Source organism: Pseudomonas sp. FG86 (assembly GCF_057808775.1).
In genome coordinates this window covers 1-56379 of record NZ_JBMDIS010000021.1, presented here as the reverse complement: position 1 = coordinate 56379, position 56379 = coordinate 1, and the positions used below count along the sequence as shown (strand labels likewise).

The 56379-nt window shown below is 53.4% G+C and carries 55 protein-coding genes, 1 tRNA gene and 4 pseudogenes (1 of these 60 only partly in view); 29 read left to right on the top strand and 31 right to left on the bottom strand.

Features of this window, described 5'->3' with window-relative positions; translation table 11 throughout:
- Positions 1 to 621, bottom strand: the 5' portion of a protein-coding gene (tsaD, locus tag ACODSV_RS15875) for a tRNA (adenosine(37)-N6)-threonylcarbamoyltransferase complex transferase subunit TsaD (RefSeq protein WP_024077728.1). Its footprint begins 405 nt before the window's first position; 621 of the gene's 1026 nt are visible here — the first part of the coding sequence; its start codon is at positions 619 to 621; its stop codon lies off the left edge, out of view.
- Positions 622 to 824: 203 nt separating this feature from the next.
- On the opposite strand from tsaD, the gene rpsU reads away from it, so the two are divergent.
- From rpsU to ACODSV_RS15820, 11 genes are all read left to right on the top strand, one after another.
- Entirely contained in the window at positions 825 to 1040 is a 216-nt protein-coding gene (rpsU, locus tag ACODSV_RS15870; RefSeq protein ID WP_002551877.1) for a 30S ribosomal protein S21, read from the top strand.
- Positions 1041 to 1482: 442 nt separating this feature from the next.
- The gene (dnaG, locus tag ACODSV_RS15865) at positions 1483 to 3453 is read left to right on the top strand and encodes a DNA primase (protein WP_069077159.1); all 1971 of its coding nucleotides are present in this window, start codon (positions 1483 to 1485) and stop codon (positions 3451 to 3453) included.
- A 67-nt stretch (positions 3454 to 3520) separates the two neighbouring features.
- Positions 3521 to 5371, top strand: a complete 1851-nt coding sequence (gene rpoD, locus ACODSV_RS15860) for an RNA polymerase sigma factor RpoD (RefSeq protein WP_024077730.1) — start codon at positions 3521 to 3523, stop codon at positions 5369 to 5371.
- 124 nt (positions 5372 to 5495) lie between these two features.
- Complete coding sequence (locus ACODSV_RS15855) at positions 5496 to 9239, top strand: EAL domain-containing protein (RefSeq protein ID WP_454843974.1); 3744 nt, start codon at positions 5496 to 5498, stop codon at positions 9237 to 9239.
- Positions 9240 to 9376: 137 nt separating this feature from the next.
- A tRNA-Ile gene (locus ACODSV_RS15850) sits at positions 9377 to 9453 on the top strand.
- Positions 9454 to 9616: 163 nt separating this feature from the next.
- Complete coding sequence (locus ACODSV_RS15845) at positions 9617 to 11032, top strand: tyrosine-type recombinase/integrase (protein WP_034139553.1); 1416 nt, start codon at positions 9617 to 9619, stop codon at positions 11030 to 11032.
- A complete protein-coding gene (locus ACODSV_RS15840; protein ID WP_169901635.1) occupies positions 11025 to 14261 on the top strand; it encodes a hypothetical protein in 3237 nt (1078 codons plus the stop codon). The genes ACODSV_RS15845 and ACODSV_RS15840 overlap by 8 nt, the downstream gene beginning before the upstream one ends.
- Positions 14258 to 14926 carry a hypothetical protein gene (locus tag ACODSV_RS15835; RefSeq protein WP_034139555.1) on the top strand — a complete coding sequence of 223 codons (669 nt, stop codon included), beginning with the start codon at positions 14258 to 14260 and terminating at the stop codon, positions 14924 to 14926. Before ACODSV_RS15840 ends, ACODSV_RS15835 begins: the two co-directional genes overlap by 4 nt.
- The gene (locus ACODSV_RS15830) at positions 14913 to 15386 is read left to right on the top strand and encodes a hypothetical protein (RefSeq protein WP_034139556.1); all 474 of its coding nucleotides are present in this window, start codon (positions 14913 to 14915) and stop codon (positions 15384 to 15386) included. The genes ACODSV_RS15835 and ACODSV_RS15830 overlap by 14 nt, the downstream gene beginning before the upstream one ends.
- Positions 15383 to 17548 (top strand): AAA family ATPase, encoded by a 2166-nt coding sequence (locus ACODSV_RS15825; RefSeq protein WP_038443833.1) that lies wholly within the window; start codon positions 15383 to 15385, stop codon positions 17546 to 17548. The genes ACODSV_RS15830 and ACODSV_RS15825 overlap by 4 nt, the downstream gene beginning before the upstream one ends.
- 115 nt (positions 17549 to 17663) lie before the next feature.
- Positions 17664 to 18215, top strand: a complete 552-nt coding sequence (locus ACODSV_RS15820; RefSeq protein ID WP_086793446.1) for a hypothetical protein — start codon at positions 17664 to 17666, stop codon at positions 18213 to 18215.
- A 336-nt stretch (positions 18216 to 18551) separates the two neighbouring features.
- On the opposite strand, the gene ACODSV_RS15815 is transcribed toward ACODSV_RS15820, so the two are convergent.
- Positions 18552 to 19784, bottom strand: a complete 1233-nt coding sequence (locus ACODSV_RS15815) for a hypothetical protein (protein WP_262383293.1) — start codon at positions 19782 to 19784, stop codon at positions 18552 to 18554.
- A gap of 110 nt (positions 19785 to 19894) precedes the next feature.
- Here ACODSV_RS15815 and ACODSV_RS15810 point away from each other — a divergent pair, with 110 nt between their 5' ends.
- On the top strand, positions 19895 to 21433 hold the full coding sequence (locus tag ACODSV_RS15810; RefSeq protein ID WP_039615185.1) for an IS3 family transposase: 1539 nt from the start codon (positions 19895 to 19897) through the stop codon (positions 21431 to 21433).
- 33 nt (positions 21434 to 21466) lie between these two features.
- Here ACODSV_RS15810 and ACODSV_RS15805 read toward each other — a convergent pair whose 3' ends face one another.
- From ACODSV_RS15805 to ACODSV_RS15790, 4 genes are all read right to left on the bottom strand, one after another.
- A complete protein-coding gene (locus ACODSV_RS15805) occupies positions 21467 to 22435 on the bottom strand; it encodes a C39 family peptidase (protein WP_262383292.1) in 969 nt (322 codons plus the stop codon).
- A 94-nt stretch (positions 22436 to 22529) separates the two neighbouring features.
- Complete coding sequence (locus ACODSV_RS15800; RefSeq protein ID WP_010203399.1) at positions 22530 to 22697, bottom strand: hypothetical protein; 168 nt, start codon at positions 22695 to 22697, stop codon at positions 22530 to 22532.
- A gap of 518 nt (positions 22698 to 23215) precedes the next feature.
- The gene (locus tag ACODSV_RS15795) at positions 23216 to 23431 is read right to left on the bottom strand and encodes a hypothetical protein (RefSeq protein WP_007246723.1); all 216 of its coding nucleotides are present in this window, start codon (positions 23429 to 23431) and stop codon (positions 23216 to 23218) included.
- Positions 23432 to 23449: 18 nt separating this feature from the next.
- On the bottom strand, positions 23450 to 23857 hold the full coding sequence (locus ACODSV_RS15790; protein ID WP_038448081.1) for a hypothetical protein: 408 nt from the start codon (positions 23855 to 23857) through the stop codon (positions 23450 to 23452).
- A 547-nt stretch (positions 23858 to 24404) separates the two neighbouring features.
- Between ACODSV_RS15790 and ACODSV_RS15785 the strand changes: the two genes are divergently transcribed.
- The 5 genes from ACODSV_RS15785 (at position 24405) to chrA (ending at position 28387) form a co-directional block, all read left to right on the top strand.
- Entirely contained in the window at positions 24405 to 25085 is a 681-nt protein-coding gene (locus ACODSV_RS15785) for a competence protein CoiA (protein ID WP_033898335.1), read from the top strand.
- A 191-nt stretch (positions 25086 to 25276) separates the two neighbouring features.
- The gene (locus ACODSV_RS15780; RefSeq protein WP_033898334.1) at positions 25277 to 25486 is read left to right on the top strand and encodes a hypothetical protein; all 210 of its coding nucleotides are present in this window, start codon (positions 25277 to 25279) and stop codon (positions 25484 to 25486) included.
- Complete coding sequence (locus tag ACODSV_RS15775; protein WP_032894812.1) at positions 25483 to 25959, top strand: hypothetical protein; 477 nt, start codon at positions 25483 to 25485, stop codon at positions 25957 to 25959. The genes ACODSV_RS15780 and ACODSV_RS15775 overlap by 4 nt, the downstream gene beginning before the upstream one ends.
- A gap of 132 nt (positions 25960 to 26091) precedes the next feature.
- Positions 26092 to 27036 carry a chromate resistance protein ChrB domain-containing protein gene (locus ACODSV_RS15770; RefSeq protein ID WP_033898333.1) on the top strand — a complete coding sequence of 315 codons (945 nt, stop codon included), beginning with the start codon at positions 26092 to 26094 and terminating at the stop codon, positions 27034 to 27036.
- The gene (chrA, locus tag ACODSV_RS15765) at positions 27029 to 28387 is read left to right on the top strand and encodes a chromate efflux transporter (RefSeq protein ID WP_033898332.1); all 1359 of its coding nucleotides are present in this window, start codon (positions 27029 to 27031) and stop codon (positions 28385 to 28387) included. The genes ACODSV_RS15770 and chrA overlap by 8 nt, the downstream gene beginning before the upstream one ends.
- 104 nt (positions 28388 to 28491) lie before the next feature.
- Here chrA and ACODSV_RS15760 read toward each other — a convergent pair whose 3' ends face one another.
- Positions 28492 to 28644, bottom strand: a complete 153-nt coding sequence (locus ACODSV_RS15760) for a YHYH domain-containing protein (RefSeq protein ID WP_223817870.1) — start codon at positions 28642 to 28644, stop codon at positions 28492 to 28494.
- Positions 28645 to 28908: 264 nt separating this feature from the next.
- Between ACODSV_RS15760 and ACODSV_RS15755 the strand changes: the two genes are divergently transcribed.
- Positions 28909 to 30216: an MFS transporter gene (locus ACODSV_RS15755; protein ID WP_034139959.1), complete on the top strand. Its 1308-nt coding sequence runs from the start codon at positions 28909 to 28911 to the stop codon at positions 30214 to 30216.
- Between the two features lie 781 nt (positions 30217 to 30997).
- Here the strand turns inward: ACODSV_RS15755 and ACODSV_RS15750 are convergent.
- The 7 genes and pseudogenes from ACODSV_RS15750 to ACODSV_RS15720 all read right to left on the bottom strand — a co-directional run bounded on the left by ACODSV_RS15750 (position 30998) and on the right by ACODSV_RS15720 (position 39121).
- Positions 30998 to 31327: a DUF2790 domain-containing protein gene (locus ACODSV_RS15750; RefSeq protein ID WP_033902240.1), complete on the bottom strand. Its 330-nt coding sequence runs from the start codon at positions 31325 to 31327 to the stop codon at positions 30998 to 31000.
- Between the two features lie 232 nt (positions 31328 to 31559).
- Positions 31560 to 32881, bottom strand: a pseudogene (locus ACODSV_RS15745) (OprD family porin).
- Between the two features lie 164 nt (positions 32882 to 33045).
- Positions 33046 to 34293: a TolC family protein gene (locus tag ACODSV_RS15740; RefSeq protein WP_033902317.1), complete on the bottom strand. Its 1248-nt coding sequence runs from the start codon at positions 34291 to 34293 to the stop codon at positions 33046 to 33048.
- Entirely contained in the window at positions 34293 to 34595 is a 303-nt protein-coding gene (locus ACODSV_RS15735) for a DUF3240 family protein (protein WP_033902318.1), read from the bottom strand. The genes ACODSV_RS15740 and ACODSV_RS15735 overlap by 1 nt, the downstream gene beginning before the upstream one ends.
- Positions 34588 to 37674 carry an efflux RND transporter permease subunit gene (locus ACODSV_RS15730; protein WP_186352427.1) on the bottom strand — a complete coding sequence of 1029 codons (3087 nt, stop codon included), beginning with the start codon at positions 37672 to 37674 and terminating at the stop codon, positions 34588 to 34590. The genes ACODSV_RS15735 and ACODSV_RS15730 overlap by 8 nt, the downstream gene beginning before the upstream one ends.
- Positions 37671 to 38786, bottom strand: coding sequence for an efflux RND transporter periplasmic adaptor subunit (locus ACODSV_RS15725; protein WP_051422214.1), 1116 nt, complete (start codon positions 38784 to 38786; stop codon positions 37671 to 37673). The genes ACODSV_RS15730 and ACODSV_RS15725 overlap by 4 nt, the downstream gene beginning before the upstream one ends.
- A 35-nt stretch (positions 38787 to 38821) precedes the next feature.
- Positions 38822 to 39121, bottom strand: a complete 300-nt coding sequence (locus ACODSV_RS15720) for a metal-sensing transcriptional repressor (RefSeq protein WP_033902319.1) — start codon at positions 39119 to 39121, stop codon at positions 38822 to 38824.
- Between the two features lie 513 nt (positions 39122 to 39634).
- Between ACODSV_RS15720 and ACODSV_RS15715 the strand changes: the two genes are divergently transcribed.
- The 3 genes from ACODSV_RS15715 to ACODSV_RS15705 all read left to right on the top strand — a co-directional run bounded on the left by ACODSV_RS15715 (position 39635) and on the right by ACODSV_RS15705 (position 41247).
- A complete protein-coding gene (locus ACODSV_RS15715) occupies positions 39635 to 40372 on the top strand; it encodes a HupE/UreJ family protein (RefSeq protein WP_033902320.1) in 738 nt (245 codons plus the stop codon).
- 12 nt (positions 40373 to 40384) lie between these two features.
- Complete coding sequence (locus ACODSV_RS15710; protein WP_034139980.1) at positions 40385 to 41026, top strand: hypothetical protein; 642 nt, start codon at positions 40385 to 40387, stop codon at positions 41024 to 41026.
- A gap of 92 nt (positions 41027 to 41118) precedes the next feature.
- The gene (locus ACODSV_RS15705; RefSeq protein WP_256675350.1) at positions 41119 to 41247 is read left to right on the top strand and encodes a hypothetical protein; all 129 of its coding nucleotides are present in this window, start codon (positions 41119 to 41121) and stop codon (positions 41245 to 41247) included.
- A gap of 43 nt (positions 41248 to 41290) precedes the next feature.
- Here ACODSV_RS15705 and ACODSV_RS15700 read toward each other — a convergent pair.
- Positions 41291 to 41602 (bottom strand): annotated as a pseudogene (locus tag ACODSV_RS15700) (KUP/HAK/KT family potassium transporter); the annotation flags it as partial.
- On the opposite strand from ACODSV_RS15700, the pseudogene ACODSV_RS15695 reads away from it, so the two are divergent.
- Positions 41597 to 41964: pseudogene (locus ACODSV_RS15695) on the top strand (hypothetical protein); the annotation flags it as partial. The pseudogenes ACODSV_RS15700 and ACODSV_RS15695 overlap by 6 nt on opposite strands.
- A gap of 59 nt (positions 41965 to 42023) precedes the next feature.
- Here ACODSV_RS15695 and ACODSV_RS15690 read toward each other — a convergent pair.
- Positions 42024 to 43055: a GlxA family transcriptional regulator gene (locus ACODSV_RS15690; RefSeq protein WP_034139979.1), complete on the bottom strand. Its 1032-nt coding sequence runs from the start codon at positions 43053 to 43055 to the stop codon at positions 42024 to 42026.
- Between the two features lie 230 nt (positions 43056 to 43285).
- On the opposite strand from ACODSV_RS15690, the gene ACODSV_RS15685 reads away from it, so the two are divergent.
- Both ACODSV_RS15685 and ACODSV_RS15680 read left to right on the top strand, forming a co-directional pair.
- Positions 43286 to 44176, top strand: coding sequence for an MBL fold metallo-hydrolase (locus ACODSV_RS15685; protein ID WP_034139978.1), 891 nt, complete (start codon positions 43286 to 43288; stop codon positions 44174 to 44176).
- Between the two features lie 100 nt (positions 44177 to 44276).
- On the top strand, positions 44277 to 44819 hold the full coding sequence (locus tag ACODSV_RS15680) for a cysteine hydrolase family protein (protein WP_034139977.1): 543 nt from the start codon (positions 44277 to 44279) through the stop codon (positions 44817 to 44819).
- 235 nt (positions 44820 to 45054) lie between these two features.
- Here ACODSV_RS15680 and ACODSV_RS15675 read toward each other — a convergent pair whose 3' ends face one another.
- The 4 genes from ACODSV_RS15675 to ACODSV_RS15660 all read right to left on the bottom strand — a co-directional run bounded on the left by ACODSV_RS15675 (position 45055) and on the right by ACODSV_RS15660 (position 46742).
- Positions 45055 to 45333 (bottom strand): hypothetical protein, encoded by a 279-nt coding sequence (locus tag ACODSV_RS15675; RefSeq protein WP_038443841.1) that lies wholly within the window; start codon positions 45331 to 45333, stop codon positions 45055 to 45057.
- A 53-nt stretch (positions 45334 to 45386) separates the two neighbouring features.
- Positions 45387 to 45770: a hypothetical protein gene (locus ACODSV_RS15670; RefSeq protein WP_038443843.1), complete on the bottom strand. Its 384-nt coding sequence runs from the start codon at positions 45768 to 45770 to the stop codon at positions 45387 to 45389.
- Positions 45771 to 45860: 90 nt separating this feature from the next.
- Positions 45861 to 46307 (bottom strand): hypothetical protein, encoded by a 447-nt coding sequence (locus tag ACODSV_RS15665; protein WP_038443846.1) that lies wholly within the window; start codon positions 46305 to 46307, stop codon positions 45861 to 45863.
- A 42-nt stretch (positions 46308 to 46349) separates the two neighbouring features.
- Positions 46350 to 46742, bottom strand: a complete 393-nt coding sequence (locus ACODSV_RS15660) for a DUF6957 family protein (protein ID WP_051903165.1) — start codon at positions 46740 to 46742, stop codon at positions 46350 to 46352.
- 227 nt (positions 46743 to 46969) lie between these two features.
- Here ACODSV_RS15660 and ACODSV_RS15655 point away from each other — a divergent pair, with 227 nt between their 5' ends.
- Positions 46970 to 47449, top strand: coding sequence for a helix-turn-helix domain-containing protein (locus ACODSV_RS15655; protein WP_050499464.1), 480 nt, complete (start codon positions 46970 to 46972; stop codon positions 47447 to 47449).
- 90 nt (positions 47450 to 47539) lie between these two features.
- On the opposite strand, the gene ACODSV_RS15650 is transcribed toward ACODSV_RS15655, so the two are convergent.
- The gene (locus ACODSV_RS15650) at positions 47540 to 48001 is read right to left on the bottom strand and encodes a 3'-5' exonuclease family protein (protein WP_038443848.1); all 462 of its coding nucleotides are present in this window, start codon (positions 47999 to 48001) and stop codon (positions 47540 to 47542) included.
- Positions 48002 to 48467: 466 nt separating this feature from the next.
- On the opposite strand from ACODSV_RS15650, the gene ACODSV_RS15645 reads away from it, so the two are divergent.
- Both ACODSV_RS15645 and ACODSV_RS15640 read left to right on the top strand, forming a co-directional pair.
- Positions 48468 to 48803, top strand: a complete 336-nt coding sequence (locus ACODSV_RS15645; protein WP_038443850.1) for a hypothetical protein — start codon at positions 48468 to 48470, stop codon at positions 48801 to 48803.
- 117 nt (positions 48804 to 48920) lie between these two features.
- Complete coding sequence (locus ACODSV_RS15640; protein WP_038443853.1) at positions 48921 to 49472, top strand: arsinothricin resistance N-acetyltransferase ArsN1 family B; 552 nt, start codon at positions 48921 to 48923, stop codon at positions 49470 to 49472.
- Positions 49473 to 49570: 98 nt separating this feature from the next.
- On the opposite strand, the gene ACODSV_RS15635 is transcribed toward ACODSV_RS15640, so the two are convergent.
- The 10 genes from ACODSV_RS15635 to ACODSV_RS15590 all read right to left on the bottom strand — a co-directional run bounded on the left by ACODSV_RS15635 (position 49571) and on the right by ACODSV_RS15590 (position 55435).
- On the bottom strand, positions 49571 to 49753 hold the full coding sequence (locus ACODSV_RS15635; RefSeq protein WP_080727717.1) for a DUF1289 domain-containing protein: 183 nt from the start codon (positions 49751 to 49753) through the stop codon (positions 49571 to 49573).
- Between the two features lie 2 nt (positions 49754 to 49755).
- Positions 49756 to 50127, bottom strand: coding sequence for a hypothetical protein (locus ACODSV_RS15630; RefSeq protein ID WP_038443854.1), 372 nt, complete (start codon positions 50125 to 50127; stop codon positions 49756 to 49758).
- Positions 50128 to 50166: 39 nt separating this feature from the next.
- Positions 50167 to 51081, bottom strand: coding sequence for a CDF family Co(II)/Ni(II) efflux transporter DmeF (gene dmeF, locus ACODSV_RS15625; RefSeq protein ID WP_038443855.1), 915 nt, complete (start codon positions 51079 to 51081; stop codon positions 50167 to 50169).
- Between the two features lie 19 nt (positions 51082 to 51100).
- Entirely contained in the window at positions 51101 to 51376 is a 276-nt protein-coding gene (locus ACODSV_RS15620) for a metal/formaldehyde-sensitive transcriptional repressor (RefSeq protein ID WP_080725266.1), read from the bottom strand.
- A gap of 284 nt (positions 51377 to 51660) precedes the next feature.
- Complete coding sequence (arsC, locus tag ACODSV_RS15615) at positions 51661 to 52083, bottom strand: arsenate reductase (glutaredoxin) (RefSeq protein ID WP_038443859.1); 423 nt, start codon at positions 52081 to 52083, stop codon at positions 51661 to 51663.
- A gap of 20 nt (positions 52084 to 52103) precedes the next feature.
- The gene (gene arsH, locus ACODSV_RS15610) at positions 52104 to 52817 is read right to left on the bottom strand and encodes an arsenical resistance protein ArsH (RefSeq protein ID WP_038443860.1); all 714 of its coding nucleotides are present in this window, start codon (positions 52815 to 52817) and stop codon (positions 52104 to 52106) included.
- Between the two features lie 47 nt (positions 52818 to 52864).
- On the bottom strand, positions 52865 to 53335 hold the full coding sequence (locus ACODSV_RS15605; RefSeq protein WP_003395039.1) for an arsenate reductase ArsC: 471 nt from the start codon (positions 53333 to 53335) through the stop codon (positions 52865 to 52867).
- A 16-nt stretch (positions 53336 to 53351) separates the two neighbouring features.
- Positions 53352 to 54635, bottom strand: a complete 1284-nt coding sequence (locus ACODSV_RS15600) for an arsenic transporter (RefSeq protein ID WP_007247284.1) — start codon at positions 54633 to 54635, stop codon at positions 53352 to 53354.
- Positions 54636 to 54659: 24 nt separating this feature from the next.
- A complete protein-coding gene (locus ACODSV_RS15595; RefSeq protein ID WP_032894886.1) occupies positions 54660 to 55016 on the bottom strand; it encodes a metalloregulator ArsR/SmtB family transcription factor in 357 nt (118 codons plus the stop codon).
- A complete protein-coding gene (locus ACODSV_RS15590) occupies positions 55013 to 55435 on the bottom strand; it encodes an arsenate reductase ArsC (RefSeq protein WP_038443865.1) in 423 nt (140 codons plus the stop codon). The genes ACODSV_RS15595 and ACODSV_RS15590 overlap by 4 nt, the downstream gene beginning before the upstream one ends.
- Before the next feature lie 129 nt (positions 55436 to 55564).
- Between ACODSV_RS15590 and arsN2 the strand changes: the two genes are divergently transcribed.
- Together arsN2 and ACODSV_RS15580 are read left to right on the top strand one after the other, a co-directional pair.
- Positions 55565 to 56029, top strand: a complete 465-nt coding sequence (gene arsN2, locus ACODSV_RS15585; protein WP_038443867.1) for an arsenic resistance N-acetyltransferase ArsN2 — start codon at positions 55565 to 55567, stop codon at positions 56027 to 56029.
- Positions 56030 to 56101: 72 nt separating this feature from the next.
- Positions 56102 to 56379 (top strand): annotated as a pseudogene (locus ACODSV_RS15580) (hypothetical protein); the annotation flags it as partial.

Genomic DNA, 56379 nt, shown 5'->3' with positions numbered 1-56379 from the left:
CAGGCCCGGCCGATCGCACATTGGGCGCGGGAAGGTATAACGACCCTGGATGCCTTTTTCTGCAAGACGGGCGATTTCCGGACCACCGGGATAATTGAGCCCCATCATCTTCGCGGTCTTGTCGAAGGCTTCGCCGGCGGCGTCGTCCAGGGACTCGCCCAACAGCGTGTATTGACCGATGCCGTCGACCTGAACCAGCTGCGTATGGCCGCCCGAAACCAACAAAGCGACGAACGGGAACTGCGGCGGTGTTTTTTCCAGCATCGGCGCCAATAAATGGCCTTCCATATGATGCACACCCAGGGCAGGAATACCCCAGGCAAAAGCCAGCGCCTGGGCGCAAGAAGCCCCAACCAGAAGGGCTCCAACCAATCCAGGGCCGGCGGTATAGGCAATGGCATCGATCTCGGTGGGCACGCAACCGGCTTCATCCAGCACCTGGCGAATCAACGGCAGCATGCGCTTGACGTGATCACGGCTGGCAAGCTCGGGCACCACGCCGCCATAGGCGCGGTGCAGGTCGATCTGACTGAACAGCGCATCGGCCAAAAGCCCGCGTTCACTGTCGTAAAGTGCGACACCGGTTTCGTCGCAGGAGGTTTCAAGTCCCAGTACTAGCATGGGTTTGCGCCTTGTAGAGGCTGAATTCGAAGGCGCGCATAATAGTCGCCACTCCCCCTCCCGACTAGCGGTTTTCGATCAGAGGCTTTGCATTCCGGGCAATGAGGGGTTAACATCCGCAACCCTTAAAAACCGACGACCTCAGCCGCGAATTTTTTGCGACGAGAACGTTGATTCCCGGTAATGAAAGAAGGTAGCTCTGGATGCCAGCCGTCAAAGTAAAAGAGAACGAACCCTTCGACGTAGCTCTGCGTCGTTTCAAGCGCTCCTGCGAAAAAGCCGGTGTTCTGGCTGAAGTTCGTAGCCGCGAATTTTATGAGAAGCCAACTTCTGAGCGTAAGCGCAAAGCAGCAGCCGCTGTTAAGCGTCACGCCAAGAAAGTTCAGCGCGAACAGCGCCGCGCCGTTCGTCTGTACTAATACACAGACGTTCGTAGCAAGCTTCTGCCAAGCCCGGCCCTCAGCCGGGCTGTTGGCATTTGCGGATATCGCTTGATGCTTCATCGTCGACGCCGCCCATGCGACAGAGACACCGCTTCACACGTCAGGACTGGCTTTTCTGCCAGCGGTGCACGTCTCTTCTGACGAGCCTAACAAGGCTACTGACGAGCACACTTATTTTCAGGCAGGCGATCAACAGGTCGACTGTGCCCAACGATGAGCTTCCGAGGCCCTCTATTGGCCAAGACCGGATGCCAGGGCGGCCTTTACACGCCGGACACTGATTGAAATTAACGTCAGTGAACGTTCGGCAGATACACTTCCATACAGCCCAAGCAGACGATTGATGGTCGAGCCACTCGATACGTACGCCTGAGCACTTCACGGGCCCTCAATTACACGCAGTGATGACGAGAACGCCATGGCCGGGCTGATTCCCCAGAGCTTTATTGACGACCTTCTGAACCGCACCGACATCGTCGATGTTGTCAGCTCGCGCCTGCAAATGAAGAAGGCAGGCAAGAACTACACCGCCTGCTGCCCGTTCCACAAGGAAAAGACCCCTTCGTTCAGCGTCAGCCCCGACAAGCAGTTCTATTACTGCTTCGGTTGCGGCGCGGGCGGCAATGCCCTCGGCTTTATCATGGACCACGACAACCTGGACTTCCCCCAGGCCGTCGAGGAACTGGCCAAAGCCGCCGGCATGGAAATCCCTCGCGAAGAAAGTGGCCGACCGCACAAACCGCGGCAACCCACTGACTCGCCGCTATACCCACTACTGACCGCCGCTGCGGACTTTTATCGCCAGGCGCTCAAGAGCCATCCGCAGCGCAAGGCCGCCGTCGATTACCTCAAGGGCCGTGGCCTTACCGGTGAAATCGCCCGCGACTTCGGTCTCGGCTTCGCCCCGCCGGGCTGGGACAACCTGTACAAACATTTGAGCAGCGACACCCTGCAGCAAAAAGCCATGATCGACGCCGGCCTGCTGGTGGAAAACGCCGAGACCGGCAAGCGCTACGACCGTTTCCGCGACCGCGTGATGTTTCCGATCCGCGATAGCCGCGGCCGGATCATCGCCTTCGGTGGTCGCGTGCTCGGCGACGACAAACCCAAGTACCTGAACTCCCCGGAAACCCCGGTGTTCCACAAGGGACAGGAACTCTACGGCCTGTTCGAGGCGCGCAAAAACAATCGCAACCTCGATGAAATCATCGTGGTTGAAGGCTATATGGATGTGATCGCCCTGGCCCAGCAAGGTTTGCGCAACGCCGTGGCCACCCTCGGCACAGCCACCAGCGAAGAGCACATGAAACGCCTGTTTCGCGTAGTGCCCAGCGTTTTGTTCTGCTTCGACGGCGACCAGGCTGGCCGCAATGCCGCCTGGCGCGCCCTCGAAGCCACGCTGTCGAGCCTGCAGGATGGTCGCCGCGCACGCTTTCTGTTCCTGCCCGAAGGCGAAGACCCGGACACCCTGGTCCGCTCCGAAGGCACCGACGCCTTTCGCGCACGCATCAATCAACACGCGCAGCCGCTGGCGGATTATTTCTTCCAGCAACTGACTGAAGAAGCCGACCCGCGCTCTCTCGAAGGCAAGGCCCACATGGCCACCCTCGCGGCGCCACTGATCGACAAGGTTCCAGGTGCCAACCTGCGCACCCTGATGCGTCAACGCCTGCTGGAAATCACCGGCTTGAGCGGCGAAGCAGTCAGCCAGCTGGTGCACAGCGCACCACAGGACGCACCGCCCGCCTACGACCCAGGCATGGACTACGACGCCATGCCAGACTATTCCGACTTCCACCAACCGCAGGAGGCGTATGCGCCCCAGCAGGAGTGGACGCCGAAGAAACCCGGCGCCGGCGGCAAGAAATGGGACAAGAAACCGTGGAGCAAGAACGGCAAGCGCGGTGATCGCGACGAGCCCTATGCCCCGCGTACACCGGTAGCCGTGGAAGCCCCGACGCTCATTGCATTGCGCACGTTGATTCATCACCCGCAATTGGCGGGCAAGGTCGAAAGCGCCGAGCATTTTGCCAACGAAAGCAATACCTACGCCCAGGTGCTGATTGCCCTGATCGAGGCAGTGCAGAAAAATCCTAAGCTAAACTCTATTCAGCTGATGGCTCGTTGGCATGGCACCGAACAAGGTCGCTTGCTCAAGGCACTCGCGGAAAAGGAGTGGCTAATTGACGGCGACAACCTTGAACAACAGTTTTTAGACACCATTACTAGGTTATCCGAGGGCCAGCACACGCAGACCCTCGATGAACTCATCAAGAGAGCAAGGCAGCCGGGATTGTCGGCTGAAGAGCAAATTCAGATAGCAAAACAGATGCGCGACCTCTTAAAACAGAATGTTTCCGCATCAAACCCGACCTCAGCTGGCGTGTGAGGTCATAGCTCGGGTATAATCCTCGGCTTGTTTTTTGCCCGCCAAGACCTTCAGTGGATAGGGTGTTATGTCCGGAAAAGCGCAACAGCAGTCTCGTATCAAAGAGTTGATCACCCTTGGTCGTGAGCAGAAGTATCTGACTTACGCAGAGGTCAACGATCACCTGCCTGAGGATATTTCAGATCCAGAGCAGGTGGAAGACATCATCCGCATGATTAATGACATGGGGATCCCCGTACACGAGAGTGCTCCGGATGCGGACGCCCTTATGTTGGCCGACGCCGATACCGACGAGGCAGCCGCTGAAGAAGCCGCTGCCGCGTTGGCCGCGGTGGAGACCGACATCGGTCGCACGACTGACCCTGTGCGCATGTATATGCGTGAAATGGGTACCGTCGAGTTGCTGACACGCGAAGGCGAAATCGAAATCGCCAAGCGTATTGAAGAGGGTATCCGTGAAGTGATGGGCGCAATCGCGCACTTCCCTGGCACGGTTGACCACATTCTCTCCGAGTACACTCGCGTCACCACCGAAGGTGGCCGCCTGTCCGACGTCCTGAGCGGTTATATCGACCCGGACGACGGTATTGCGCCGCCTGCTGCCGAAGTGCCGCCGCCTGTCGACCCGAAAGCCGTGAAAGCGGACGACGATGCCGAAGACGACGATGCTGAAGCCAGCAGCGATGACGAAGATGAAGTCGAAAGCGGTCCAGACCCGATTATCGCTGCCCAGCGTTTCGGTGCGGTTTCCGATCAAATGGAAATCACCCGCAAGGCCCTGAAAAAGCACGGTCGCGCCAACAAGCTGGCGATTGCCGAGCTGGTAGCGCTGGCCGAGCTGTTCATGCCGATCAAGCTGGTACCGAAGCAATTCGAAGGCTTGGTTGAGCGTGTTCGCAGTGCCCTTGAGCGTCTGCGTGCACAAGAGCGTGCGATCATGCAGCTCTGTGTTCGTGATGCGCGCATGCCGCGTGCCGACTTCCTGCGCCAGTTCCCGGGCAACGAAGTTGACGAAAGCTGGACCGATGCACTGGCCAAGGGCAAGGCGAAATACGCCGAAGCCATTGGTCGCCTGCAGCCAGACATCATCCGTTGCCAGCAGAAGCTGACCGCGCTTGAGACCGAAACCGGTCTGACGATTGCCGAGATCAAGGACATCAACCGTCGCATGTCGATCGGTGAGGCCAAGGCCCGCCGCGCGAAGAAAGAGATGGTCGAAGCGAACTTGCGTCTGGTGATCTCCATCGCCAAGAAGTACACCAACCGTGGCCTGCAATTCCTCGATCTGATCCAGGAAGGCAACATCGGCTTGATGAAGGCTGTGGACAAGTTCGAATACCGTCGCGGCTACAAGTTCTCGACTTATGCCACCTGGTGGATCCGTCAGGCGATCACTCGCTCGATCGCCGACCAGGCCCGCACCATCCGTATTCCGGTGCACATGATCGAGACGATCAACAAGCTCAACCGTATTTCCCGGCAGATGTTGCAGGAAATGGGTCGCGAACCGACTCCGGAAGAGCTGGGCGAACGCATGGAAATGCCTGAGGATAAAATCCGCAAGGTATTGAAGATCGCTAAAGAGCCGATCTCCATGGAAACCCCGATCGGTGATGACGAAGACTCCCACTTGGGTGACTTCATCGAAGACTCGACCATGCAGTCGCCAATCGATGTCGCCACCGTTGAGAGCCTTAAAGAAGCGACTCGCGACGTACTCTCCGGCCTCACTGCCCGTGAAGCCAAGGTACTGCGCATGCGTTTCGGCATCGACATGAATACCGACCACACCCTTGAGGAAGTCGGTAAGCAGTTTGACGTGACCCGTGAGCGGATCCGTCAGATCGAAGCCAAGGCGCTGCGCAAGTTGCGCCACCCGACGCGAAGCGAGCATCTACGCTCCTTCCTCGACGAGTGATCCCAGAACCCCCGGCCCAGGCCGGGGGTTTTGCTGTGTGCCGATAAAATTCCCCGCACCTCCCCTCTCCCCCCGCAATGCCCGTCTACACTCGAAACATTCCCCGTGCCATAACGAGACCGTTATGCCCAGATTGCCGACCGTGATACTGCTGTCGCTGCTGACCTGGACCGCAACGGCTGGCGCGTTGACTCTCACTGATGATGAGCGTGGCTGGTTGGCGGACCATCAGGAGCTGCGCCTGGGGGTGGACGCGTCGTGGCCGCCCTTTGAGTACCGTGATGAAAACGGCCGCTACCAAGGCTTGGCGGCAGACTATGTGCGGTTGATCCAGGACCGCCTCGGCGTCAGGATCAAACTGATCGAGCCGGAGAACTGGAGCGCCCTGCTGGAGCTAGCCAGGCAAAACAAGCTCGATCTGCTGCCCGGCATCATGTCCACCCCGGAACGCCAGAGCTTTATGGCGTTCACACGCCCTTACCTGGATTTTCCCATTGTCATCCTCGCCCATGAAGGCGGTGCACAACCACGCAACCTGAAGGAGCTCTATGGCCTGAAGATCGCCGTGGTGGAAAACTACGCCCCCCACGAGCTACTGCGCACCCACCACCCTGACCTCAATCTGGTGGCTCTGCCCAATGTGAGCTCGACGCTGCAGGCGTTGGCCACTGATGAAGTAGACGCCGTGGTCGGCGATCTGGCTTCCAGCGTCTGGAGCCTGCGCCAGCTCAAGCTCGACGGTTTGTACGTCAGCGGCGAGACCCCCTACCGCTACCAACTGGCGATGGGCGTACCTCGGGATGACAAAATGCTGGTGAGCATCTTGGACAAGGTTCTCGCCGACCTCAGCCCAGATGAAACTCAAGCGATTCAGCAACACTGGGTCGGCAGCCTCACCGATCACCGCACCTTCTGGTCAGACCTGCTGACCTACGGCCTGCCGGCGGTACTGCTATTGAGCACGGTGCTGGCCATCGTGATTCGCATCAACCGCCGCCTCAGCTCAGAGATCTCTCGCCGTGTCGCCCTCGAGCAGGAGCTGCGCAGCAGCGAATACCACTATCGCGGCCTGGTCGAAAGCCTGTCCGCCATCGCCTGGGAAGCCAGCGTCAGCGATTTCACCTACAGCTACGTGTCGCCGCATGCCGAAGAGTTACTCGGCTATCCTCGCGCCCATTGGCTGATTCCCGGCTTCTGGCGCAACATCATTCACCCTGCCGACCTGATACGCACCGAAGCGTATTGCTTGCGCGAAACCCGCGCCAACCGTGATCACAGTGTTGATTACCGAGTGATCACGGCCGATGGCCGCTGCTTGTGGGTCCGCGATATTGTCAGCCTGATCGAACATGGCCATGAACCGGTGCTGCGTGGCTTGATGATTGACATCAGCGACGCCAAGCGCACCGAAGAGGCGCTGCAGCTGTCAGAGCAAAAGTTTGCCTCGGTGTTCCAGCAGTGCCCGGATATCCTGGTGATCGCACGGATGTCCGATGGCTGCCTGCTGGAGGTCAATAAGGCATTCGAGGACCAGGTTGGCCTGAAGGCCAAGGACGTGATTGGTAAAACCGCCACCGAGCTGAATATCTGGGGCATCCCCGGTACCGGCCCGGATCTGTTGCAACAGGTGCAGACCACCAGCATCCGCAACCTGGAAATGCCTTTTCTGCGCAGCAATGGCCAAGCGTTTACCGGCCTGATTTCGGCCGAACCCTTCCAACTCGACACTATCGAAGCGCTGGTGGTCGTGGTGCGTGATATCACCCAACTCAAGGAAACCCAGCAACAGCTGCAAACCTCCGAAGAAAAATTCGCCAAGGCCTTCCATGCCTCCCCCGATGGTTTACTGCTGAGCCGTCAAAGCGATGGCCTGCTGATCGAGGTCAACGAGGGGTTCAGCCGCATTACCGGCTTTACCAGCGCGACGTCCCTGGACCAGTCGACCCTGGACCTGGGCATCTGGGTCGACCTCAACGAACGCAAACACATGATCGAGCTGATGCAGCGCGACGGGTTTGTCCGCGACTTCATCTGTCACATCCGCCGCAACGACGGGCAGACTCGGCTTTGTGAAGTGTCCAGCCGCCCGCTGCCCATTGGCGGTGATGACTGCATGTTGACCATCGCTCGGGACATCACCGAACGCCAACAGATGCAGGAAAAACTGCAACAGGCCGCAACGGTTTTCGAGAGCACCGCCGAAGGCGTATTGATCACCGACACCCGGCAGAACATCAGCGCCGTCAACCGCGCCTTCAGCGAAATCACCGGCTACAGCGAAGCCGAGGCCCTCGGCCACACGCCGCGCCTGCTCGCCTCGGGCCTGCACGACAGCGCCTTTTATGCCGCCATGTGGCACCAGTTGACGGCCCATGGGCACTGGCAAGGCGAAATTTCCAACCGTCGCAAGAACGGTGAGGTGTATCCCAGTTGGCTGACCATCAGCGCCGTGCGCAACCGCGACCAGTTGATCACGCATTTTGTCGCCGTGTTCGCCGACATCTCCAGCCTCAAGCACGCCCAGGCCCGCCTCGACTATCAGGCACACCACGACCCCCTGACCGGCCTGCCCAACCGCACGTTGTTTGAAAGTCGGTTACAGGCCGCCATCAACTGCCAGCAGGAAACCGGCAGCCAGGGCGCGGTGCTGTTCCTCGACCTGGACCGCTTCAAACATATCAACGACAGCCTCGGTCACCCCATCGGCGACCTGCTGCTCAAGGACATCGCCGTACGTCTCAAGGAGCAGTTGCGCGACATCGACACCGTCGCACGCCTGGGGGGTGACGAATTCATCATCCTGCTGCCCGGCCTGCAACAAGCCAGCGATGCACAACACTTGGCCAACAAACTGCTGGACTGCTTCACCCCGCCGTTCCAGGCCGGTGAACACGAGTTCTTTATCAGCGCCAGTATTGGCACCAGCCTCTACCCCCAGGACGGCACCGACGTGGCCACCTTGGTCAAAAACGCCGACGCCGCGATGTACCGCTCCAAGGCCAAGGGCCGTAACCGGGTCGAAAGCTACACCCGCGACCTCACGGCCCAGGCCAATGAACGCGTAGCGCTGGAGCACGAACTGCGGCGCGCCATCGAACGCGATGAATTGAGCCTGTATTACCAACCAAAACTGAGCCTGCTCACGCAGGAACTGATCGGGGCCGAGGCACTGATCCGCTGGCACCACCCGACATTCGGCGATGTAGCGCCGGAACACTTTATCGCCCTGGCCGAAGAAAACGGCATGATCCTGCAGATTGGTGACTGGGTGCTGGAACAGGCGTGTCGACAAATGCACGCCTGGCAAACCGCCTTCGATGGCTTTGGTCCCCTGTCGGTCAACCTCGCCGGCGCCCAACTGCGTCACCCCAACCTGCTGTCACGTATCGAACAATTGCTGCGCGAGTACCACCTGGAACCTGGCTGCCTGCAACTGGAGATCACCGAGAACTTCATCATGAGCCAGGCCGAAGAAGCCCTCGATGTGCTGCATCAGCTCAAGCGCCTGGGCGTACAACTGGCGATTGATGACTTCGGCACCGGCTATTCGTCCCTCAGCTACCTCAAGCGCCTGCCCCTGGACTTCCTGAAGATCGACCAATCCTTCGTCCGCGGCCTGCCCGACGACCCTCACGACGCCGCCATCGTGCGCGCCATCATCGCCCTCGGCCACAGCATGCAATTCACCATCATCGCCGAGGGCGTGGAAAATTCGGCGCAGCAAGCCTTCCTTGCCGCAGAGGGCTGCGAACAGATGCAAGGCTACATCGTCAGCCTGCCTCTCCCCCCAGAGCTGTTCGCCGCGACCTTCCTTCGTATGAGTGTTGAGGATTTTTCGGATAGCACAGCGGAGAAACCATCGCTATAATCCGCGACCTACTAAGGGCCTATAGCTCAGTTGGTCAGAGCAGAGGACTCATAATCCTTTGGTCCACGGTTCTTATGTGGTACGAATGTTGGTGTGGCATTTGAACCTGATTTTTGATAGCTTTGCACCTTCTCAGCGCCACTGTAGCTCAATTGGTTAGAGCAACCGACTCATAATCGGTGGGTCGCGGGTTCGATTCCCGCCGGTGGCCCCATCTCCCCTTACAATCAAACACTTAGCGCACTCCGCAGACGGCCAACGGCCATGCTGACGGAGCTTTCTGCGTTGGCCTGATTCACCCACTTGAGCCTTTTTCCTTGACAAAGGCAAGTGCGACACCCAAAGCTAATAGGGTGTGGTATTTGGAATAAGAGCTCATGAAAAACTTCATCTTGGTCGAAGCGCCCGTTACGAGCGAGGCTAACTACATCCTGCTTCATCTCGACCCTGGCATGCCCGACGAGGCACGCGAGTTCAAACCGTTCACCGACTACACGACGTGGCTGGCACGTAAGGGCTACGCAGGAAACACCGATAAGCTCTACTCGGAGCACGTTGGCCGCTTCATCGACTACGTATATGAGGCGACGAAAACCCAATTTCCTGCAGATGTCGAGGTCACTATCGAGACCGTCATCTACAGCTACCAGGTTTATCTCCTCTTCGGTACGGACGCCACGAACCCGATAGCGAAGACGCTGGCCCATAGCCTAGGGAAGACACGGCTAACCGGTCAAAACTCAATCGCGGAATCAATAGAGTCGTCTATTCGATGGTTTCTTGAGGTAGCCGAGTCAAAAAACATGACAGCACCTGACCATCTGTTCAGTCGGTTCTGCTCGAGCAAGGCCGAATATCGAAGTCAATATGAGGTTTCGGCCCAAAAAGCTAATTCATGGATGGCAGCAGTCATTCGTGGCTCGCTGAACTCAGTTTTGCCTAAACGCAAGAGAGATAAGCTGTTTGCTAAAGCAGGGCGTAGGAACAGCAAACACGACAAGCAGCCGTTCAAGATCCTTCCATTCCCTATAGAACGATCCATCGACTTTCTCAGACAGGCCAAGCCTGCAAAGTCCACGACATTTTACAGGGATATGACGCTATATGCCCTACTTGCCGCGACAGGTTCGCGTACAAGCGAGGCGCTACAAGTTCGAATGTCCGACATCGACGATGACGATTTTGCAGTGTTCCTACGCGACCCCTTTGCGAGGAAAGCGCCTGGTATTACTGAAGAAGAGCATAAGCTTCTCTCCTGGAAAGGTCGGGAGACCGAGGTCACCTTCATGATTGAACCATTCGCTAAAATATTCTGGGAGAGCCTTGAGAAGTACCTGACCCTAGAATACAACTCTAGCGTTGGACATGATTTCTTGTTTCAGAACTCTGACGGCAGGCCCTTCTTCGCAAGCGACAGGAGCAGCCGTGACAAAACCTTCAAGAAATACTCTTTGAAGGCAGGCTTGCCGGACGTCACAGGCATCAGCACTCACTCTCTGAGGCATATGTACGGAACCTACACGCTTAATTACATGCCAGTTCCTGGTCAAACCCTTCCTGGTCTACCCATTACCTACGTGAAGATCCTGATGGGCCATGCCAGCGTTACATCCACGATGAAGTACGCGAAGCACGACACCGACATCATCGAAGCATACATTCAACATGCTAACCAGTACGTCATGCAAAGAGGCGATGCCTCCTTTACCACAATTCGCGAGGAGTTTTATCTGCGCCAGCTCGAAGTATTGAAGGACGAGGCGAATCGCATTCAAGGGACGCAACATGATTAACCTGACTAAGGATATTCAGATTATCAAAACTGGAGCGCCTCTTGATAGCTCCATTAAAGAGGCGATCACGAAAGCCAAGGCTTGCGTCTGCAAAGAGCTGTTTGGCACGAACTATATCTCTCCAAGTAAGGTAACAAGCGGCGCTCGTAACGAATATTACAACGCGTCCATCGTGCGCCTGTTTGATGACCACCTGAACGTGTCAAATGCACCTATTTATGATGAAGTGTGGGTGCGTAATGCTTTAGCTTGCACGAAAAAGACTGCGCCGATAGAAATTGCGAAGCAGGTCGTTCCGAAGGCCTCTATTGACTGGCTCAACAAGTCTTCCTTGGAGAGGCTGAGTAAAGACTGCGTCTTAATTCTTCACTTTCTCTGGCAGGAGCGAGCTGTCCTGCTCCCGGCTGACCTTAGGAAGCCCACGGTTCACAATCAGGACGAAGGAACCAACTTCTATGAGTTTGCTGCAGCATCCTATACCGAGGTGCTTGCATTTGTGAGCAAACCGTTTGTCTCGCATGTTCCCTACGAAGACATTCCGGACATTACCTCCGTAATGAAGCCTAGTGCCGTCAAAAACTTTGGATGGTACGCATGGCGCATGATTCGTTGCACAGACTGGCATAGAATCGAAGACATCAATCCAGATGACATCGCTGACCTCGCCGACCACTTGGTCTTAATGCGAAGAAATGACGTTGACTGGTTCCAGTACCCCATCGCCCCAGCCGCGTTTTGGAACTATGTTCAGAGGCTGTATTCTGACAGATGTAGCCAGGTCGCCGTCCGCCCTAAAAATGATTTGCACGCCAGTAGAAAAGCTCTGGCCTCTGGCGAATATGACTATCCTGATGAGCACAAGGAAAGTGTCGAGTCGTGGTTGAAATATCAGGACAAATACACCGGCTTACAAAAGTCTCGGGGTATTAAGTCTTTCGACGCTTACAGCAAGAGCTTCTCAGTTCTGAATACCTGGTTGTTTGGCGAATACCCTACTGCCACGGGATTGCTTCCTCCTCACCCAAGTGAGCTTAATCGGACGCACATGGAGGGCGATGGATACATAGGCTTCCTCACTTTTCTTCGCAGAGGCAGGTCAAACTCAACGATCCAGCAGATCATGTACCACATCACCAGCTTTTTCAACTACTTGACGGCTCACTCGAGCGCCGACGAGAAACTTTCTGGTTTTGTTTGCCCCATACTTGAGCTCGATTTCCCCATCGTGCGAAGAAGGAATAGCTCTAATAAGCCTGCATTTCATTCTGAGCATTTCCCATACTTTCTCCAATACTGCTACGCGATAGAGTCTTTCACAACTCACCTAGCCGAAAGGGTATATCACGAACAAATAAACCTATTCGACAAACAATTCAGGGCAGATATTGAAACAAAGGATTGGAACAACACCCAAAAAATCGTTCAAACTGAAAAACTTGGGTACGTTCCAATTGTGTTCTACCGGAACCCATCATTTGACGCTTCGCAGCCTAAATCCGAAGATAATCGCCCCATGAAGTATGAGGCGCTGCGACTTCTTCCAAGGTTTGTCGTGCCAATTATTGAACACTCGGTTGAACGCGAAGGGAAGTGGGTGTTCTATCCTCAGCTCAATTACATCAGACATAATATCATCGCACTGGAGACAGGGGTTCGTAGTATTCACATACGTTGGCTAGAGAGGCGAACCTATGATATGCGAATTGATCGTTCAAGACCCCTGCCTGCGCTTTGCAAGTTACGCATCAACACTGACAAAGTAAACGGCCCCTGGGACGCTACTGTTTCGAAGACGGTAATTGAACTGCTGGATCGTCAAAAAGCCATGATCCCTTGGTTTAACGATCCCGCAATGGATGTCGAAACCTGGTATGACTACCATGAAGAAAATGAGCATGGCAAAATCATCACGCTATTTCCGAAGGGAACAAGTCCTGGCGTGCTGACTCCGGAGGCCTATGCGAAATATTTCAAAAGGCTAATTTATTCTTTTGACTTGTTCTGCAGGTTTCAGCTGGGCATTGAGGCGACGAACGCAATGCCAGAGGCTGTGGGGGATCTGGAATCTATTAATGATCCTCACGACTATCTCACCGTGATCAAACTTGAGGGACAGGCCTGCAAATTAATCGAACATACCCCGCACTCCTGCCGAGTATCAGTTGTATCTGAATACATCCCAATTTTGCCGCCACACATCATCGGCGCATTTATTACCGGCCATGCCAGTGATGAACATGTAATGTATTACGCAAAAGTTGACCCTGCATACCTAAAATCGGTTGCCCAGTATCAAAAATTGAGTATTGAGCATGGATGGCTAGTTGACCGCCCAGCAATGTCTAACATCAAAGCAGAAGACGTTGCATCGAAGCTTCAGCAGGCTTTCCGGCGAGACAAGGAGAAGTCTCTGATTGACTTCGGTGCGATCTCTTTTGACCGTGAGACCAAGGATGATGTGGTTTCGGGTGTCAGGGAGACAAGGCAGCGCCCCATCGACTCGCTGGCCTTTATGCCCACTCATATCTGCCCATTTGGTAATCGCTGCCCAGCGGACGTCGTTAAAGACCTGGGTGCCATTCCTGGGATAAGTATGCCGTGCGGGGGCTGCTATTACTCGGTCAAAACTGTCGACCACCTGCCAAGGATATACGGTCACATTCGTGTGCTAACTGACGAGTGTAGCGAGCTGGAGGCCTATATCGCTGAGTCTAAAAGGAATGGAGCATCGCCTGAAAGCCTTGTGCCAAAAGCCAATCGTCGCAAATTCCTCGCCGCAGAGATCATTTCATGGAGCGTTACTGCTCACTGCCTCGAGCAAATGCATAACGAAATCAAAACGCGTGAAAGCTTCCTGGTAGAAAAACCTGAAATCGTTTCAGAGCACCTGGAGCGCTTAGAGCTCAAGAAAGACTCGCTTTCCAACCTGATTGCTCGCACTGCAGAAGCCAAGTCGCATGCGGAGTATTTCACTCCACAGTTAGACACGCAGGTTAAAGTGGCAAGAAACAAGCTCCTTGCATTCACTGGAGACTTTAACCGCATGCTGCAAGAAGCTCCTACAGGATTCACGTTGATCGATGAATTTAGGGGTCTGATTCGGTCTACGTGTGAAGTTCTGGGTCTTTCACTGCATGATTTGAATGATGCAATGAGTAAGCCCATGGCCTTGGAACGACCTACTGCAATCCTGAAGCTAATTTCGAGCCCAAGAGGTGTTCCTGCATGAGCAAAGGTGCAAAAAAGGGCCAAAACCGCTTTGCAGGCTCTCAAAAGCTGAACCGCGACTATAGAATTTCCCGAATTAAAGACGAAGTAATACCTAAGCTGAAGTCTTTCGTAGGAAAAGCATCATTCGATGGAGTTACGCCTTACTCAAGATTCTGCGCCGAACTTTACAACGATGGGCTTCCTGTAAACGAAAAGAAGATTGGCTACAGAACCTTGGTACAGAGCACTGACTATTGGACTCTGCTCGGGCCAATATTCTTCAAGCACTGGGATGCTGCTGGAAACATGGAGTCCAAGAAGGACAAGCTTGTCGGAAAGCTGGCCGTTCAGCGAGCAGACCAACTTCAAGCTGAGACAGAGAAACTGAGGAAGGAGGTCGAAGCTCTGCGCTCAGCCCTTCGTAGCCATGGTGCTCAGCCAGTAACCCTGCCGGACACAACGCATGTGGATCAAGGATTCATGGCGAAGTTTGACAAAACCTGCCGGGCCCTCAAGTTGGTGCTCGATGCAAGTGATGGGATGTTTACAGTTGACATGCAGGCTAAAAAGATTTGCTGCAGTTTTGACGACCTTGAACCTAGGGAGGGTCTTGTCCCAAAAGAGCTTGTCGAACCTTTCGTCCTTTGGATGAAGGCTAAAGGAAGCGCGCATGGCGACCAGTGATCAAAAGCGCTCTCCGTACGACCGCTACAGGGACTATGTGCTGCAGCTTGAACAGGCTGGAAAAAAGTTTCCTGTGAATCAGTTTGGCGCCGTCAACTTCAGCAAAATCGCTGATGAATGTGGTAATCGTAGGCAGTGGTTTTCTGAAAGCGCCAAGAAGATCTTTTGCTCACAGGGCAAAACCCTTGAGCAGGTCATCGCGAAGGACATTCGCCGCATAGGCAGTGAGTTTGTTGCGGCCAAAGATCCTGAGTCTCTGGCGATTGATATGGCGGATTCGAAAAGTCGCGAAGCGAATCGGTTGCGAGTAATGCTTGAGCAAAAGTCGAAGGAAAACGAACTGCTCCGCGAGCAAGTTGAGCAACTCTCTGCCGAGCTGCGGTTGCTTCGCACATCTGCACAGGAAATCAGTAGCCAGCAGGACTTGATGATCGACTCCGGGCGGTCATTCATCCTATGAGCAATCTGTCGAGCGTGATCCAGGTGAGCTCGGTGAAGCCAGGCAGTTTTGGCGGTGCAGTCTTTTCCGGGCGCATCATTGGCCAAAACAAAATTTACACATGCAGAGCAAGCTATAAAGTCATCACCCGCATTCCTCAACCCGGTGAATGCTGGCAGTTCAAAGGCTCGATCACAGGGCATGATCAGTACAGGGATTTCGTTCTGATCGAAAGCTGTCACATCGTAAACCTGCCCATAGCGGCATATGTGGAAAGATTGCTGATAAAGCATCCTGCATTTCGCGGGCTGTCATTCGGCAAAGCGAAAGTCTCGAAACTGGTCAGGGCATTTGGCGCAGAAAACCTTGCTCAGGCATTGACTGCAGGCAGAGTCAGCCACCTGGCGGAACTGATTAATCCTGATCTCGCCCAAAAGGTCGTGGATGCCTGGAGGACACTGCAGGATGAGATTTCAACAATTGAATTTCTCATGGAGCACGACTTCGATCCTGGGCTCGCCAAAAGCGTTCTCAAGGTTTGCCAGACGGATACGGTAGAGCGCCTGAAGCTTAATCCGTACAGCCTCATTGCGTTTCAAGGCATCCACCCAAACATGTGGAAAATCGTAGACGCCGCAGCAGCCAAGCTAGGCATACCTCGTGATGACCCACGCAGGCTGGCCGGCCTTGTGGAGAATTTGCTCTATGTGCGCTTGGATCAGGGCCATACCGCATACGAAATAGAAGAGCTAAAAGCCGCCCTGATGCAGAAGCTTCCATCCGCCAGACTGGTAGACCAAGCTATCGAATGCGCCCTACAAAGGCGTGCTGTATGCGTTAAGAAGTATCAAGGGACGACGCTTATCCAGCCACTGGGAGCGGCCCTTGTCGAAAGTAAACTCGAGCAGCGAGTCGCGAGTCTACTGTCCGCTCAGGCCTCATTGCTTCACGGTTCTCCGCAGGAACTGGAGCAAGCGATTGAAGATTACTGCGCACACGGTAAGAGCGTGCCTGGACACTCACTCACCCGAGACCAGAAAAGCGCAGTGCTGATGGCGCTTACTAATCGCATCAGCACGCTGACTGGATTTGGCGGTACGGGCAAGACAACGGTGCTGAAAGCCATCGTTGATATAGCCTCTCAGCACCGCCCTGTGCATGTCTTAGCACTGAGCGGAAAAGCCAAGGAGCGGGCCAAGGAGTCTGTTGGCCGAGACACCTACACGATCCACAGTTTCTTGATCAAAATCAGCACTGCAAGCTCAGGGCTCAGCACTGGAGGCGACCCTCTGGTAATTATCGATGAATCCAGCATGGTAGACATCGCCTTGATGCTGAAACTGCTGAATGCCTTTGCGAAGAAAGAACTGTCTCTCTTGCTAGTAGGCGATACCGGTCAGCTATCTCCGGTTGGTTATGGAATCTTCTTCCATGCACTGGCCAAATCGAAGGCGATACCGTCGACCCACCTGATCAAGGTTCACAGGTCTACCGGCAACAGTCATCTTCAGAACATCGCCATGAAGATTAGATCTGGTCACCTGGACACCTTGCCATTCTGGAATGGCGAGAGCGATGGGGTTTATCTGATCCCCTGCACAAACACGCAGGACATGCTGACACACCTCGCGAAGATCAAGCAGATCATCCCTGACGCTCAGATCCTGACGCCACACATGTCTGATCGCATGCCGGATTCCGGGCACAAGATAAACAAACACCTGCAAAGCGCCCTCCAGCATACAGACGAGACGCAGGGTATCTGGATGGGCAAATACTGGCTGCGCGTTAACGACCCCGTCATCGTCACTCAGAATAGCTACGAGCATAATCTGTTCAACGGCAACACCGGGATCATGACTGGCATTACGTCAATCGATGGCCAGACTTCAGGTGTGTTTTTCTTCAATGGGCTCGAAGTGACCCTCTCCAGGATGGACTTGTTCGGGCTGGGAATGAAACTTGCCTACGCCATATCCATTCATAAGGCGCAAGGCAGCGAGTACGAGACGTCGATCCTTTGCACTCTGAGTCAAAGCGAATTTGTGGAACGAAGCATGCTTTACACAGCCGTCTCACGATCTAAGCGGCTGGCCTTGATCCTAAGCACGCATGACATCATGCAGCAGGGGGTAGCTCGCCCGAACCGAAGTGACACCCTCTGTGTGGGCTTCTCGGTTTGAATACCAAACAGGTTGTTAGCCCTACAATATTGTGGGCAGGGCTTTCGCTTCAGGCGCCTTACCTTGCTTGTATGATCGCGGGATCCGCGCCCAATGCCTCAGGTAGGAGAATTCATTGAAGTTGCTCACAACGCTTTGGAGCGTCATCCGCCCCGACCGCCGCCCCGAGCGTGAGAAAGCGCGTGAACGCGAGTTCATCCTAGCGGCGAACTCCTTGAAGACCCTCAAGGTGACACCAGAGGGCGGAATGTCCATCGATCCCGAAGAACTCCGAGATCAGATAATCGCGGCACGCGAGCAGTTGCAGCACCTTGTCCACCAGCCAGGAAAGCCAAGCAGGCCATTCCAACCTGTGGCAGAGAACGAGGTGGGGCAGAAGGCTTACCCCGCTGCTGAGGCCCCTGTAGAGCTGCAGGACTGTATTGAGGTGGTGGCTTGGCGTCGGCTCCATAGTGGCGCTGCTGTGCGCTACGTGTGCCTCCAGTCTACAAGTACGGGGCGATTCGCTGTCGCTACAGCCAGTCTGTTCAGAGAGGCCATGGAGAGTCTCCCGACTTGGGTCGACGGCAATACCAACAGGCAAATCGCGAATGCCCTACAGCTCGATGATCTCCAGTGGTACGCGGCTGTGAGCGAGGCTATGGATGCATGGAATGCGGAGCTCTGATGACCCTGAGTTTTCGGTCACGGCGTGCCCCTGCGGGTAGCGGCTGTCGTGAACCGAGCCTTGGCAAAGCCTGCGTCTCGGCCCTTCGGGCTTTCATCCCGCACGCCTGCGCGCTCCGCTTGCGGTATGCAGAGATCAGTTCCTCCCTGGACAGTGCCTGTAGCTCGCACATTCTGATCCATTGAAAAGTCAAACGTGAGTCTGGCACTGGCTTTCTGAAGGGATAAACGCCCAGATTGGATGCAGGCTGAGAAAAGGGCATTCACCAGTGCGGTGAACAGCTTGATAGGAGTGAACCCGACCGAGGGCGATGCCCTGAAGCCGGGTTTATTCGGATTAAGCGAGCACAGCAGCGGGTTCCGCCGTATCGTCACCGCCTCCCTGTGCCGCTAGATCAGGCGAAACCAGACCTTGGGAGGAAGGGGCATAAGGGTAAAAAGCTTCAAACTTGTCATACGGGAAGAGTGACTGAATTTTGTACACGGCGTTTGTAAGAAACTGAGTCTTCTCTATATCGGCGTAATCACCGCTGTACCTTCCAGAGAAGAAGTTGACCTCCCAATAGCCAGCCTTTGGCCGTATTTCTCCCGCAATCCGAGCGGCCTGCATCCCAGTCATACTTGGGTGACCGAGCTCATCAGGTTTTGGAATGTCCTCAGCGACGAATAACACGCCGTCCTTACCTATGGCCCAGATAAGCTTACTCTCAGAGGATGGGTCGTTAGCCACTGAATCGGCCACTTTCTTGTAGGCCTCGTGAACATCAACCAAACGGATTTGTTGCGGATCCCAGAATTTTTTCGCGGTCTTGTTGGTGCCTTTTCCGTTCCGCGAGACCTCGTTCTCTTTAATGTGGTTGGGCGCACGCAATGTCCCATACATGCTATTGAGATGACTTTCGTAGTCATCTCGGCGCTGCTTCACAGCCCTGGTGAACGCCGGGAAGAAGTGCTGATCATCTAGACCGGCGATCTGGCTCTCCTGCCCCTTGAAGCCGGCCAGCATCGCATCTGCATAAATTGGGTCATGAATGTAAATGCCAGATACAGCGTTGCCCAAGGGAATGTCAGTCGCATCCAAGAACACCTGGAAAGCACACTCGGAATCCCAGTAGACATCAATTTGCCACTGTAAGCGTGCGAGGCTGCCAGTCAAGAAACTGAGTTTTTCCTTACGCCAGCGAATCATTCTCTCTTCATCGAGGGTGTAAGTACCCAACACGTCATTGACCTTGCGGTGGGTGTAATGTTTACGGACATCGTCTCGCGCTTGAGCAATCGATGCCAGTTTGATCTCGTACCTGACCGAAGGAACCGGGATCTCAAGCAGAGGACACATTTCATCTTCCAGGTATCCCAATACCTGATCACGAATACGCTCTGCTGTGCCATGAGCGAACTTGAAGTCGATGCGCGTCTTTCTATCTGCCGGGATGATCGAGATATCTGGAACAATAATCTCATGGGGAGCCACCCAGTTAGTGGCATCCGGTTCTCGAATGGACATCGCCAGCCCCCAACGACCTTTTACGGCCTCAGGAGTGGATTCCCCGAAAAATTCGTCAAGCATGACCATTTCTGCTCGTGCGTACGGCCCGAGTCGGTCGTCATTGTCAACACCGGTTGAAAACTGACCCACCGGGGATGCGGCGGAAATCTTGGACTACCTGGAGGTAGTTCATGTATTCATACGAAGACCGTATCCGAGCGGTCAAGCTCTACATCAAACTGGGCAAGCGAACCGGGGCAACTATTCGTCAGTTGGGCTACCCGACGAAGAACTCTTTGAAGAGCTGGCACGCAGAGTATGAGCGATGCCTCGACCTGCCGCGTTGCTACGAGAACTCGAAGTCGAAGTACTCACCGGCCCAAAGGGAAAAGGCTGTCGAGCACTATCTCGAATACGGTCGCAACATCGCCGCTACCATCAAGGCGTTGGGCTACCCCGCGCGGGATTCTTTGCGTGCCTGGATTTACGAAATGCACCCCGAGTTGCATACGCGTGTTGTCAGTCGATCAGACGGGTTAGCCCGGCCGCCAGCGGTGAAGCAGGCAGCGGTCATCGCGCTGTGCACGCGAAAAGAAAGTGCGAAAGCCCTGGCTCAAAAGCTGGGCGTGTGCAGGCCGACCTTGTACAACTGGAAAAACCAGCTACTCGGCCCAGAGGTATCCCCATCCATGAAGTGTCGACTTGAACCCTCATCGTCACCGGAACGAGAGGAGTTGCAGCGGCAACTCGAATCTCTCCAGCTCGATGTTCGCCGTTTGCAGCTTGAACATGACCTGTTGATGAGGGCGAATGAACTCATAAAAAAAGAGACGGGCATCAACCGGCAAGTCCTGACCAATCGGGAGAAGACATTGCTGGCTGATGCCCTTAGGCATAGGTACTCCTTGCTAGAGCTGCTTGACGCGTTGGGCTTGGCCCGAAGCTCCTATTTCTATCATCGAGCCCGAATGCAGGTCGCGGAAAAGTACACCGAAGTGCGTCGTGCCATGGCGGACATATTCGAGCGCAATCATCGTTGCTATGGCTACCGTCGGATGCGAGCTTCGTTGAGCAGGCAGCGTGTGCGCCTTTCAGAGAAGGTGGTGCAGCGCTTGATGAAGCAGGAGTGCCTAGTCGTCGCCAAGCCGAAACGGCGTCGATACGGTTCCTACCTCGGGGAGATCAGTCCGGCGCCGGAAAACCTCCTCAACCGCGACTTCACGGCCCTAGCTCCGAATGAGAAATGGCTGACCGACATCTCGGAGTTCCAGATCCCGGCAGGCAAGGTGTACCTGTCCCCCATGATCGACTGCTTCGATGGGAAGGTAATCAGTTGGTCGATCGGCACGCGTCCCGACGCCGAGCTTGTGAACACGATGCTGGATGCAGCTATCGAAACGGTGGCCAGTAACGATAAACGGCCTGTTGTTCACTCCGATCGTGGCGCTCACTACCGCTGGCCCGGCTGGTTATCGCGCATCGCTGATGCGAAGCTGATTCGTTCGATGTCGCGCAAAGGCTGCTCACCAGACAACGCGGCTTGTGAAGGTTTCTTCGGCCGACTGAAAACGGAACTGTTCTATCCTCGCAACTGGCAGTCAACGAGCATCGAGCAGTTCATTCAGGCCTTGGATTCATACATTCGCTGGTACAACGAAAAACGTATAAAGATTTCCCTCGGCGCGCTCAGTCCCATTGAGTATCGTGAAAGCCTGGGCTTAGCGGCATAACCAGTCCAAGTTTTTGTCCGCATCCCCGGTGGGTCAGTTTTGCATCGGTACTGACACGTCATGAACGTATACCCATTTCGAATCACCCCGGAAGTCATAACCAAGGGCGGTAATTGCGTGCCCAGCTTTGACGTACTCACCAGCTTCGTTGGGTTCCACGCCGTATACTTTTCCCGTCAAAATGACGGGCAGGTTGCTATTAATGTGAGCAACGAGGGACTCTCGGAAAGATTCAGGAGTTGATTCCTCAAGGCTATTGTTGTGATATCGCAGCCCCTCAATATCAAGCGTTCGCTGGATCTGCTTATTGGTAAGCTCTTTATTTGGGAATCCATTACTGGAACCGTCCACAAAATTCAGGGCGGCGGTGGTGATCTCACTGCAGGATTTAATGTCCTTAACACTACGACCAGGCGAACTGTGCAACGCTGTCCAAATGGCGGTGGTAGCACACGCGGCAACCACCTTGTCCTGTTCTTGGAATGCAATTGAGTCGATTGTCAGCTTGATGCCAAAGAGATTCACATCATAAGGCTTGTCAATTTTCTTCTTGCCCACACCTCGGTCACCACTGACACGAAGGCAGGTTTTCCCCACGAATGTCCTGGTGAGAGGTTTGATAACCATGAAACCGAGGTAGTGCGACTGGAGTTGCTCTAGAGTTTTTACAGCATTGTCATCCTCAGCATCATCTAACATTTCTCCCACGTCACCCGCCAGTAGAGCGTCGAGCCGCTTGTGAGTCAGATCGCAACTGAAGAAGTGAAGCCGAGCGCACTTGTAGCCATCGTTGCCGAAACGCCCCAGGTAAAAACGCGAGTAGTCCTCGAGGAAGTCTCGGTCGATGTATTCGTGCTCAAGCAGGATGCTTCCTACCGTCTTCTTACCCTTCGGAATCTCGGGCATGAAGGACTTCAAGTAGTTATAGATGTACTTGATCTGAGGTTTTTTGAAGATGTCAGCGTGATCATAGCCGTATGGCTCATGAATCAACGCTGCCATCGTCGCCTCTTCGAAGCTGGTGATGAGGTATGGAGTCATTGTGATCGCGCAAAAAAAAGCAGCCCATTAGGCTGCTTTCGGATGAAGGGATTTATTAGAGGCTGCAGGTCTTGGCAAGCAGCGTCGCAGTGACTTCTTGTTTAGCGAATTCACGTGCCAGACGGTGGTTAGTCGCGGCCATGCGATCACGAGCCGCCTTTAGGCTGGCTTCATGAGAACCGTTACGGTTACGGGCCTCTTCGATCATACGCTCAAGAGTCATAGCTCCATCCTCTAAGAATTTTGTTCCACGGTGCATCAACGAATTCCAATGCGCGACCACTGCTTTCAATGGAAAAAAACGTAATACTGCCTCGCTAGCAAAAGCGGTGCGGATTATCGAGCTCGTTCACCAAGCTTCACAAGCAGTACCTGCCGTCAGCCGACAAGCGGCTTTACGACTATAGTTCAGACTTGGCGAAAGCCCCCAAGGTTCAATAAACAAGCAGCCTCAGAACTCGGCAAACGGCAGCCCCGTCACAGCTCCGCTTCTCAGGAACGCCATTAAGGCTCTTCTCCTGCTAGTCGTTACCATAGCGACTAAAACCTCCATCAGGGAGGTGGCCAAGCTGGGCGAAAAATCGTTGATAACCGAGTATGGCATATGGCAATCACCCACTTAAAGTGTATTTTGCCGTTATTTTCGCCCCGTTATAGGGCGCCGGAGCGACGTTTTTTGAGTCTTCCATGCTCCCAGTCAGCGTTTGCTCGTCTGAATGGAAAGGATAGCCGACTAAAGGCTCAGTTATGCGTCGGCCCCCATGGGCCCCACGATGGCGGATTCTTAACGATGTCGATTGAGGTGCTGAGCTCGTCCTGCATGTGTTCAAAAACTCTGTCGAGACTTGGATGAGCTTTCGACTCTCGCAGGGCATTCACTAACGCCAATAGCTCACGCCCTTGAGCCACCGGCATTTGGATGTCGCAATACACGGTGTCATCGCTGTCTCGTTCCACGTCTATTCTCCGTCTGCATCAATCCAGCTTGGGCTTACTTCTGGCAGTTCTGTGTGCCTCGAGGTGCTGCATCTCTGATTCCCAACAAGCCAGGAATTTATACCAGTCCGCAGCGTAAGGCCCATCTAACAATCTGGTCGACCCGATACTCGCCTGATTGAAGCGCTCCCTCCAGGGCTGGGGGATAGTCTGCTCCAAAATGATGTCGATTCCGGAGTTGTGATGCTGCAGCGTGACACAATCCCGAAGCTGGTTGAGATCAAGTGCCTTGTCAGCATTGGGGGAGTATTTCCGTTCTTGAAGGTCAAGGTCATCAAGGATGGATAAGGCATCGAACGCCTTCGAATCGCCTGGAGATATGTGCGCAAGTATCCACAAAGCCTTTCGTCTCTTGGCCTCCAGTTCGCGCAGTTCATCGTCGGGCATTTGAGTTACCTCTTGTTGGCGTTGATGGCGTGCCGCCTGCGGCGTCAGGCTGCCGTAAATCGAGCCCCGCCAAGGCGTGTCTCGACCCTGCGGGCTCGCATCCCTCACGCCTGCGCGCTCCGCTTGCTTGGTGTTTGCGTCTCTGTGAAACATAGATCGTAACGCACCCTCCCTCGTGACTCGCAGCGGAGCATCGCTATTCAGAGCGTTCTGTTATCGTTCTAAAAGTAATTTAGTCGCTCTTAGCCATCAGCCTTCTGGGGAGCCGAGAATGGACACGACTCGACGCGTACCAGGCAGAGCCTACCAAACGGTTCGCGATCCCGAGCGTCTGCTCATTGAAGAGCGCGCCGAAGCTCTATCTGCTGCAGGCTACCCGCTGCCAGATGATGATCCGGCTATGTACGCTGAGCAATTGTTGAAAGAGGCCAGAGCGACACGACGACTACCGTGTTCAGATATTTGTCTTTCGTCCTGTGGGTCACAAGGTACTGACAACTAGGAAGTTAAGAGCTACCGCCCCTCATTTTTATCATCAAGGAAGAAAATGAAATACTCATTGCTTGAAGGCGCTCGTGTAGAGGCCACTCCAAAAGCACGTGGTGTTTGCAGTTTTTGTGGTTCCCAGACTGTCGCTAAATGCGGGAACCATGTCGTCTGGCATTGGGCTCATAAACGTTTGGACAATTGCGATCCGTGGTGGGAAACGGAAACGGCATGGCATCGCGATTGGAAGAATATGTTCCCAACCGAGTGGCAGGAAGTTGTGTTGCAAGCGTCCTCAGGGGAGAGACATATAGCAGATGTCCGAACGCCTTCAGGGATGGTTATTGAGTTTCAGAGATCGACGATACATCCTGAAGAGGTAATCGCGAGGCAAAACTACTATCAAAATATGATCTGGGTGATCGATGGCACGCGGACTGAGTTCGACAGGTACAACTTCAGAATGGGTTTGTCGAAAGTGTCGGAGAATGGACTGGCTTCATTTAGCTGGCATTCCCGCAGCAAGCTTTTTGCTCGCTGGTGGGTTTCCAAACCCGTGTTCATCGACTTCGGCCCCGATTTCGGTATATGGCGCGTCTTAAGATTCGATCCGACTCAAAAACGTGGAGTGGTGGCTTACACTCACAAGGAAAAGCTGGTCGAATGGATCACCAACGGCACCACCGATTTTAGCTTCAATGGAGGCCCGGCCTCTGATAAATCCGGTACGGCGGGTCAATAAAAACCGACCAAGTGTCTAGCGGGCATCTCTGTCCTTCGGGCTTCTTGCTGTTCTAGCTTGCAAATCAAACACCTTGAGACTACTTAGGGACGGGACGCTCATAAGGTGCTCTCAGGGTATGCCTATACCCGCAAGACACTTGCTGACTCATCATCGAGCTATGCTGGGTCGACATCAAGGAGTCCATGTAGATGCCCAGTGAATACTCGCTATCAGATGTGCTGGAAAGGATGTACCAAAACCAGCTGGCCCTTGAGGCTGCGCTCATGGAGCTGACCCTCCAGGTGGAAGCCCAGGGACATGCGGAAGTCGGCGACAACGTCCGTGGTGCGCTTTACACAATTGGTGAGAACGCTGGTCATATCAAACAGGGGCTGGCCCGGCTCAAAACACTCCCATGAACCAGCCGCTTTTCGATTTTGATCTCAAACGCGTTTCCCGCACGCACTACATCACTGGCAAAGCTGCGATCAATTTTCCAGATCCAGGTAGTACAACGGGAGGATGGCATTTCCTGTCTTACTTCGACCGAAAATCCGGCGTGGCCAAGGTGTCCTTGGCAGGTATTCATTATCCAGATACGACCGATTTCTTTGGAGACGCTGGACTCATCGACGTAACCGACGAGCTTGCGATGAGAGGCTGGTCAGAAGACGGCAAAAGGCTGTTCATGGCGGATCACTACCGTGCCGCAGCAGACATGATTATTAAGTGGGCGGTAGGTGACGCCAAACGCTGCAACGTCGAAATCGCTGATTGGTTCCCTTCAACATGCGAAAGGCAGGGATTGTTGGTGATGTTGGATTTAGGGAAACCGGTGCTTTTACGTAGAGGAAGGTTGCAAAAAATGGAAGCTTGGCTTCGCTCGCAATGACCACCGCAAGTCTGCGTGTCTGTTCCTTCTTCCGAATGCCCTCTGAACAACTGCTTTTGTTGAGCACCGCTTCCCAAGCCTTGCAGCAAGGAGTAGCGTAGCGATTACTACATATCGAGTAGATATTCCTACATGAAAAATTGGCTCGCATTGATCCTTGGCTTACCCACCGCCAACGCCACCGAGCGCATGCGAGCCTGGCGTGCCTTGAAAGCTTCAGGTGCCGCTGTACTCCGTGACGGTGTTTACCTGCTCCCTGATACCAGCGCTTGCCGCGAAGCTCTGACTTCTGTCGAACGAGACATATTGGCCATCAATGGCACCGCCTACCTCCTGCCTGTAGTTGATCCCAACGGTGAGCGCTTTATCGAGTTTTTCGACCGCAAGGATGACTACACCAAACTTGGTGGAGAGATCGAAGGCTGCCGTGAGCAGTTGAATGCTGAAAATGCGCTGGCGACGACCAAACAAATCCGCAAGCTGCGCAAAGCCTACGATCAGATAGCGAGCATCGATTACTTCCCAGGTGAACCAAAGCACCAGATTGATGCGGCTCTACAGGAGTTAGAGACGGCAGTCAGTAGAGCCCTGTCGCCGGATGAGCCGCACAGCAGTAATCAACCGATATCGGTACTCAATCTCAGCGATTATCAGGGCCGTATCTGGGCAACGCGTAAACGTCCCTGGGTCGACCGGCTCGCCTGTGCCTGGTTGATCCGCCGCTTCATCGACCCGCAAGCTCAGATCGTCTGGCTGAACACTCCACAGGACTGCCCAGTCAACGCCTTGGGGTTTGATTTTGATGACGCAACCTTCAGCCATGTTGGTAACCGCGTCACCTTTGAAACCCTACAGGCCAGTTTTCAAATCCAGATACAAGGTCTAGGTCGCATTGCTGCCCTTGTGCATTACCTCGATGTTGGCGATATTCAGCCGGTGGAGGCTGCCGGGATTCAGCGGGTGCTTGCTGGGCTGCGAGAGACCATTTCCGACGACGACCAACTTCTGGCTGCCGCGAGCGCCATCTTCGACGGCCTGCTCGCCGGGTTTGTGAAAGAGGAGCAACCCAATGAGTAAAGTTATGGCACCAGAGGTTGAAGCGAATCCGTTGAGGCCTGAACAGATTAGTCTGCGTGAGGCGTTCTGGTTCTGGTTGAAGCTCGGTTTCATTAGCTTCGGCGGGCCTGCGGGCCAGATCTCGATCATGCATCAGGAGTTGGTGGAGCGGCGACGCTGGATTTCAGAACGCAGATTTCTACATGCCCTCAATTACTGCATGTTGTTGCCAGGGCCCGAGGCTCAGCAACTGGCGACTTACATTGGTTGGCTGATGCATCGAACGTGGGGAGGCGTGGTCGCCGGCGCGCTGTTTGTGCTGCCCTCACTATTCATCCTGATCGCGCTGTCGTGGATGTACATCGCGTTCGGCGAAGTACCCGTGGTAGCCGGACTTTTCTACGGCATCAAGCCCGCCGTGACGGCCATCGTGGTGCAGGCGGCGCATAGAATCGGCTCTCGGGCACTGAAGAATAATTGGCTGTGGGCGATAGCAGCGGCTTCATTTGCCGCCATCTTTGCATTCAATGTTCCGTTCCCGCTGATCGTCTTAGGGGCAGCGTTGATTGGCTATTTCGGGGGGCGAATGGCACCCGAAAAATTCAGAGCCGGTGGCCATAGCGCCGCCAAAAAATCCTTCGGCCCGGCCTTAATCGATGACGACACGCCGTCCCCCGAACATGCTCGGTTCAGCTGGTTGAAATTGGCCTCACTCGCACTGATTAGTGCCGTGCTATGGGCTTTGCCGATGGGTGTTTTGACCGCGCTCTTTGGGTGGGAAGGAACCCTGACCCAGATGAGCTGGTTCTTTACCAAAGCTGCATTGCTGACCTTCGGCGGGGCTTATGCCGTACTGCCGTATGTCTATCAAGGCGCAGTCGGTCACTATGGCTGGCTAACCCCGACACAGATGATCGACGGCCTTGCGCTGGGGGAAACCACGCCAGGGCCGCTGATCATGGTGGTGGCTTTCGTCGGCTTCGTCGGGGCCTATGTCTCGCAAGTGTTCGGGGCTGATCAGGTGTTTCTGGCCGGAGCTGTCGCAGCTGCCCTGGTGACCTGGTTCACCTTCTTACCTTCGTTCCTGTTCATCCTTGCGGGTGGCCCTCTGGTTGAGTCGACCCACAACGAACTCAAGTTCACTGCACCGCTTACCGCCATCACCGCCGCCGTAGTTGGGGTGATCCTCAATCTGGCGTGCTTCTTCGGGTATCACGTGCTTTGGCCGAAAGGCTTCAGCGGCAACCTCGACTGGCCTTCAGCAGTAATCGCCATCGCAGCGGCAATAGCATTGTTCCGCTTCAAGCGCGGCGTCATTCAGGTACTGATGGCCTGTGCGCTCGCTGGTCTAGCAGTACATCTGTTGCGCTAGCTATCACGAGCGGATTAAACAGCGTCCGTCAGACACCCAGGCCCCTTCAGATCTGAAGTGACCAGCTCACACCAAAGCCCAGCCTGACGCTGGGCTTTTGCCATTTAATGGCAGTGGTAGTCGTTGGTTTTATGGTTTCGATGGCAACCTTTTGAATCAGTACCGCCGCTGTGCGAGAAGGCAGCAACGGACGTAATCGAAAGTAAAGCGGCGATCAAAATGGCGGACAGCTTCATCAGGGTCTGCTCCTTGCTCATATTTTTATATCCGTGAGAGGTCTCACGCCCGGCAGCGTATGGCTAAGTGCCTTCACCGAGCAAGCGCATCCTGCTTGATTTCGCAAATATTCGATGAGCGACTGATCGGCTGCTTCTTGAGCTAATGCCGGCTCTAGTTTAGGATGACTTCATATCCCCCCCAGGGGGATACGAATCCTCGATAAGCGAACAACTCGTCGCTTTGTTAATTCGAGAAAAGCTCGGCAACCAACTGGGCGCGTGTGTCCTTATGTGAGATTTCTCATGCTGAAAATCTTAGCCAATCGAACCTACCGCCACCTCTTTCTCGCACAAGTGATTGCGCTTGTGGGGACTGGTCTTGCCACTGTCGCATTAGGACTACTGGCGTTCGACCTCGCAGGAGCCCAAGCCGGCGCCGTCCTAGGTACGGCGTTAGCAATCAAGATGACGGCATACATCGGCGTTGCACCGATTGCAGCGGCTTTTGCAGAACGTCTACCGCGTCGGGCAATGCTGGTTTCACTGGATCTTGTGCGAGCACTGGTCGCACTTGCACTGCCGTTTGTAACGGAAATCTGGCAAATCTACGTGCTGATTTTCGTCCTTCAGTCCGCTTCGGCAGCGTTCACTCCGACGTTCCAGGCGACCATTCCAGACATCCTGCCGGATGAGGATGACTACACCCGTGCCTTGTCACTATCGCGTCTGGCCTACGATCTCGAAAGTGTTGCCAGTCCGATGCTCGCCGCTGCACTGCTGACCGTGATCAGCTTTCATAATCTGTTCGCGGGTACGGTCATTGGTTTCCTTGCTTCTGCGGCTCTAGTCGCTACGGTGCTGCTACCCAAAGCGAAACAGGTACCACGACGCAGCATTTATGAACGAACCACCCGTGGTATGCGCATATTCCTAGCTACGCCCCGGTTACGGGGACTGTTGGCGCTCAATCTTACGGTAGCTGCCGCTAGCGCCATGGTGATCGTCAATACAGTAGTTCTGGTGCAGTCGCGCTTCGCTCTGCCTCAGAGTTCCACTGCTTTGGCCCTGGCAGCGTTTGGGGGAGGGTCGATGGTGTCAGCCTTGGTCTTGCCCAGGCTGCTGAAAAACATCAAAGACCGAACTGCCATGCTGTTCGGCGGAGGGATATTGGTCGCGGGTTTAGCGGTTGGCATTAACGTCACCACTTATAACTTGCTTCTACCACTATGGTTGGTGCTTGGGGTTGGCTACTCCCTTGCCCAGACTCCTAGCGGTCGCATCTTGCGTCGCTCAGCACATGCTGAGGATCGTCCAGCATTATTTGCTGCCCAGTTCGCCTTATCCCATGCCTGCTGGTTAATCACTTACCCTCTGGCGGGATGGTTGGGAGCACACTACGGCCTGGCCGCATCGTTCATTGCGCTAGCGGTCTTGGCAGCAGGCTCGCTTATCATGAGTAGCCTCATCTGGCGACCAGCTCATGATCGAGAAATCGTCGAGCACACTCATGATGAACTATCAGACAATCGTGCCCATGTTGACGACACCAACGCAGAAAGGCATGAACACCCGTATGTGATTGATGATCTACATCGTCGGTGGCCACGCTGATGGAGCGAAGAGTTCTCAAGCCTTCGAGTCCAGAGCAAAATTTAGTGATGCATCGACAAGAGCTGTCACATACAACTGGATGATGATCAGAAAATAGGTAAGCGAGAGGCTTTGGGGGATCATGAACCTCACCCGATTGAAACAGTTTTTTTTGATTTTCTTTTGTACCCGCTACATCGCTCGGCACTACCGGCGACTTGCATTGCTGGAAACGTTAGCCCTGGTAGGCGCGAAACGAAAAGTGCGTGCTATACCGGCAAAGTCGGTTGTCGTAGACACGGAGAAATGACACACGCTTATTCTTGAACGGAGGAACCTACACAATTTTGACCAAACGAAAGGACGCGCTTGTTGCGAGGCAGGCCTCCAATCATGTTGAGCACCACATACGAAACCGCTTCCCGCTGCATGCAAGCCTTCTAGCCTGGTGCTGGCTTAACTGGCCGTCATCAGCTTCGACGCAGCGGACATGGCAGTAAGCATTGGCATCAAGCGAATGGTGCTACTCTTTGTACGGTCTATTTGATGGTAGGGGAGGATCAAATTAGAGGGGAATGTGTTTAGGGGGGATCAGTAAGGCCGAGAACTCACGTCTCCATGCTCGAATTCAAACTAGCGCCAACCGGTATATGGCGAGCCGATAGAAACGCACTGTCGGCGTGCATATGAGCAGTCCGCTAACCCTCGGCCTACCACATGCCATGAAAGGATTTGCGATGGAGGCTGATAACGGCGAAATAGGCAGTGAAGCGTAGCCGAGGGGTCATGGTAAAAAATTGCGTTAACGCTTTTGGGGACAGTCGCCCTGCAGGATATATCGAATGGAGTGAAGCTTTCCTTGAGAGTCCTGATAACTCATATAGCTATCGACATTTCCACAATATTTTACTGGTGGGGAAACATGTATAGTCTTGGCAACGTCTAGCTTCATGCCATACACATAATCCTTAACTTCAGGAACTGGTTCGCCGACTTTGCTGGCATAATTCTCGAGCGCAACCTTGTTGGCGCGCTCAACCCTTTCAACGTCTGTCTTCGATTGCGTTTGCGCATTAATAAATTGCGACGCAAAAGCAAGCGCGATAAAAACTGAAATCTTAATAGTCTTCATGTCGTAACCCACACCCTTTAGTTTGAATTTGCCTTAAACCACAAGATTTGAATTAGAAAGCGCCCAAAGGGCGCTAGCTTTAACAGTGATCTAGACGGCTGAAAGATCAATCAGCCCCCAATCAAACTTGCACGCAAACATTCATAGCTAAAAATCTATAAAAATAGCGACGTGCAAATTAGATCAAGGCCAAGTTCACAATCAAATTTTGTTCCGTTTACGTCTAGCCCGCTTACAAAGAAACAAGAGGGTATTCTACAATTAGCCTAAACTCATCCAGGTCAGACTCAAATTGAGTCGCGCGTGTATTAGACTGGCGTATGCGGAATGACATATCTTTCATTTTTCCAGTTTGAACTACATATTTTGCTTCGATGTCGCGCTCCCACCTCTTTTGATTCACGAGCGGACTGCCCTCGGCATCACGGCGCATGTAGACACTATTCGCACTCGAGTAGTCAATATCACTACCTCGGCCATAACGCGTCATAAAGCTGAGTCCAGGAACCCCGTACGACTTCATGCTCAGATCATAACGCAGCATCCAAGATTTTTCCTTGGGGGCGTTGAAATCACTATATTGTATTGAGTTGTCCAAGAAAACAGAGTCGGATTGTCGTAAATAGTCGAAGTCGTTTTCGCCATTGTTTCGTTGGTGGGTTAAGGCGAGTGTGTGGCCACCAAACTGAACACCAAAACGCCCGCTCCAAATATTGGTATCAAATTCACCTAATAACTTCTTGCCTTCGTCAACTGCACGATAGTAATTAAAACCACCGATCAACGCGAGATTATCTGTGAGAGCGTAGCTGAGGTTCGTACCGAAATACGTTTGATTCCATACATCCTGAAGTTGGCCAGCATGCAACGCGAAACTTACGTTCTCATTTAGAACGTAGTCACCACCGAAATAGCTCATTCCTGGTGAGTTTACAGGGCCTGCGTAGAAGGTCGCAAAACCATCCCTCATATCGCTTGATACAGGCTGACTCATAGAATGGAGCCGGCCACCTTGCAATGTCAGGCCTTTGATGCTGTTATTGGAAAATATAGTACCTCTAAAAGACTCAGGAAGTAGACGCGAATCACCGTAATACACTACTGGGCTGGTAGGAAACACGTCGCCTACTTTGAGCTCCGTATCAAAGGCGCGAATCTTCGCGGCGCCTCCAATTTTAGTGTACTCATCACGGGCATCCCCGTTACTGTCAACTGGAAGAACATCAAACGAACTTCGCCCACCATTGCGTCCGCCACCAGTGTCCAATTTCAAGCCGATCATGGCGAAAGCATCTAGTCCGAAACCAATCGTCCCTTGGGTGTAACCAGAATTGAATTTCGCAATGAATGCTTGAGCAGTCGCCTCAGAATATCCCGCCCCCCTGGTGCAGTTTCACCATTACGATTATCCCTGTTGAAATAGAATGTTCTGCTGGTAACGGTAAATTTACTACCTTCAACAAAACCTTCTGACTTCTCTGCACTATAGGCGACTGAGCTAAACCCAGCTATTGCCGCTAATACGCCTGTTGAGATCTTGGTTATCCTAGTCATGTCTGCTCCGAAGATTTGGCAGTTTCTTATGATGACGGCCTTTTTTATAATGGTGATTGCAATGACCGCCACTCATTCTGACCTACAAACATAACCTCAAGATGATTGAAGAATTACAAATTTGAAAGAATTCCGGCAGCTGATTGCGCTGCCGGAATGGTGGCTCAACTGTGATCGAGATCCCAGATCCAGTGGGCATCAATCAGGAGGGATAAGTTTGTCTTTAACGTCTCTACTTGTGCCTCTAGGGCCGTTGTGGCTGCCGAAACGGATTGGCGGCGGGCTAAAAGCAATGATTGAAGATCCGCCTCCCCCAACTCATACGCTCGTTGAGTCTGGCTCTTGTTCGTTTCCATCTCCTGAGCTCCGTCCTTGGCAAGCAGATAGCTTTCAAAGGCGCCTTCAGCCAACGCCAGATTTTGTGTAATCAAGGTCGTAAGTTGTCGCTTAACAAGCGCTGAATCGTGCCTAGTAGCGTCTTCCTGCGCCAACGCTTGAGCATAACGCGCACTACGTGACCGGCTAGGTATTGGCATACTCACGCTGACGCCATAGATACGCTCTCTGTTACCCTGCTCAGAGTTCGTAAATACGCCAAATGTGGGGTCGGGTATTTTATCCGCCCGGGCACGTCCGGACAAACCTTCAGCGCGCCTTGCAGTTGCGATGGTGCGCCTCAGCTCATCGCTTTGCTCAATAATTCTCGCCGTCCAGGACTCATCATTTCCAGTAACTTTTACGGGAGCCGGCAGAGCGACTCGCGCTCGCTCAACGCCAGGAAACTTGGTGGTAAGCGCAATCCAAGTCGTAGTTGCCTTCACCTTTGCATCATTACCCGAGCGTAATTGATCGGAGAGCTCTGCCTTAGCGATATTCACGTCAAGCGTAGATGCGTCCCCCGCTCTGTTGCGTTTCTGCACTGCTGCCAGGCTATCTTTAGCCGACTCTACTCCTCTCGCCGCAATATCTCGGGCCTCCTCAGCAGCTTGCCAATCAAGCCAAGCTAACATCAGTTCACGGGCGGCTTCATGCCTAGCTTCACCATAACTAGCCTCCGCAATTTCAAGGGTTGCGGTACTGATATCCGAGTCAGCACTAGACTTTCCAGGGAGCCGTATGGTGCGCTCTACTCCAGCCGTCCACTCGTTATAGTTAGGCCCCCCCTGGACACGACGCTGCTGAGAGGTACCGTTAACTATCCATTCGTAAGGAGATCTTTTAATAATCCCCGCCTCCTGTATAGCCGCATCCAGACTGGCCCGGGCTGACTCTACTCGTGGATCTGCATCCAATAGCTTTGTCGCAATGCTTGCTGGTAAAATTTGAGCAGGTGGCAATGGCATTTCAAAAGACTGAGGCTGAGCCGCTCCACTGGCACCCAGTAGTAATACTAGAAGTAATAACTTTTCCATCACACCAGAACTCCCGAACGGTAAATAGGGGTCGACCAATAGCGAATACCCGAGCTAGTGAAAAGCCTCTCAAATTCACTAATCCAGAGTTCGAAGCGTTCCTCGTCTACCACGACAACGATTTCCGTTTCTTTAGCGCTTCCCATAACCTGCTCCGCAGAGTTCAACATGGAGTTGGATAGTCCATGTACTGAAACCACCCTGCTCGTAAAGACTCCGATGCTAGGATCACAAAGAAAATAGTCAGAAACCTTCTCTTCAAGACTTAGCGGCAAAAGTAGAGTAATTCGCAAGTTAGGCATTGGAGCTCTCCTTTTTCGAATGAGCAAAACGCAAATACAGTATCGGTAAGAGGAGAAGTGTCAATGCCGTAACAGTGATCAAGCCGCCTATCACTACAATAGCCAAAGGGCGTTGAATTTCTGAGCCAGGGCCCGTTGCAAATAGAAGTGGAACCAGTCCAAAAGCAGTAATAGAAGCAGTCATGAGGACTGGTCTTAACCGGCGCCTTGAACCTTGGATGACTACGTCTTTAATAGCCATCCCTTCATGATAGAGCTGATTGAAATAGCTGACCAAGACGATCCCGTTGAGTACCGCGATACCTAACAGTGCGATGAAGCCGACTGAAGCTGGCACTGACAGATATTCGCCAGTAACCCAAAGGGCAACGATACCGCCTACAAGTGCAAAAGGAATATTGCTAAGAATAAGCAGAGCCTGTCTGACGGATCCAAATGTCGAAAACAGCAGCACGAAAATCAAGCCAAGTGCGACTGGAACCACAATAGATAATCTCGCAGCAGCGCGCTGTTGATTCTCGAACTGCCCACCCCAAGTAATTGTGTAACCTTTGGGTAATTCGATATTTTTGGCAACCGAAGCCTTGGCCTCCTCAACAAAACCTACCAGATCCCTGTTACTCACGTTCGCAATTACTACGCCATATCGGCTACCCATTTCACGGTCAATTTTAACGGGGCCGTCCGCACGAACTAACTTGGCGACATCGCGCAGAGGAACAGACATTCCTGAAGGTGTAGTGATAATCAAAGCATCGAACTCCGCCGGTGAGGTACGAACACTTTTATCAGCACGAATCAAGATCGGCGTACGCTGATTGCCCTCGATCACAATGCCAGCTTGCTTACCTTCAATCTGAACTCTAAGTATGTTTTGAATGGTTTCAACATCAAGTCCTAATCGACCTGCTTGCAATCGGTCAATTTCGACTCGCAAGTATTGGACACCGTCATTTTGAACCGTATAAACGTCCTGGCTACCGTTGATTGTCTTCAGTAATTCTTCAATTTGGGTTCCGAGCTTATTGAGTGTGCCAAGGTCTGGGCCATATACCTTCACGGCCAAGTCGCCCCGAACACCAATAATCATTTCAGATACACGCATTTCGATAGGCTGAGTAAAGCTGTATTCGATACCAGGTAAATTATCTAGAACTTTACGAATCTCATTCAGCAAATCTTCCTTAGAGCTCATGCGCCACTGGTCTTTTGGCTTGAGCAGCAAATAGGTGTCAGTCTGATTGAGACCCATAGGATCCAAACCAATCTCATCAGAGCCAGCGCGAGCTACAACTCCTTTTATCTCTGGTATAGCCGTCATCAACGCCATTTGAATCTTTTTATCCAGCTCGGCAGTTTGCTCGAGACTGATGGATGGCAATTTCTCTATACCCACGATCAAGTCCCCTTCATCCATTGTAGGCATAAAGGTTTTACCGACTTGTGTGTACACAATCCCAGCGGCTAAAAGCATAACTGCAGCACCAACAAACACTACTTTTTGCTTCTGCATGCCCCAACTCAAAATCGGGTTATAGAGCCCTAGAAGCTTTCTCGCCAACCAAGGATCTTCATGCTTTACCTCTTTTAAAAAATAAGATGAAAGCACAGGTATAACAGTTAAGGAAAGCAGCAACGACCCTGCCAGTGCAAAAGCAATCGTCAGCGCTACAGGGACGAAAAACTTGCCCTCAAGGCCTTGTAGGGTCATTAGAGGGAGGAAAACAGTAATGATGATCAAGATACCAGAAGTTACAGGAACAGCGACTTCTCGAACGGCTCGGAATATGAGATGAAGCCTTGGAACTTTTCCACGAGACTCATCGGTAGCCAGTCGCTGCACGATGTTTTCAACAACGACCACTGCCGCGTCGACCAGCATCCCGATTGCAATTGCTAACCCCCCCAAGCTCATAAGGTTGGCAGACATATTAAATAGTCGCATAAGGATGAAAGTAATCAGCGCCGCAAGTGGCAGCACGAGCGCAACGGTCAAAGCCGCACGAATGTTCCCCAAAAATAGTGCAAGTAGAATGATGACGAGTACGGTTGCTTCAAGTAAAGCTTTGAAAACAGCACCGACAGCTTTATCTACCAGAGACGAGCGGTCATAGAAACTCGTAATCGATATCCCTGCAGGTAAGGTAGGTGCTAACTCTGCCAATTTGTCCTGCACGCCTTTAACCACCTCACGCGCATTTGAACCAGCAAGGCCTAGTACCAATCCTTGCACTGCTTCATTGGTGCCATTCTGAGTTACTACGCCATAGCGTGTGAGCGTTCCGATCTGTACTCTCGCAATGTCGCTAACTCGAACCGGAGTTCCGGTCGTCGCACTCACCACTATATTTTTTAGATCGTCAAGCGAGTTAATGCTGCCCTCACTTCGCACCAATAATACTTCATCGCCTTCGGCCAAACGTCCTGCACCATCGTTCCGATTATTTATACTTAGAGCATTCGATAGTTGCTCCAGGGTTATTTTATTGGCTGCCATCTTCATAGGGTCAGGAAGCACCTCAAAAGTGCGCACCAAACCACCCAGGGAGTTGACATCGGCAACTCCAGGCACTGTCCGCAGCGCCGGCCTAATTACCCAGTCCAACAAGCTTCGGCGTTCTACCAGCGATAAAGAGTCTCCGTCGACCGTAAACATGAACATTTCCCCTAACGGGGTAGTGATAGGAGCCATGCCACCGGAAATACCCTCCGGTAAACTGTCCGACAGATTTCCGAGTCGCTCAGCAACCTGTTGGCGAGCCCAGAAAATGTCGATGCCATCCTGAAAATCGATGGTGACGTCTACCAGACCATATTTCGTCACTGATCGAAGTGTTTTGGTGTTCGGAATGCCAAGCATCTCAACTTCGACGGGTACTGCGATACGACTCTCTACCTCTTCCGGCGTCATGCCGGGGGCTTTCATAATAATTTTAACTTGAGTGCTTGCAACGTCTGGAAACGCATCAATCGGCAGGCCGCGATAGGCATACCAACCCGCAGCAGAAATCAAAACCGTAACCAAAATTATAAATAATCGTTGGGCCAGAGAAAATTGAATGAGCTTGTTCAAAATCATTCTGCTTCCCCTTCAGCAAGCCAGGCGCCTTTCAGCGCAATCACACCACTGATAGCTACTTGGTCTCGTGGTTGAAAGTCACCTTCAATTCGCACGTATTGGCCTGTACTGGCCATAACTTCGACAGGGCGGACTGAAAAGCCCTGCTCAGTTTTCACAAATACGACTGAGTCTGCCTTATTGCGAGCGATAGCGGACAATGGTAGATCCCAAGTATTTCCTGAAGATGCTACTGGAATATCGACTGAAATATACTCACCAGGCCTCAGCTTACCTTGAACGTTCTCTATTTCTGCTCGCATTATTACAAACTGATTGCCCGACGCTATAATGGGGCTGATGCTTTTAATTTTCCCTGATACATCTTTACCTACAACATTTACAATAGTACCTAAGCTTATATTTTGCGCAGCCGTTGAAGTGGCCTGTATATCTACCCACAGAACCTTGACTTGGGCGATATTCAATAAAGCTGTAGCAGCATCAACTCTCTGGCCGGGCTTCACCGAGATAGACGTGACAATACCGTCTTGAGCCGCCGCCAAAATAATTCCGTCCGAAGGCGAACCCGACTTTATAATTTTATCGGTGTCAGACTTCGAGAGACCTGCAAGTGAAAGTTCTGAGCGCACCTGTGATAGCGTTGCCTCAGCCTCACGTAAGGCTGCCTCCGCTTCTTGCGCCCTCCGTTGAGGAATAATGCCCTCTTCAAAGAGAGTATTTTCGCGGTTGTAGGCTTTTCTAGCGAGGCTTGCTCGAGATGAAGCCTGTAGCAATTCAAGCTGCAATTGGCTCATGGCGGGGCCTGTCAACCGCACCACCGGGTCACCTTTTGTTACAACCTGAAATTCCGAGACGAGAAGCTGCGAAACCATAGCCTGCATCGGTGACGTAACGATCTGTTCTGCGCCGGGAGGTACGACCACCTGAGCAGGGTAACGATTTTTTAGATCTCCAGAGTTACTAAGAACTGGTGCTGTCTGGATTCCCATCGTCTTCATCTGATCGGTGCTTATATTAAGCTGTTCAACCGCCCAGGCTTGACTTCCTAAAAAACAGGAAACCAAAAGCGTGATGTTCCGGCGAAGTTTGAAGCTAGTGGTTTTCGTCATCTTCTTTCCTAATAGCGAAGTTTGGCATGTTTAACCTAGAGGTATTTGGTGATTTGTTTGAACGCTTCCAACGGTGCGCGCTCGCCATTACCCAGTGCCGAAACGGTGTCCTCTAGACAGTGATCAATGTGATCCTGGATGAGCGTCCGCTTGGCTTGGCACACCGCTTTTTCTACAGCATGCAACTGCTGTGCGATGTCCACGCATTGGCGCCCCTCTTCGATCATGGTGATGATGCCTCGCAAATGACCGTCCGCCCGCTTGAGGCGCTTGATGATTGCCTCATGACTTTGGTGAGTGTGGGGATGGCTGTGTTCTTGTTCGTGTTCACTCATGACTTGAGGCTCAGGCTTCAATGAATTATGCTGGCATCCTATCCCCCCTAGGAGGATATAGTCAAACGTAAGAAAGCCCCATTCAACAGGTAGAAAACCGAACTCCATGTTCAGCAGGACACTGACAATAACGGTGGTAATCGCGCTTGCTCTCGCTATGTTGGTGGCTTGGGCCGGGCATACCTATTCGGTATCAGTGACGTCGACACAGCCAGCCTGGGAGATCACACAAGACGCCAATCATTCCCACGGCGAAGAGGCCTCATCCAGCTATTCAAGTCTTTCAGATCACTACCATTCGCCATTGACCCCTGATCATCAGCACGAGACGCCGCAACTCACTGCCGCGTTGATGCTGGCGACATCCCCTATGCTAGCCATCCGGGTCGATGCGCTTCGACACTCTGTTCCGCTGCCGCCGATATTTTTGATCGAGCGTCCACCCCGTCCTGCGTTCGCATCCTGACCATGGCCGCAATGCGGCCCACGATCACTGCAACGTAGGATTAATTCATGCATTCGTACTCAATGAGCGGTGTTGGCGCATTCTCTGCGCCCTCGCATCGCCCGCTATTACTGTTGTTTTTGTTTTTGGCGGCACTTTTCTTCGGCATGCCCGAAGCGATGGCGCATGCCGTCGCTGAAGGTGACAAGGGTTTCATCCAAGAAAGCACCGGAATCATGTTGTTGCCGTTCATCTATATGGGCGCCAAGCACATGATGACGGGCTACGATCACTTGCTGTTCCTGTTCGGAGTAATCTTCTTCCTCTACCGCCTGAAAGACGTGGGCCTCTACGTCACGCTGTTTGCGGTGGGACACTCGGTCACGCTGCTGCTTGGCGTACTTACAGAGGTCAGCATCAGCTCGTACATCATCGACGCCATCATTGGCTTCTCGGTGGTGTACAAGGCGCTCGACAACCTGGGCGCATTCCAGCGCTGGTTCGGTTTCCAACCCAACACCAAAGTGGCCACGCTGATCTTCGGCTTGCTCCACGGTTTTGGTCTGGCGACGAAGATCCAGGAGTACGAGATCTCGCCTGATGGCCTGATTCCGAACCTGATCGCCTTCAATGTTGGCGTTGAGATCGGTCAATTACTGGCCCTCAGCGCGATTCTCATCCTGATGGGGTACTGGCGTCGCACTGGTGGTTTTTGGCGCCACGCCTATACCGCCAACGTCGCCATGATGAGTGCCGGGTTTCTGCTAATGGGTTACCAAATCACCGGCCTGTTTCTCTCCGCGTAAGGAATTCTGACCATGTTTAATACTCCGCTTCCAACTGTTAATGAATTGCCAAGCACTCGCAAACTGGTGCGCTCGACTGTCATTGCACTGCTGACTGCTGTCGGTCTGCTGGTGACTGTTGTCATGCCTTCGGAATACGCCGTTGATCCAACAGGTGTGGGCCGAGCATTAGGGCTAACCCAGATGGGCGAACTGAAGATCATCCTGGCCCAAGAGGCTTTGGCGGATGCAACTCCGCCGCAAGCATCAGCTCCAGCTCCAGCTATGCAGGTCGCGCAAGTCCAGCCTGTTGCGAAACCTGTTGCTCAGCCGGCACCCACGCCAACTTCAGCTTTGAAGACGAATCAAATGAGCGTCACGCTCAAGCCAGGTGAAGGGACGGAAATAAAGCTCGAAGTCTTGAAGGGCAAGTCTGTTAGCTACGAATGGACTGCGGTTGGTGGGCCTGTGAACTTCGATACCCATGGCGAACCCTACAACGGCGAGAAGGGTTACTTCCACAGCTACAGCAAGGGCAAGCAGGTCAAAAGTGACAAGGGTGAATTTACGGCCATTTTTGACGGCACCCATGGTTGGTTTTGGCGTAATCGCAGCAACAACGACGTGACCATTGCACTTAAAACCAACGGCGATTACTTGAGCGTCAAACAGTAATTCAAAACAGCGATGGCTGTCCTGCTGCCGATAATTCAGCGCTCAGCCAGCACCAGACCATTTATTTCATCCAAATTTTGAAGAGTCCTTCCATGAAAATCCCAACCACCCTGTTTCGTTCGATGCTCCTGATCTGCTTCTTCGGCCTGATGACGGCATGCGGCGGTGGTGAGAAAGGAGAAACCTCCGAGTCCGCTGCACACGGACACTCACACGAGTGACACCCTGAATAGAACAAGGCCGCAGTTGCGGCCTTGTTTGTTTCTACATCTCAACCTGCGTACCCAGTTCGATCACTCGGTTCAGCGGCAAGTTGAAATATTTAAGGTTGCTGTTGGCGTTCTTCAGCAGAAAAGCGAACAAGCCTTCTCGCCAACGAGCCATACCGATCCGCTTGGTCGGGATAACGGTCTCGCGGCTAAGGACGTAGGTCGTACGCATCGGACTGAAGTCCAGCTCACTCAAATGACAAACACTCAAGGCTGCGGGTACGTCAGGCTCCTCGATAAAGCCAAAGTGGAGACTGACTCGGAAGAACCCTTCGCCGTAAGCTTCAACCTCAAACCGTCGACCCTGGGCGACAAAGTCCCCATCGTATTACTACCTCAGGAGTGGCTCGCCGGAGCGCTTCCACAGACTCAAAGCGTCAAAGATGCTGCCCTGTATTACTTCCTTCCCCACTGCACTGAAAAGACAAATGAGCCAAACAGCATTGGCCTTTGGCAGCAAGTCTATGAGCGCATGGGACTGAATTTACAGGTTCAAGCGAGCGGGTGCTGCGGCATGTCTGGTACTTATGGGCATGAGACAAAAAACGCCGGTACTTCAGAGGTGATCTACAAGCAGTCTTGGGCGCCGCTCGTGCCCCTGGCCGGTTATTGGCTGACAGATATTCTTGCCGAAGCCAAGTGAAACGGCAAGATGGTGTGACCGTCTAGCATCCCCTGCAGGCGCTGCGCGCTGTTGTCAGGGATAATGCAGCCTGAGCTCATGCGCATCAGTAAACTTTTGCCTGAGACTCAGTAAATGACTCGGCAGTGGGCCCACTTCCGTCTGCTTTTCGGCCCGGACTCATCTCACGAAAAAACGTACGCCGATATTCAGACGGCGACGTGCCAAGATGAACGCCGAATTGCTGCCTCAAAGATAAGGGCGTTCCGAACCCTGCCTCACCCGCCACACACTCAATAGGCAAGTCAGTCGTCTCCAACAGCTCTTGCGCCCTGACAACGCGCTGGGCGTTTAACCATTTTGAGAATGTGCTTCCGGTGGCTTCCCTGAATCGCCGAGTAAATGTGCGCCGACTCATTCTCGCCCTGTCCGCCAGCACGTCGAGCGACAGATCACTCGAAAGGTTCACACGGGCCCACGTTAGAACATCAGACAGATGAGTCTCGCTGGACAGTTGTGGCACAGGATGCTCCACGTACTGAGCTTGGCCGCCCTGCCTGTGCGGCGGCGTCACCAGCATCTTCGCGGTGCGATTCGCCACCCCAGCGCCGAGTCTCTGGCGTACCAGGTGAAGGCAACAGTCGATAGCCGCTACGGTTCCTGCAGAGGTTATGATATTGCCATCACTAACATAAAGCACGTCGGGTCTGAAACGAACGGCGGGAAAACGTTGGGCAAACTTTTCTCGGCCTGCCCAGTGAGTGGTTGCTTCTCTCCCATCCAGTAGCCCTGCATCCCCTAGCACAAACGCGCCCAAGCACAGCCCTACGATGAGCTTACCCTGCGTGTGGGCGAGCTGCAGCGCGTTCACAAGTTGCGCAGATGCAGCGACCGATGGATCAGCCCACGCTGGAATGACGATTACATCAGAGGCCTCCATCAGCTCCAGGCCTTGAGCAACCGCTAAGTCGAGACCTTGGTCGCTAGTAACCATACCCGGCGTCTCTGCGAAGTAATTGACCTCATACTGAGGTTCACCAGGTGCGGACTGCGCCGTCCCCAGCACCATTCCCGGCACGGAAAGATGGAACAGGCTGACGCCGTCAAAAGCCAGAACAGCAACACGTATGGATTGCATCAGTGATCCTCGAGGTAGCTGTGTGGCTTGCATCGAGCGCGCACAGGAATATATGAGCAACGGTCAACGGTGATGCATCGCGTGGGCGGTATAAGCAACTGATCCCGTGGACTCGCGGACAAGGCTGATCGTTTGGCCCGATTATATCGAAATATGTCATTCAGGCCACTGTTGACCTTTATTGCATTGAGCAAGAATTGAGGCATCAATGTATTAACAGGATTCACCCCATGAACTTCAAAGCTCTTCCCCTCGTCCTTAGCATTGCTTGCGCGGCAGGGGCCACCACGGCATTCGCGGAAACAACTACGCCGAAGCCGTCTGATGCATCTCATAAAGTGGGTTTGCAGGAAATTCGTAACGCCACCGTAAAAATCTCCTACGGCGGCACCACCTTCCTGATCGACCCGATGCTTGCCAAGAAGGGAGCGTATCCAGGATTTGAAAATACCTATCGGAGCAACCTTCGCAATCCATTGGTTGATCTGACCGAGTCGCCCGAAAAAGTGATCTCTGGTGTTGACGCCGTCATCGTCACTCATACGCATCTTGACCACTGGGACGATGCCGCACAAAAAGCACTGCCGAAAGACATCCCTCTGTTCACGCAGCATGAGGACGATGCGAAGTTAATTCGCTCCCAAGGTTTCAGGAATGTGCGCGTACTGACTGACGAAGCTGAATTCGGCGGCGTCAAAATCACCAAGACCGGTGGTCAGCATGGCACCGACGAAATGTATGCAGTACCCGCTTTAGCGAAGCCTCTTGGCGAAGCAATGGGCGTCGTTTTTCAAGCTACAGGCTACAAGACCCTTTATCTAGCCGGTGACACTGTCTGGCGTAAAGAGGTCGACCAGACCATTGAGAAATATCATCCCGAAGTCATCGTACTGAATGCTGGGAAAGCAATGATGACCGGCTATACGGGATCGATCATCATGGGCGAGGAAGACGTTTTACGCGCCTCAAAGGCTGCGAAGGACGCGAAAATCGTCGCAGTGCACATGGATGCAATTAACCACATGTCCCTGAGTCGTGAAGAGCTGCGCACATACGTCAAGAAGCAAGGTATCGAGAGCCGGGTCGATATTCCGGAAGACGGCGCTTCACTGGAGTTCTGACTCAAACCTTTTAGGTTCGGAATAAGGCAGGTGCTCTACCTGCCGACCTGAGCCTTCACCACCAATCCCTATGCTCGGATAATTTGACCGGAGATCGTTCATGAAACGTGGCCTTGTAGTAGTTGATCTGCAAAACGAATACCTGCCCACTGGCAAGCTGCCTTTGACCGGCATCGACACCGCTGTCGAGAATGCTATCCGGGTGATCAGCCACTCCCGTGATAAGGGATTTCCTGTTTTCCACATACGACATGAGTCCGCTGAAGGTGCTCCGATCTTTGCAAAGGGATCCACTGGTGCGGAAATTCAACCAGATGTAGCTCCACAAGGTAATGAACCTGTAATCGTAAAAAAACACATCAACGCCTTCAGGGAAACTGATCTGAAGCAGCAGTTGGAAGCCGCTGATGTTCAGGAAATCGTAGTCATAGGCGCGATGAGCCACATGTGCATCGACGCAGTAGTACGTGCGGCGGTGGATATGGGTTATCCGGTTACTGTGCTGCACGATGCCTGCGCCACTTTGGATCTCACATTTGGTGGTGTAAACGTTCCAGCCGCTCATGCACATGCAACGATGATGGCAGCCTTTGAGTTCGGCTATGCCACCGTCAAATCGGTGGACGAGTACCTGTCGGTCTAACCGCGCAACGACTTAACTTTGCGGGGCCCCATGGGGCCATCGCTTTCATCATCAACGCACTAGCAATTTGGTGGTTTAGATTTACTTAACTTGACGGCGTAATAATTGGCTGAAGCATCGACAGAGCCAGGGCCACTTAAAATCAGTGGCCCTGGGTTCGGGAAGCTTTCACAGCTTTAGTGCCTTGTCCGCCGCGATGCCACCGGGGGTGAGCACCCCCGAATCCATCCAGACTTCAGAAGTCTTCCTTTTCTTCCCGGATGTCGACCTCGCCCATAGCCCCCAAATAGATCTTTCGACAGGGCAACTCGGTGATGAATCCGATTTCGAAAAGCATCCTGGGGATATCCCTAAACATGCTCGACACCTCCCATTTCTCAGTGAACGGCTTCATTGTCTCTGCAACGAATGAGTCTAGGTCGAAGTCCTGCGTTGCGACAAATGGCCCTGCGCGGGCGTACCCTTCGAAAATGCCGGATGATATGCAGATGACTTCTCCGGCCTTCACGATCATAACCCCACCTTATGATTGTTCATGGGGCTTCATGGCCAGGATAAACACGACCATTACTGCAACACTTGCGGGGTGAAATGGCGCATCCCCTGTGAAAGCCGCAGAAACTCCCGCAAGCTCGCACGCCCATTGCCGCGCTGAAACGTCGCGATTACGTACCGCGAGTTCACGGTTGTCAGTACCCAAAAACGGCCCTCGCGCTCCGCTTTAATCACGTCAGAAGTGCGGATCAAGTGCCCGTCGCCAAACCGCCCATACCGGTCTTTACGCTTGTGACCAAACACGACACCTAATCCAGCACGAGCCTTTATGGATACTCCGCAGAGATAGGCTGTTATCGGTTTGTCGAAGCCTTGCGCTTGTGCTTTTAGGATTCGTGCGAGATCGAAATCTGTATGTCGTTTTCCATGATAATCCACATCCAAAGTATTCAGCATAATTGTGCTCCTTTCGCAGCCCGTATGGGGTTACCAGGAAATCCGCACGAAACCATCTGCCCTGATATCGTGCGGGACTCTTGGAAAATTTCAGGCTGTACGAATCATGTTCACGTGATAGATCGGACGGACGTTGTTCAGTGCATCGCTGCTGAAGCCAGGTTGGTGAGAGCTGTGGTATTTGGAGCCGGTCTCCACCTCCAGCAGGCACACAACACACTCGTTTTGGTCTTCACCAAGCGTCACTTTGGTCAGTTTCTCCATTCGCCAAACTCCCGTGCCATTCATGTGGGCAGGTGTGACTACTTGCACCTCTGTGATGATCGTCTCAGCGTCTTGGGAAATCAGGAGTTGCTGAAGTCGAGGTTCGCTGTCGACCATCAGAACCGCCTCTGAAATTCGGCCCTTGGTCTTGGCCTGGACGGTTACGTGATACCAGTGATTACGAAGCACTTTGGATACCTGATGCCATTGGTACTGACCCTCACCGAACATGCCTGGTAGGCCCAGCATGTCGGCGTCGTGTGTTCTAAACATCGTATGTCCTTGGCCTGAAGGGGCTCCGATATAGAGCGCAGGTTAGAAGAGGGAGAAAACGTCTTTCAGGCTTGCGAGCTGTTCATGACCAGGGCCAATCAATACGTAAACAGAGTTTCTGGTCTCGAACGCAATACCGTCGTGGAGACCGGTGCACATGCTTGAACGAACCCAATCGCCGCGTTCGAAACGGCCTTGGCTGTCCTCGGCCACGTTGTGAGCAAACAGGATCATCGGGAGCTGGCCCGCTGCATGACATTTGAAGAGTTCGTCGCGGGTGACTTCAATGCGAAATATTGTCCAGTCGCGGACTAGGCAGTAAGGCTTTTTAGGAAAGCGTTCGACTGCTAAAGCTCGAGCTGCAGAGGTGCTCGACAGGCCCTCAAGTGGTGTCCGTGGCGCATTCATGAAGTCGGGTTCTTCGACGCTAGCCATAGGGCTTCCTTTCATTAATAACCGGGAAATTGACAATTCAATCCCGCTTGTTGTCGCTCGCACTCGAGCAGATGGCTCCCGCAAGCAAGGTGCTTAGCTCCGCTTACGGATGTATATGCATCGAAAAGCAGGCCTCAAAAACGCTGATGGCACCGTAATACGGATCATAGCCCGTGTTATGGTGCATCGCAATATGGCCTTATCCTCGATTTGCGTGGGGAAATGTCATGGAGGCCGCAGAAGCCCTAGCTGTAGTGGTGCGAGCACTGCGTAGAAAAAAAGGTCTTACGCAAGAAAACCTGATCACTATTGACCGTTCCTATTGGGGCCGAATTGAGCGTGGGGAGGTGAACATCACGATTGATGTGCTCATTCGTCTCGCAGCGCTGCTTGAGGTTGAGCCGGCCTCATTGATTCTCATGGCGACGTGTCTACAGTCCAACGAGCCGCTTAGGGAGGGGCTGAAGCGTTTGAATAAGCAACTAAATAGGATAAAAAAGGACAGCGTAGATATTGAGATGGAGTCGTTGGTAAGTGCAGGGAAGCTTCCTCCTGGTCGACCGGCGCGATCCGGAGCAGCGCAGAAAGCCGCAGAGGCAAATCGCCTGAACAGTGAGGGAGTGTCAGTGACTGAGATATCGGAAGCGTTGGGTCTGTCTAAAACTACTATTCGTAGGTATTTGACCAGCAAGTCCGAACAGGCCTGATTTTTGAATGACCAGCACCAGGCTGAAGATGCCTCAGGAAGGTATGCTGTGGAAGACAGCTTTAGCTCACCTTGGCCTCTTAGGACTTCATCACCCTTTCTTCAGATCGCTTTCGGTGAACATGCTAGCGATGATACGGGCGTCAAGAAGAGCGTGATGCGGAAGCGGAACCCCGTCACTTGTGGCATCCAGAGTGGTGCCGTCAGTGGGGTAATTCCGGACGTTCCTTGGCCATTTACCATCGTCATATGCGAGTTCGCAGAAAAGCTCCCAGTCGTACTGTGGAGCGTCTGTGACAATCTCCAGAACTTCGTCGAACGAGGCTAGGAAATCGAGCAGTGCACTTCTTGCCCCGATAGTAGGTTGTGCATTGCCACCGCCCCATAGCTGCGGAAGAACGATCTCTACGACGAAGTCGCTGCAATCTTCCTCTCGCCATGTGTCGACCAATTCCACGTAGAATTCGCGTCCATCCTCAGCTACCAGTGCGAGTGATATCAGCTTCGCTGTGGCTGAGAGCCGGGTAAACTCGCAATCAAGAAAGAGCCTCATGTTGGAACTCCGTTATGACTAGGGCTCGCCTGGATATGGCGCAGGAGGGTCAGTTATGGGAGATGGCCCTCGAGCATCTCGGCTCAGACGGACTCCTCCAAGCGGTCATAGAAATGTGGAGCCGCGCCGGGTGCCCGTCCAGACCAGTCGTTGAGCATCTATCCCACGACAAGGTTAGCCAAGAAGTCTTGAATATACTGAAAATTGCCCAGGAACGAGTCGGTGCCTTCGTACCGGGTCGAATTCGGGCTGCAGGCACAGTCACCTTATACGCTCGTCACGCCAGCAGCTTGGTTGATGGGCTCATCACATTGCTACCAAAGGCGCAGCTTTCGCGTGCCCTGCGAGGCTCATGTATTGAAATCGAACTGGGGATTTAACGTCCAAGCAGTTTCCCGATGGACGCCGGTCAGCAGCAATCCTTGTAGAATTTTACCAGTGAAGTGCCACCCCTTTGAGATGCTCTATGAACTCTGAATTAACCGAAGAAGAAATGCGTCGTGCCCTTTTTGGTACGCCTCAGCCAAAGGAGCAAGTTTCTACTCCGCTAGTGCTGGAGCCTGTGCCAGAGATCGTTTTCACGAAGCCCGCAGAGGCTCCACTAGCCAAGAAGAAAGTGACGAAGGCGTTTACGCCCAGGCTGCGGGTCACGCTCCGGGTTGGGAACGAGTTTGAGGGGAAAATGACCGAGTTGATTCACGAGGCTGATACGTTGAGCTCGTTGCTTGCGGAGCAGGAGGCCGTGAGGGCTGCAAGGAAGAAGTACAAATATGTTGAGGTCGTATCAGTCAGATCGATGTAGAGGCCTAGCTGAACTACTCAGGCGAATGGTGGCGCTCATAACATCTTCACATTTCGACCATGTCCAAGGCTGATCTAAAAAGGGTAATGTTCAGCTTTCGAATCAGGGACGACTTGCATGGCTTTGAAAATCCGTACGGCGACGGTAGCAGACGCTGTAGCCATCCAGCGCATTTACGCCCCCATCGTTTCGACAACGGCCATCTCGTTCGAAGAGATTCCGCCAAGCGCTGAGGAAATCGCTCAGCGAATAGCGACAACGCTTTTGACATATCCCTACTTGGTGGCCGAAGAAGGTGGGGAGATCAAGGGCTATGCCTACGCAAGCCAGCATCGCGCTCGTCCGGCCTACCGATGGGCTGTGGACGTGACGGTGTATATAGCCGAGTCGGCTCGCCGGCAGGGCGTTGGCCGTGAACTCTATGAAACCTTGCTTCCGATTCTCGAAAAGCAGAGGTTTCGCGCAGCTTACGCCGGAATTGCGCAGCCCAATGAAGGAAGTGTCGGTCTGCACGAGTCGCTAGGATTCGTACACATTGGGACGTATCCAGAAGTGGGCTTCAAGCTTGGAAAATGGCACGACGTCGGTTACTGGAGGCTTGGGCTGTGTCAGGCAACCCCTCCGTTGGAACCCATTCTTTTCCCCAAGCTTGAGGTTGCATCGCAGTAGGTTCACTCGCTGTGCGTTGTGACTATCAGACTTCGGCAGTGAGGTGGCCTTGCAGCTGCTTGAGCACAGCTCGGGCAACGGTCATCCTGTGGAAGTGACTAACCTTGCGCTTTTTTCAGCCCTTTCAATCGCACGTTCGCTCTTTGCACAGCTGCCATTTTTTCAGGCCGCTTCATGCGTTTCCACTTTCTAATGTCTTCCTTGCTGCGCCCGCAACTCACACAGAGATCACCACTTAGCTGGCAAGTCGAGATACAGGGATTTTCGATTTCTTTAGCCATTGTCAGTCCCCTTTAGTCGCGCCTGATTGAGCAAGGCGATTTTTCCAGTTGCCACCATGCGTGCGCTGGCACTCCTCCTCAGAGTCAAAGCAGACATAGCGGTCTGAAAGGTTCAGATCGATGTCGGCCTCGTTCAACGCGATAGAGGTCAACTCAACAATGCGCGCCTTCGCTATAGCCTGGGCGAGCTTCTTGTCAGCCAGTGTTTCGAACACCCAGACTACCTTGAGGGTTTCACTCAACGCATTCAGGTCGGCGGTGTGAGTGAGCCACGTAAATCCTTCGATCTCCCCTTTTGCTGTTTCGCACGCTTCGGTGAGGGTAGTAATTAATCGACGTTCGATACGCGCAAGCTCACGTTTCCCTAGTGGCATTAGGAGTTCCTATGAAGTCGAGGTTGGGGAGCCGGTGAATCAAACTAATCGAAACTCGACCGTAAGGTGGCTGACTTCGTGGACAGGCTTCAGTCGTTCACGAATGCTTTCAGCGTTCAAAGTGGATTCGCCGAGGACGCTGACAATAGCCGCATGCGCCTCTGGCCCGACCCGCCAGACATGCAGGTCTGTAATGGTTGCATCACCCGGCTTCTCAACCAGCTCGCGGATTTCATCTGCAACGTGCTCATCAGTTTGATCCAGCAGTACAGCCGAGGTGACGCCCATCAAACTCCATGCCCAACGCGCAATAACTATGGCACCCACAATGCCCATTACCGGATCCAGCCACACCCATCCGAGATACCGGCCAGCGAGCAGTGCTGCAATTGCCAGGACGGAGGTCAGAGCGTCCGCTATCACATGGACGTAAGCTGATTTCAGGTTGTTATCGCCGTGCCCATGATGATCATGATCGTGCCCATGACTGTGACCGTGGCCAAGCAGAAGCGCGCTCACAATGTTTACGATCAAACCCACAATCGCAATGAGCGTAGCGGTTCCGAATTGAACCTCCGTCGGCTGCAAAAGACGCATGACCGACTCTACGGCGATTACCAAGGACACCATGCCGAGAATGAGCGCCGATGCAAATCCACCCAGGTCTCCAACCTTGCCCGTACCGAAGCTATAACGACTGCTGGAGGCGTGGCGTTTTGCGTAACTGTACGCAACTGCAGCGATGCCCAAAGCGCCTGCATGGGTTGCCATGTGAAAGCCGTCGGCGAGTAGAGCCATCGAGCCAGTGATATAGCCGGCGACGATTTCGCCGACCATCATCACCACCGTTAGCGCCACAACCCAAAGGGTACGTTTGGCATTTTCTTCGTGTGCTGACCCGAGGAACACATGGTCATGTACGTGATTAATTTCGATGTTGTGGCTGCTGCTCATGAGCATGTACCTAGATTTTTCACTTGGAATAGCGGCGAATGGCTTCAAGAAGCTCTTCGACACCCTTGTTGCGCTCTTCATCGCTAAGCGTTGGGCTCGCTACATGCTCTCTGGCGTGATCCTCAATAATTTCGTCCATCAATCCGTTGATAGCTCCACGTGTGGCAGCTACGAGATGCAATGTTTTCGCGCAATCGGCATCCGATTCCAGTGCACGCTCAACGGCTTGGATTTGCCCCGCGATGCGTTTCACGCGCTTGAGAAGATCGTCTTTGTTTGAAGCTATATGGCCCATGGGAGAACCCCCTTTGACTGTGCATACGCGCATCATAGGTATACCCCCTATACCTATGTAAGCGCCGTTTGACGGAAAGCTCATAAACAGCTATTTGCCGAAACTGGCTTCAGATAGGAGGAAGGGCGAAACAGGATGATCAGGACTCTGCTATTGGCCGCTCTTTGCTATGATGTTGACAAAGCGAGCAGGTCAAACGAGATGCAATTGCTGGTTAGGTCGAATGCAGACGGTGGCCAAGTGGAGTGCGAATGGGACTCCAAGGCCACGTACTTCGGGTGGGATCAAACCCTGTTGCCATTCTCATCAATGACGACTTGTCCGTCTTCCTTGACGAAACTGCCGCTCTGCTCCTGAGGCAGAAGGTCGAGAACGGCCTCTGACGGGCGACACAAGCGTGTGCCCAACGGCGTCACGACGATGGGGCGATTGATCAGGATAGGATGAGCCATCATGGCATCGATGAGCTGCTCGTCAGTCAGCGATGCATCGCCCAATCCCAGCTCCTCGTACGGAGTGCCTTTGATACGCAAAAGAGCCTGCACTCCGATACCCATATCCCCAATGAGTCTGACAAGTGTGGTGCGATCAGGCGGGGTCTTCAGATACTCGATAACCGTCGGTTCTTCCCCGCTGTTACGGATCAACTCCAAGGTGTTGCGAGAGGTGCCGCATTCGGGGTTGTGGTAGATCGTGATCTGGCTCATATCGCTTCCTCGTACTGACGTTAGATGGAGCGCTGGTTGACGCGTTTGGAAAGCTCTTCGGCGGACTCTTTACGCTCGGAGTACCGATCAACCAAATAATCCTGGCGATCCCGCAACAGTAGGGTGAACTTCATCAGCTCTTCCATCACGTCCACGAGACGGTCGTAGTACGAGGACGGCTTCATACGACCTGCCTCGTCGAACTCGGTAAATGCCTTGGCAACCGAAGATTGGTTTGGGATGGTGAACATCCGCATCCATCGGCCCAGTACGCGCAGCTGATTAACCACGTTGAAAGATTGAGAGCCACCGCAGACCTGCATCACTGCAAGGGTCTTTCCTTGCGTAGGTCGTACAGCACCTATCGCCAGCGGAACCCAGTCAATTTGGGCTTTGAATACTGCACTCATAGAACCGTGACGCTCAGGGGAGCACCACACCTGCCCCTCAGACCATTGCATCAGCTCGCGCAGCTCAGCGACCTTGGGATGTGTATCGGCAGCGTCATCCGGAAGCGGCAGACCCGATGGGTCAAAGATCTTGGTTTCAGCGCCAAACTCATTCAGCAGGCGTGCCGCCTCTTGCGTGACTAACCGGCTGAATGAGCGCTCTCGCGTTGATCCATACAGCAGAAGAATGCGAGGTTTATGGAGCGAAGGCGTGCGAGGCGACAGTTGCTCCAGCGACGGAATGTCGATCAGGTCGGCGTGTACGTTCGGCAATGTGTCTTGCATATAAACTCCTACGGCGGCGCCTGGTTGGGTGCCGCCTCGGTTGATCTTTAAAGCGAACCGATGCGGTTCAGTTCAGCTTTCAACTGTTCAGCGCTGATGGTCTTCAGTGGCAGCGCAAGAAATGCGCTCACGCGCTCGTGAATTTTGGCGAGTGTGGTTTCAAAAGCTGCGGTGATCTCGGCTTCCGAACCGCTAGCGTCAGACGGGTCGGCCAGACCCCAATGCGCCTTCAAAGCTGGCCCAAAGAAGATTGGGCATGCCTCACCCGCTGCCCGGTCACAGACAGTGATCACGATGTCTGGAGGTGAGCCTTCAAAAGCATCCGAAGCCTTGCTGCTCAAGCCCGCCGTAGAGATACCCGCCGCCTCCAGCGTTTGCAATGCCCGTTGATTCACCCGGCCACTGGGAAAGCTTCCTGAGCTGACGGCTTCTACACCCTCGGGCGCCAAGTGGTTGAAAAGCGCTTCGGACAGAATGCTGCGGCAGCTGTTGTGGGTGCACATGAACAAGACTTTCATCAGACGATTCCTTGATTCAAAAACTGAGGCGCAGTGCCAGGGCGGACAATGTGGCGACGAGGATGGGCACGGTCAGCACGATCCCGGTCTTGAAGTAGTAACCCCAGCTGATCGTTATATTTTTCCGGGCGAGCACGTGCAGCCACAACAGAGTTGCCAAGCTCCCAATTGGGGTGATCTTCGGGCCCAGGTCGCAGCCGATGATGTTGGCGTAAACCATCGCTTGCTGGACAACACCATCGACTTCGGCGGCATGAATGGATAAGGCGCCTACCAAAACGGTGGGCATGTTGTTCATGATCGAAGACAGCAACGCTGTTAGCAGCCCTGTACCAAGGGACGCGCCCCAAACGCCATAACCGGCGAACACGTTCAGGATCTGCGCGATGTGGTCGGTCAGGCCGGCGTTCTTCAGGCCATAAACAACCAGGTACATACCCAAAGAAAAAATCACCACCTGCCATGGCGCCTCTTTGAGCACCTTGCTTGTGTTGATGGCGTGACCACGAGCCGCGATGACGTAAAGAATGAATGCACAGACCGCTGCAATGGCGCTGATTGGCACCCCCAATGGCTCAATGACAAAGAAGCCGATCAGCAGTAGTGCCAGCACCCACCAACCGGCTACAAAAGTGGCCCGGTCGTGGATTGCCTCGTCCGGATTGTCCAGTTGGTTGAGGTCATAGGTCTTTGGTAAATCTTTGCGGAAAAACCACAGCAGCATGGCTAACGTCGCCGCCACGCTGACGATGTTTACCGGCACCATGATCGAAGCATATTCGTTGAAGCCGATATCGAAGTAGTCGGCAGAAACGATGTTGACCAGGTTGGAAACCACCAGCGGTAAGCTCGCCGTATCGGCGATAAAACCGGCTGCCATAACGAATGCCAACGTAGCAGCAGGAGAAAAACGCAGCGCCAGCAACATCGCGATCACAATGGGTGTGAGGATCAATGCTGCTCCGTCATTGGCGAACAGGGCCGACACCGCTGCGCCCAGCAGGACGATAAATGCGAACAGCTTGCGGGTGCTCCCGCCTCCCCATCGGGCGACATGCAGCGCAGCCCATTTGAAGAAGCCTGCCTCATCAAGCAACAGACTAATAATAATGACCGCGATGAACGTTCCGGTAGCGTTCCAGACTATGCGCCAAACCTCCGGTATGTCGGCAAGGGTAACGACACCTGCCAGCAACGCCACGATGGCACCGAACATCGCACTCCAGCCCACCCCCAGCCCCTTGGGCTGCCAGATGACAAGGACGATGGTGGCGATAAAGATCAATACGGCAATCAGCATTTCATTAATCCGGTTGGGCGTGAATCAGCTACACACGGCTTGGTTGATCGGACGGTCGTTCATGCCGCAGAGGCGCTTAGCCTCGGTTTCCAGCCATTGCTGATTGGCGTCTACCACTTCCTTCAAAACTGCAGTCACCCACGCGGGCAAATCAGGATTCAGTCGGTAGTACACCCATTGGCCTTGGCGACGATCCAACAACAAACCGGCAGAGCGCAGCAGCGCCAAATGACGAGAAATCTTCGGCTGACTCAGGTCGAGTGCTGCCGTTAGCTCGCATACACACAGCTCACCTTCACTCACGACAAGCAGCGAAATTTTTGCTCGGGTGTCATCCGCCAGGCACTTGAATAAGGTGGTGGGGTTCAAGGGTTCTGTCATAGATCCTCCAGGTGTTTGGTCTTGACCAAAACGAAGAGCTTGATGCGCTCGTGGATGTCGTGGAGCGAGTGGCGAAATGCGCCAGGATCATCGCTAGTTACTGGGTCAGGAAAATCCCATGCAATGACTTCACCTGCGCCGGGCATTGGTAGGCACTCGCTTGCGGATTTATCACAAAGAGTGATTACGTAATCGAATCGATCAGCTTGAAATTCGCTGAGGGACTTGCTGCGCAGGCCCGTTGCGTCTACTCCAACTGCCTCCAATGCCTGAGTCGTGCGCGGATCAACCTCAGACGGTTCAGATCCTGCGCTGAAGGCCTCGAAGCGCGGGTCGGTGTGCCGCAGCAAAGCCTCTGCAAGCAGGGAGCGGGCTGAGTTGGCAGCGCACACGAAAAGCACTTTGATAGCAGGGCTCATGGTTAAACTCGATGCATATGGAAAATCGAATATACGCTTTGGCGAATATTTGGTAAAGCGAGTATGATGGCTGCTGCTTCGGCTTGAGCCGTGACAGTTCCTACAAAGCGGCACCAAGGAGATAAGGGGATGGGCAAGGAGATGATGATCCAGGCAACGAAAATAGCCGGAGGGCAGTCGCAGCGATTTCGCGATGCGCTGAAATCTGCTGACCTTCCAGCAGACGATATTGATCTTCCAGGCCGAACCTTTTTTGAGTTCTCACGGAATGGTGAGACTGTTGGATGGGGAGGGTTTGAAACGCATGGGACAGATGGATTGCTGCGCTCCATGGTCGTAGAGCCGGCGTACAGATCGAAAGGGGTTGGGGCTGAGGTGCTTCGAGTCATTGAAGCAATAGGCGCCGAGCAGGGAATCGCTCGTTTTCATTTGCTGACAACAACTGCATCAGGCTTTTTTGAGCTGCAGGGCTATGCAGCAAACCAACGAGGCTCTGCGCCGCTTCTGATTTCTCAGACGGAGCAGTTCAGGAGGCTTTGCCCTGGCTCGGCTTGCTACATGTGCAAAGCATTATCTGCGAATGCACGAAAGTAGCTGATCACCTTGGTGATGGCTTTTAGCCTCGATGCCAGCTAGATTTGGAGCTTCCTACGATCAAGGATGGATATGAAAAAGCTCATCGCAGTAATGGGGATCTGTGTCGCACTTGGCGGTTGCGCTACGTCCCACTACACCGCAGGGCGAGACTTTCCGTCGGCCAGTGTAGCGAGCATCACCAAAGGTAAAACGACGACTACTGAGTTGAAGTCGCTGTTTGGTGAGCCCTACGCTAAGAGCGCAGTCAGCGAGACTGACGAGAAGTGGATCTACACCTACACCAATGGCTCAGTGCGTATTTCGCTCATCGTGACCGGTCATTTCGCTAACAACGTGACCGGTTTCTC

Coding starts and splice junctions, on each gene's coding strand:
- ACODSV_RS15620 (WP_080725266.1), bottom strand. CDS start 51,376: ATGGGCCATATAGCTTCAAACAAAGACGATCTTCTCAAGCGCGTGAAA.
- arsH (WP_038443860.1), bottom strand. CDS start 52,817: ATGCAAGACACATTGCCGAACGTACACGCCGACCTGATCGACATTCCG.
- chrA (WP_033898332.1), top strand. CDS start 27,029: ATGAGTAAAGTTATGGCACCAGAGGTTGAAGCGAATCCGTTGAGGCCT.
- ACODSV_RS15590 (WP_038443865.1), bottom strand. CDS start 55,435: ATGAGCCCTGCTATCAAAGTGCTTTTCGTGTGCGCTGCCAACTCAGCC.
- ACODSV_RS15675 (WP_038443841.1), bottom strand. CDS start 45,333: ATGATCGTGAAGGCCGGAGAAGTCATCTGCATATCATCCGGCATTTTC.
- ACODSV_RS15650 (WP_038443848.1), bottom strand. CDS start 48,001: ATGAGGCTCTTTCTTGATTGCGAGTTTACCCGGCTCTCAGCCACAGCG.
- rpsU (WP_002551877.1), top strand. CDS start 825: ATGCCAGCCGTCAAAGTAAAAGAGAACGAACCCTTCGACGTAGCTCTG.
- dnaG (WP_069077159.1), top strand. CDS start 1,483: ATGGCCGGGCTGATTCCCCAGAGCTTTATTGACGACCTTCTGAACCGC.
- ACODSV_RS15835 (WP_034139555.1), top strand. CDS start 14,258: ATGAGCAAAGGTGCAAAAAAGGGCCAAAACCGCTTTGCAGGCTCTCAA.
- ACODSV_RS15630 (WP_038443854.1), bottom strand. CDS start 50,127: ATGCCACTAGGGAAACGTGAGCTTGCGCGTATCGAACGTCGATTAATT.
- ACODSV_RS15825 (WP_038443833.1), top strand. CDS start 15,383: ATGAGCAATCTGTCGAGCGTGATCCAGGTGAGCTCGGTGAAGCCAGGC.
- ACODSV_RS15690 (WP_034139979.1), bottom strand. CDS start 43,055: ATGCAATCCATACGTGTTGCTGTTCTGGCTTTTGACGGCGTCAGCCTG.
- ACODSV_RS15755 (WP_034139959.1), top strand. CDS start 28,909: ATGCTGAAAATCTTAGCCAATCGAACCTACCGCCACCTCTTTCTCGCA.
- ACODSV_RS15770 (WP_033898333.1), top strand. CDS start 26,092: ATGAAAAATTGGCTCGCATTGATCCTTGGCTTACCCACCGCCAACGCC.
- ACODSV_RS15685 (WP_034139978.1), top strand. CDS start 43,286: ATGAACTTCAAAGCTCTTCCCCTCGTCCTTAGCATTGCTTGCGCGGCA.
- ACODSV_RS15600 (WP_007247284.1), bottom strand. CDS start 54,635: ATGCTGATTGCCGTATTGATCTTTATCGCCACCATCGTCCTTGTCATC.
- ACODSV_RS15635 (WP_080727717.1), bottom strand. CDS start 49,753: ATGGCTAAAGAAATCGAAAATCCCTGTATCTCGACTTGCCAGCTAAGT.
- dmeF (WP_038443855.1), bottom strand. CDS start 51,081: ATGAGCAGCAGCCACAACATCGAAATTAATCACGTACATGACCATGTG.
- ACODSV_RS15670 (WP_038443843.1), bottom strand. CDS start 45,770: ATGCTGAATACTTTGGATGTGGATTATCATGGAAAACGACATACAGAT.
- ACODSV_RS15855 (WP_454843974.1), top strand. CDS start 5,496: ATGCCCAGATTGCCGACCGTGATACTGCTGTCGCTGCTGACCTGGACC.
- ACODSV_RS15780 (WP_033898334.1), top strand. CDS start 25,277: ATGCCCAGTGAATACTCGCTATCAGATGTGCTGGAAAGGATGTACCAA.
- ACODSV_RS15740 (WP_033902317.1), bottom strand. CDS start 34,293: ATGGAAAAGTTATTACTTCTAGTATTACTACTGGGTGCCAGTGGAGCG.
- ACODSV_RS15790 (WP_038448081.1), bottom strand. CDS start 23,857: ATGCCCGACGATGAACTGCGCGAACTGGAGGCCAAGAGACGAAAGGCT.
- ACODSV_RS15710 (WP_034139980.1), top strand. CDS start 40,385: ATGTTTAATACTCCGCTTCCAACTGTTAATGAATTGCCAAGCACTCGC.
- ACODSV_RS15775 (WP_032894812.1), top strand. CDS start 25,483: ATGAACCAGCCGCTTTTCGATTTTGATCTCAAACGCGTTTCCCGCACG.
- ACODSV_RS15730 (WP_186352427.1), bottom strand. CDS start 37,674: ATGATTTTGAACAAGCTCATTCAATTTTCTCTGGCCCAACGATTATTT.
- ACODSV_RS15665 (WP_038443846.1), bottom strand. CDS start 46,307: ATGTTTAGAACACACGACGCCGACATGCTGGGCCTACCAGGCATGTTC.
- ACODSV_RS15720 (WP_033902319.1), bottom strand. CDS start 39,121: ATGAGTGAACACGAACAAGAACACAGCCATCCCCACACTCACCAAAGT.
- ACODSV_RS15640 (WP_038443853.1), top strand. CDS start 48,921: ATGGCTTTGAAAATCCGTACGGCGACGGTAGCAGACGCTGTAGCCATC.
- ACODSV_RS15705 (WP_256675350.1), top strand. CDS start 41,119: ATGAAAATCCCAACCACCCTGTTTCGTTCGATGCTCCTGATCTGCTTC.
- ACODSV_RS15815 (WP_262383293.1), bottom strand. CDS start 19,784: ATGCTTGACGAATTTTTCGGGGAATCCACTCCTGAGGCCGTAAAAGGT.
- ACODSV_RS15725 (WP_051422214.1), bottom strand. CDS start 38,786: ATGACGAAAACCACTAGCTTCAAACTTCGCCGGAACATCACGCTTTTG.
- ACODSV_RS15840 (WP_169901635.1), top strand. CDS start 11,025: ATGATTAACCTGACTAAGGATATTCAGATTATCAAAACTGGAGCGCCT.
- ACODSV_RS15810 (WP_039615185.1), top strand. CDS start 19,895: ATGTATTCATACGAAGACCGTATCCGAGCGGTCAAGCTCTACATCAAA.
- ACODSV_RS15760 (WP_223817870.1), bottom strand. CDS start 28,644: ATGAGCAAGGAGCAGACCCTGATGAAGCTGTCCGCCATTTTGATCGCC.
- ACODSV_RS15680 (WP_034139977.1), top strand. CDS start 44,277: ATGAAACGTGGCCTTGTAGTAGTTGATCTGCAAAACGAATACCTGCCC.
- ACODSV_RS15655 (WP_050499464.1), top strand. CDS start 46,970: ATGGAGGCCGCAGAAGCCCTAGCTGTAGTGGTGCGAGCACTGCGTAGA.
- ACODSV_RS15845 (WP_034139553.1), top strand. CDS start 9,617: ATGAAAAACTTCATCTTGGTCGAAGCGCCCGTTACGAGCGAGGCTAAC.
- arsC (WP_038443859.1), bottom strand. CDS start 52,083: ATGAGCCAGATCACGATCTACCACAACCCCGAATGCGGCACCTCTCGC.
- ACODSV_RS15605 (WP_003395039.1), bottom strand. CDS start 53,335: ATGAAAGTCTTGTTCATGTGCACCCACAACAGCTGCCGCAGCATTCTG.
- arsN2 (WP_038443867.1), top strand. CDS start 55,565: ATGGGCAAGGAGATGATGATCCAGGCAACGAAAATAGCCGGAGGGCAG.
- ACODSV_RS15735 (WP_033902318.1), bottom strand. CDS start 34,595: ATGCCTAACTTGCGAATTACTCTACTTTTGCCGCTAAGTCTTGAAGAG.
- ACODSV_RS15595 (WP_032894886.1), bottom strand. CDS start 55,016: ATGACAGAACCCTTGAACCCCACCACCTTATTCAAGTGCCTGGCGGAT.
- ACODSV_RS15800 (WP_010203399.1), bottom strand. CDS start 22,697: ATGACTCTTGAGCGTATGATCGAAGAGGCCCGTAACCGTAACGGTTCT.
- rpoD (WP_024077730.1), top strand. CDS start 3,521: ATGTCCGGAAAAGCGCAACAGCAGTCTCGTATCAAAGAGTTGATCACC.
- ACODSV_RS15660 (WP_051903165.1), bottom strand. CDS start 46,742: ATGGCTAGCGTCGAAGAACCCGACTTCATGAATGCGCCACGGACACCA.
- ACODSV_RS15785 (WP_033898335.1), top strand. CDS start 24,405: ATGAAATACTCATTGCTTGAAGGCGCTCGTGTAGAGGCCACTCCAAAA.
- ACODSV_RS15715 (WP_033902320.1), top strand. CDS start 39,635: ATGCATTCGTACTCAATGAGCGGTGTTGGCGCATTCTCTGCGCCCTCG.
- ACODSV_RS15830 (WP_034139556.1), top strand. CDS start 14,913: ATGGCGACCAGTGATCAAAAGCGCTCTCCGTACGACCGCTACAGGGAC.
- ACODSV_RS15750 (WP_033902240.1), bottom strand. CDS start 31,327: ATGAAGACTATTAAGATTTCAGTTTTTATCGCGCTTGCTTTTGCGTCG.
- ACODSV_RS15645 (WP_038443850.1), top strand. CDS start 48,468: ATGAACTCTGAATTAACCGAAGAAGAAATGCGTCGTGCCCTTTTTGGT.
- ACODSV_RS15805 (WP_262383292.1), bottom strand. CDS start 22,435: ATGGCAGCGTTGATTCATGAGCCATACGGCTATGATCACGCTGACATC.